The organism is Modestobacter sp. VKM Ac-2983, assembly GCF_026967885.1.
Classification (GTDB): domain Bacteria; phylum Actinomycetota; class Actinomycetes; order Mycobacteriales; family Geodermatophilaceae; genus Modestobacter.
In genome coordinates, this window is record NZ_JAPVBK010000002.1 from 1,032,906 (window position 1) to 1,089,600 (window position 56,695).

Below are 56,695 nucleotides of genomic sequence, written 5' to 3' on the forward strand. Positions count from 1 at the left end.
CTGGGGGCCCGCAGCCTGGGGGCCCGCAGCCTGGGGGTCCGCAGCCTGGGGGCCCGCAGCCTGGGGGCCCGCAGCCTGGGGGTCCGCAGCCTGGGGGTCCGCAGCCTGGGGGCCCGGGGTGTCCCCCTCCGGCGGCTCGGGGTCGGACCGACGACCCACGGTCGGGTCCTCGGTCATGCGCGGAACAGGTGCCGGCGGATCGCCGCGGCGTTGCCGAAGATGCGGATGCCGAGCACCACCACCACGGCGGTCGACAGCTGCGCGCCGACCCCGAGCTGGTCACCGAGGAAGACGATCAGCGCGGCGACGACGACGTTGGAGACGAAGGAGACCACGAAGACCTTGGCGTCGAAGATCCGGTCGAAACGCGCCCGGACCCCGCCGAAGACCGCGTCCAGCGCTGCGACCACCGCGATCGGCAGGTAGGGCTGCAGCCAGAGCGGGACGTTGGGATCCAGCAGCAGCCCCAGCACCACGCCGATCGCCAGTCCGATGATCGGGATCACGCGTCAGCCTCCATCGGTGGGTGGTTCGGGGGTGGCGGGTGGCAGCGCCTCGCCCTGCTCGTCGTTGGCGGCCAGCGGATCGGCGAACAGCAGCTCCGCGTTGCTGCCGGCCGGCAGGTCGAGCTCATCGGCCCGGGCGAAGTCGAAGACCACGCCGAAGTCCTTCGTCAGCTCGGCCAGGTCGTTGGCCTCGGGGGTGTTCAGGAAGGCCCGGGCCAGGTCGTCGGGGTCACCGACGGCGGAGATCTCGTAGGGGTTCATCACCGGTCGGAAGTCGACCAGGATGGCGTCACCGGCCTGGCGGATGGCGGTGGTCGGGCCCACCCGCTGGCCGTTGATGCTGACCGCCTCGGCGCCGGAGGCCCACAGCGCGTTGACGGCCAGCTGCAGGTCGCCGTCCTGGACCCGTCCGGCCAGCGCGATCTGGTCGGACCCGCCGACCGGGTCGCTGTCGGCGGCCGGCGGCGCGTTGCCGAGCGTCACCCGCAGCCCCGGCCCGGTCACCGCGACCGCTGCCGCGCCGTGCTGGGCCTGCGCGAGCTGGTTCAGCGCACGCTGCCCGACCACGCTGGTGTCCAGCGCCTGCTGCCGGGTCTGCGCGACCTCCGCGGTCAGCGCCTCCAGCTGGGCGGCCAGCTCGTCGCCGATCGCCGACTCCTGGACGATGTCCTCGCGCAGCGCCTCCCGGGCCGCCTCGCGCCCCTGCGCGCCGACCGCCGCCTCCTGGTAGGTCACCGCGGCCAGCAGCCCGCCCAGCAGCAGCGCGGCGGCCACGAGCAGGTCCCCCCGGTTGCGCCGCAACCAGGACGGCCGGGCGGCCGGCCCGGTGCCCGCGGTCGGCGCGGCCGCCTCCTCCGCGGCCCGGGCCGACCTGGCCGCGGCCACCTGGGCGTAGGCCGGGTCCAGGGTGTCGGCCAGCACCTGGTCCAGCAGTGAGGCACCCAGCGATCGTGGCCGGCCGGGTGCGGGCGCGCTCACGCCTCCACTCCGGCCCGGTGGCTCCCGGACAGCAGCTGGACGGCCTGGACCACGTAGAGGACCCCCGCGAGCAGGTAGAGCGCCGCCCCCCAGACGGTGAGCGCGTAGGCGACCGGCTGGACCACCGCGGCTGCCGGCCCCGTGCCGTCGGCCAGCAGCAGGAGGGGGAAGGCGTAGAGCAACAGGAAGGTGGCCGCCTTGCCCAGGTAGTGGACCTGCAGCGGTGGCCAGCCCGCGCGCCGGAGCACCAGCAGGGTCCCGGCCAGCACGACCTCGCGCAGCAGCAGGACGACGACCACCCACAGCGGCACGACGTCGCGGATGACGAAGGCGATCAGCGTCGCGACGATGTAGAGCCGGTCGGCGGCCGGGTCCAGCAGCGCGCCGAGCCGGCTGGACTGCCCCAGCGCCCGGGCCAGCTTGCCGTCGAGCCAGTCGGTGGCGCCGGAGACGGCGAGCACCACGATCGCCCAGCCGTCGGCGTGCGGGCCCAGCAGCAGCCACAGGAACAGCGGCACGCCCAGCAGCCGGACGACGGAGAGCAGGTTGGGCAGCGTGAACACGCGGTCGCCGAGCTCGTCCCGGTTCGGCAGCGCACGGCGACGCCTCGCCACACCCTCGGCCGGACCGTCGGCCGGGACGCCGGCCGACCGGTCGTCCGCCGTCGTCATCGCAGCTCCACCTCGCCGTCCACCGGGGGTCAGGCTAGTGCCCGACCTCCATGGTGCCCCGGGCGACCGGCCGGTCGCCCGGCCTGTGGCGACGGGTGCCGCCGGGGACCTTGACGACGGGGGTCCCGGTGCCGTCAGGTTCTCCGATGACCACCGGACCCCTCGCCGGGCTGCGCGTCGTGGAGCTCACCGGTCTCGGCCCGGCCCCGTTCGCGGCGATGCTGCTGGCCGACCTGGGCGCCGACGTGCTGCGGGTCGATCGCCCCGGTGCCCGGCCGCCCACACCGGGCGTGGAGCACGACCTGCTGGCCCGGGGCCGGCGGTCGGTGGCCGTCGACCTCAAGGACCCGGACGGCGCGGAGCTGGTCCGCCGCCTCGCCGAGCGTGCCGACGTCCTGCTCGAGGGCTTCCGGCCCGGGGTCACCGAGCGGCTGGGCATCGGGCCGCAGGAGTGCCTGGCCCGCAACCCCCGCCTGGTCTACGGCCGGATGACCGGGTGGGGCCAGGACGGCCCGCTGGCGGCGACGGCCGGGCACGACCTCGGCTACATCGCGGTCACCGGCGTCCTGCACGCCATCGGCCGGGCGGGCGGGCCGCCGCAGGTCCCGCTGAACCTGGTCGGTGACTTCGGCGGCGGGGCGATGTACCTGGTGGTCGGGGTGCTCGCCGCGCTGCTGGAGGCCCGCGCGAGCGGCCGGGGTCAGGTCGTGGACGCCGCGATCGTCGACGGCACCGCACACCTGGCGACGATGGTCCTCGGCATGCTGGCCGGCGGGGCCTGGCAGGACACCCGGGGCGTGAACCTGCTGGACTCCGGTGTCCCCTGGTACGACGTCCACGAGACCGCCGACGGCCGGCACCTGGCCGTCGCGGCGCTGGAGCCGCAGTTCTACGCCGAGCTGGTCGACCGGCTGGGCCTGGCCGATCGGGCGCCCGACCGGGCCGACGCGGACCCCGAGGTGCTGCGCGGCCTGTTCGCCGACGCGATCCGCCGGCGCACCCGCGACGAGTGGGTCGAGGTGTTCGCCGGCAGCGACGCCTGCGTGGCCCCGGTGCTGTCCTTCGCCGAGGCCCGCGACCACCCGCAGCTGGCGGCCCGGCAGACCTACGTCGAGCGGGACGGCGTCGTCCAGCCGGCGCCCGCGCCGCGGTTCTCCCGGACGCCGGCCACCCTCGATCGGCCGCCGTCCCGCGCCGGTGAGCACACCCGCGCGGCGCTGTCGGACTGGGGCCTCACCGGCGTCGACGCGCTGCTGGCTGCCGGCACGGTGGTCCAGGCCTCGACCCCCCGAGACTGACGGTCGGGGACGCCCGGCCGGCCCCAGGAGGCTCAGTGGGCGGTGGTCCCCCGCCGGCGCACCCGCCGGTCGAAGCGGTCGTGCCGGGCGCCCAGCGGCCGACCGAAGAACCTGCCCAGCACGACGCCGGCGGCGAGCGCCAGCCCGATCGCCGCGGCCCCGACGAGTCCGTTCACCCCACGGCCGACGTCTCCCTCGACGACGACCGCGAAGAGCCCCCGGTAGATGGTCAGCCCGGGCAGCAACGGGACGATGCTGCAGATCGCGAGCAGCAGGGGCGGGATCCGGAGCCGATCGGTCAGCGACTCCCCGCAGAACCCGGCGACCACGGCCGCCGCCGCACTCGCCACCGCGGGACCCGCACCCCAGGCGGCGGTCGCCGACGCCGTCGTCCAGGCCAGCGCGCCGGCCGCCGTGGCGACCCCGATGGCCGCCGGGCGGGCGTGCGAGGCCAGAGCCCACGCTCCCGCCATCCCGGCGGCCGCGGCCAGCGTCACGGCGAACGGGACGCCGGACGTGCCCGGGTCGAGCACGGCCAGCGGGACCTGCGCCCGCTGCGCCAGATCCAGGACCGCGGCGATGCCGACGACGATCCCGGTCGTCAGCGTCAGCACCTCGAAGCCCCGTGCCGCCGCGGTGACCGGGAAGCCGCTGATCGCGTCCTCCGCGGCGCCCACGAAGGAGAGGCCCGCCAGGAGGACCACGATCCCGGCGGCGACGACCAGCGAGGTGCGGACCTCGACCTCCCAGACGACGAGCAGGACGGCCGACGCCGTGGCCACCGCCGCACCGGCCACCTGCTGGAAGAACATCGGGAGCCCGCGCCGGTCGAGTGCGCGGATGGTCTGCTCGATCGCGGCCGTGGTCACCGCCGCGACCAGGGCCACCAGCCAGCCACCCCCGAGCAGGAAGGCGACGCAGCCCGCCACACCCGACCAGCCGAGGGCGTGGATCGACCGGCGGTAGGGGTGCGGTGCGGCCAGGACCTGGTCCAGCTGGCGGTGCGCGTCCTCCAGCGCCAGGCCCTCGGCCTTGATCGCCGCCGCCAGGTCGGTGATCCCCTGCAGCCGGGTGTAGTCCAGCCCCCGGGGTCGGACGATGCGCATCAGCATCAACGGCGGGACGTCGTCCGGGTCCCAGCTGATGGTCAGCGAGGTGAAGGTGATGTCGACCTGGCAGTCGGTCAACCCGTAGGCCGCCGCCACCCGGAGCACCGTGGCGGTCACGTCGGCCGCCGAGGCCCCGACCGCCATCATCGACTCCCCGATGCGGAGGGCCAGGCCGAGCGCCGAGCGGGCGGTGCCCGCGTCGACCGGGCTGGGCCGGGCACGCAGCGCGAAGGGCGCCGTCGGCGGCCCCGATCCCGAGATCGCCTTCCGCGCGCGGTCCGGCAGGCGGGTCAGGTGCTGCCGGCGGCCGGGGCTCGTGGAGGGCACTCCGCCAGGCTACGGATCACCGACGGCACGCACCGCCGACAGCCAGCGGCCGGCTCGTGGCCTTCCCCACAGGGACCAGAGGTCACCGGGGCCGGCCTCGTCCACGCCGAATCGCCACCGGGCGGCACTTCCGGCCCCCGGTCGGCGCGCCGTCGGCGACGCGCCGTCGGCGTGAGATGCGTCATGAGGACAGCACGGTCTCGTTTCCATAACGTGCCCGTCGCGCCGACTCAGTCGGCGTGACGCCGGCCCGCCCAACCCTGCCTGCCGACCGTCATCCGCAACTCGTCAAGGCAGGGGTGGGGGAACCACCGCACACGACGCGCCGACGATCCGTCGGCTCGTCTCGGGGTGAAGCCGGCAACGCCGGCCGGGCACCGATCGCCCGAACCCGACAGCTAACCCCGGAGGCGGTGATCGGAGATCACCATGTCCAAGCACTCTGCACCTCGTCTCGTCCGCCCCCGGGGGATCCTCCCCGTCGTGGCCGGCGTCTCCGCCGTCACTCTCGGGCTCCTGGCCTTCCCGGCGCAGGCCCACACCCCCACCCCGCCACCCGCAGCAGCAGCCGCGGACGCCACCGGCCCGGGAGACCAGTGGACCGTCGAGCGTCGCGATGCGTTCGCCGCGCTCGCGGCGGCGCACCGCGGGTCCTGGTGGGAGCGCTACGAGCGCAACCGCCACCTCCACGACGGGCGTGCCGACGCCCTCTCCCTCCGGCAGCTGCGGTTCGCCCTCGGCATGCGGGACGGCGCTCCGGCGCCGGGAGCGGCTGTGACACCCACCCCCGAAGCGGCAGCGGCTCCCGCCCCGGCCCCGGCAGCAGCACCGGCACCCGAGGTGGCTCCCGCCCCCGAACCGGCACCCGCCCCCGAACCGGCACCCGAGGTGGCCCTCGCCCCAGAACCGGCACCGGCCCCCGTCCCGGCTCCGGCACCGGCCCCGGCCCCGGCCCCGGCCCCGGCACCCGCACCCGCACCGGCCCCTGCTCCGGCTCCGGCCCCGGCACCCGAAGCGGCTCCGGCACCGGCACCCGAAGCGGCTCCGGCACCCGAAGCGGCTCCGGCCCCTGCACCGGCACCGGCACCGGCACCCGCACCGGCACCCGCACCCGCACCGGCTCCCGAGCCGGCAGTGGCCGCGGTCCCGGCGGTGGTGGTGACCGCACAGTCGCCGTCCACGGTCGCCGAGATCAGCAACAGCTCCGGCCCCGTGCAGCCGCGTGCTCAGGCTGCCGCGAACGCCGTCGTGACCGACGTGCCGGGTGCGGCCGGCATCACCATCGGTGGGACGCGGGCCAGCGCCGCTGACCCGAACGGCCACCCCTCCGGGCTCGCCCTGGACTACATGGTGCTGTCCGACGCCGCTCTCGGGGACGCGATCGTCGCCTACCACATCACCCACTGGGACGAGCTCGGCGTCGACTACGTCATCTGGCAGCAGCGGATCCTCACCTCGCCGACCGGCTCCTGGAAGCCCATGGAGGACCGCGGCAGCGTGACGGCGAACCACGTCGACCACCCGCACGTGAACTACCAGGCAGGCTGACCCGCCCGGGTCCGGCCACCAGGGTCCAGACCGTGCCCTCCTGCCCGCGCTGCGGGCAGGAGGGCACGTCCTCTCTCCCCACCGGCACGACCCCTCGGCCACGCCCGAGGCCCGCCGACCACCTCCGAGCCCGGGCGTGGGAGGGTCGGGTGAAACCAGCTGTTGTGGGAAGGCGCGCCCTGCCGCGGGCACCGTCGAGATCGACCGCCTGCCACCCGTGAGCCGATCGAGGGTCCCCGACCCGTGGCGCGGGAGGTGCGTGCAGTCGGCACTCGGCGCCGGCCGGGCGGCGCTCGCCGGTGGGCCGAATGCGCTCGTCGCCGCACCGGTGCCCCGACGACGACGAGGATCCATGTCCACGATCGACTTCTCACCCCGCAGGCCCGGGCGTCGCCGCCTGCGCCGGACCGCTGCGCTCACCGACCGTCCGGCGATGCGCAGGTCGAGCCGGGGACCGCGGCGCCAGCGCAATGCCCGGGCCCTCGCCCAGGCCTGGCTGGGACGCCTGGTGGAGCGGCGGATCCGCCGGAAGGGCGTCGACCTCACCGAGCTGACCTTCTTCCCGGAGATCGCCCGGCTGCCCCTGCTGCGGAACGGCGTGGACCCCGTGCCGGAGCTCGCCGAGCAGCGCGCCCGGTGCCCGGTGGCGCGGTTGGACCTGCCGATGGGGCTCGCCGTGCACCTGGTGACCGGCTACGAGCAGGCCCGCGCCGTCCTCACCGACCGGGACTCCTACAGCAACGACATCCGGCACCTGTTCCGCGACGTCGGGCCGGGCTCGACGGCCGACGTCGGCGGTCTCGGCTTCACCGACCCGCCGGTGCACACCCGGCTGCGCAAGCTGGTCGCGCCGGAGTTCACCCGGCGCCGGCTGGACCGGCTGGAGCCCACGGTGCAGGCGATCGTCGACCGCCGGCTGGACGAGCTCGCGGCCGCGGGGTCACCGGCGGACCTGGCCGAGCACGTCTCCTGGCGGGTCCCCATGGACGTGATCTGCGGGCTGCTGGGGCTGGACGACGCCGACCACGAGGCCTTCGTCCGACTGGGCACCCAGCGGTTCGACGCCACCGGCGGCGCCGCGGCGGCGCTCGGCGCGGTGTCCGAGCAGAAGCGGATCCTCCTCGACGTGGTGGCCCGGCAGCGGCTGGCGCCGGGGGACGGCCTGATCGGGCGCATCCTCCAGGCCGAGGGCGACGGGATCTCCGACGACGACCTCGCGGGCCTGGTCGACGGGATCGTCACCGGGGGGTACGAGACGACCGCCAGCTCCATCTCCCTGGGCACCATGGTGCTGCTGCGGGACCCCGCGCACGCCGCCCTCGTCCGGGACGGTTCACCGGCCGACGTCGACGGCCTGGTGGAGGAGCTGCTGCGCCACCTCTCTGTGGTCCAGGTGGCCTTTCCGCGGTTCGCCAAGCAGGACCTGGAGCTGTCCGGCTGCCCGATCCGGCAGGGGGACCTGGTCGCCGTCTCGCTGAGCGGGGCCGACCGGGACCCGGACTGGGCGGGCCCGGAGCCCGACCGGTTCCGGCCGGGGCGGTCGACCGACGGAGGGCACCTGGCGTTCGGCCACGGGATGCACCGCTGCGTCGGTGCCGAGCTCGCCCGGATGGAGCTCCGAATCGTGCTCCCCGCGCTGTTCCGCCGGTTCCCCGACCTGGCCGTCGCCGTCCCGGAGGAACAGCTCCCCTGGCGCGAGCTGTCCTTCGTGTACGGCGTCGAGCAGCTGCCGGTCACCTTCTGACCGCCCCGGACGGCGCTGGGAATCTGCGCCGTGCCCGCGTCGGAGCCGGTCGACCGGGGTAGCGCCGCCCCGTGTTCGATCCGGCGGTCAGCGACCAGTGGTGGAGGAACGCCGTCGTCTACTGCGTGGACGTCGAGCGGTTCATGGACTCCGACGGGGACGGGGTCGGGGACTTCCGCGGCCTGACCCGGCGACTGCCCTACCTCAGCGGCCTGGGGGTGACCTGCCTCTGGCTGCTGCCGTTCTACCCCTCCCCCGGGCGGGACGACGGGTACGACGTGGCCGACTACTACTCCGTCGAGCCCCGGCTGGGCAGCCTCGGGGAGTTCGTCGAGTTCGTCCGGACCGCCCGCGATCTCGGCATCCGGGTGGTCACCGACCTGGTGGTCAACCACACCTCCAGCGACCACCCGTGGTTCCGGGAGGCACGTCGCAGCCGCGACTCCAAGTACCGGGACTGGTACGTCTGGTCCGACGAGGAGCCCGCGGAGCAGGAGAAGGTCATCTTCCCCGACGAGGAGGACAGCAACTGGGCGTGGGACGAGGAGGCGGGGCAGTACTACCTGCACCGCTTCTACTCCTCCGAGCCCGACCTCAACATCGCCAACCCCGACGTCCGGGACGAGATCAACCGGATCATGGGGTTCTGGGTGGAGCTCGGCGTCTCCGGCTTCCGGATCGACGCGGCGCCCTACCTCATCGGCGGCACCGGCATCGAGAACGAGATGCCCCAGGACCCGCACGTCATCCTGCAGGGCATGCGGGGCTTCCTCTCCCGCCGCCAGGGGGACGCTGTCCTCCTCGGCGAGGTGAACCTCGACCCCGGCGAGCGCGAGACGTTCTTCGGCGCGGACGGCGACGAGCTCACGTGCCTGTTCGACTTCATCACGTCCGGCGCGGTCTTCGCGGCCCTGGCCCGGGGCGAGGCCGGCCCGCTGGCGGAACAGCTGCGCCGGAACCCCACCCCACCGCGGACGTCGCAGTGGCTGAACTTCCTGCGCAACCACGACGAGCTCAACCTCTCCCGCGTCCCCGAGGACCAGAAGGCCGACGTCATGGCGGCCTTCGCGCCGGAGGAGGACATGCGAATTTTCGGCCGGGGCATCCGCCGCCGGCTGCCGCCGATGGTCGACGGCGACCGCCGCCGGATCGAACTCGCGATGAGCCTGCTCATGACGCTGCCCGGCACCCCGGTGCTGCTCTACGGCGAGGAGATCGGGATGGGTGACGACCTGTCCGCGCCGGGCCGCCGCAGCGTCCGGACGATCATGCAGTGGAACGACGGCCCCAACGGCGGCTTCTCCACCTGCACCGACGACCTCACCGCACCGCTGGTGACCGGCGGGCCCTTCGGGTACCGCGAGGTGAACGTCGCCGCGCAGCGTCGGCGTGAGGACTCCCTCCTCAACCGCGTGGAGCGGGCGATCCGGGTGCGCAAGGAGTCCCCCGAGTTCGGCTGGGGCTCCCCCGCCGTCCTGGAGGCCGGCGACCCCCGGGTGCTCGCCCACCGGTGCCACTGGCTCGAGGGCGCGGTGCTGGCCGTGCACAACCTGTCCGGCGACGACGTCGAGGTCCGGCTGGAGCCTGTGGAGCTCCAGCAGTTCGAGGAGTTCGCCGACGTGTTCGGCAACGACCGCTTCGACCCGCTCGACCCGGCGGACCCGGTGTTCCGGCTCTCCCCCTACGGCTACCGGTGGCTGCGCGGCCGGGTGGCCGGCAGCGAGGTGGCGCTGTGACCGGCCCGCGTCCCGGCGAGCCGGTACCGGCCGCACCCGGGACACCGCCGTGGTGGCGCACCGCCGTCGTCTACCAGCTCTACCCGCGGTCCTTCGCCGACGCCTCCGGGGACGGCATCGGGGACCTGGAGGGGATCCGGGCGCACCTGGACCACCTCAGCTGGCTCGGCGTCGACGCGCTGTGGCTGTCGCCGATCTACCCCTCCCCCATGGCCGACGCCGGCTACGACGTGAGCGACCACCGCGACGTCGACCCGGTGTTCGGCGACCTGGAGACCTTCGACCGACTGGTCGCCGAGGTCCACGCCCGGGGGATGCGGCTGATGCTGGACTGGGTGCCGAACCACACCAGCGATCAGCACCCGTGGTTCCTGGACTCCCGCAGCTCCCGGGACTCCCCCCGCCGGAGCTGGTACCTGTGGCGCGACGGCACGCCGGACGCGCCGCCGAACAACTGGCTGGCCCAGTTCACCGGCGGCCCCGCGTGGACCTGGGACGAGCGGACCGGGCAGTGGTACCTGCACCTGTTCCTGCCCGAGCAGCCGGACCTGGACTGGAGCGAGCCGGCCGTCCGGGAGGCGATGCACGAGGTGCTGCGCTTCTGGTTGCGCCGAGGGGTCGACGGCTTCCGCGCCGACGTCGTCCACCTCATCGGCAAGGACCCCGCCCTGCCCGACCACCCGCCGGAGCTGGTCGGGACGAACATCGTGCACAGCCACGACCTGCCGGTCACCCACGAACTGCTCCGCGGGATCCGCGCGGTGCTCGATGAGTTCCCCGGGGACCGCGCGATGGTCGGCGAGGTCAACCTGCGCTCCCCGGCGCTGGTCGCCCCGTACCACGGGGCCGGCGACGAGCTGCACCTCGCGTTCAACTTCCTGCCCATGCTCGGGCCCTGGGACGCGGACTTCTGGCGGTCCGCGATCTCCGAGACCCTCGCGGCGCTGACCGCCGTCGGGGCCTGGCCGACCTGGGTGCTGTCCAACCACGACAACCCCCGGCACCGCACCCGGTACGGCGGGTCGGAGCAGCGGGCGCGCGCCGCCGCGGTGCTGCTGCTCACCCTGCCGGGGACCCCGTTCCTGTACGCGGGCGAGGAGCTGGGCCTGGAGGACGCCGCCGTCGCCCCGGAGCAGCAGGTGGACCCGGGCGGGCGCGACGGGTGTCGGGCACCGGTGCCGTGGACGCCGGACCCCGGCCACGGCTGGCCAACCGAGCCGTGGCTGCCGTTCCCCCCGGCCGCCGCGGCCCGCAGCGCCGCGGCCCAGCGCGCCGACCCGACGTCGGTGCTCGCCCTGTACCGGCGGCTGCTGGCCGCCCGCCGCCGCTCACCGGCGCTGCACCGGGGCTCGTGGACGGCGGTACCCGCCCCCGACGGCGTCCTGGCCTACGAGCGTCGCGCGGAGGGCGACCGCCGGGTCGTCGCGGTCAACTTCCGGGACGCGCCCGCCGACCTGCTGCTGACGGAGTCGACGACGGTCGAGGTCGCCTCGACGGGCCGGGGCGAGGGCACGGCGTGGTCCGGGACCCTGCAGGGGTCGGAGGGGGTCGTCCTGATCCCGACGCCGACCTGACCGCTCCCCCGACGTGGCCGACGCTCAGGGGAGGGCAGGGTCAGCGCCGTTGCTGCCGGCGGGCGACGTACACGAGACCGCCGAGCACCACCGCGATGGGCAACCAGGGCGGCAACCCGAACGGACCCAGCAGCAGCCCGGCCACGAACAGCAGCAGCTGGAAGGCCACGAAGAAGCCGACCAGCACGACAGCGAAGAACACCACGGGCCGCTCGATCTGCAGACGCCTCAGGTACTCCATCCCACTTCCCCTCATCGGTGTACGCCCCACGCGGGACACCAGGCACATCGGCAGGCGGGACCTGAAGTCCAGCCGACCCCGCCCATCCCCGGTTGGAGCGGGCGGCGGCGCTCGCTCTCCGGGACGGCCGGCACGCTCCCCGCATGATGCCCTCTCACGCTGGCATGACCTGACCGGCCGCCTCAGGCGACCTTGTACCCCTCCGGACCGACCGCCGAGTCCCGCAGCCAGTCCAGGACGTCGAGGGTCGTGAGGACCACCGCCGCGGCGACGGCGGCGGCCAGGAACGCCACTCCCGCATCGACCACGGCCGGGCGCCACCCGGATCTCCCGGAGCCGTCCAGGTTGCGGGCGAACCCGACGACCAGCAGGACGGTCCCGATCACGAGTCGATCTTGATCCGTTTGCTCGCGTTGCCTGCAGCGCATACGGGCAGCTCCGGGCCATGCTGGTGTTGAGCTGAGCGAACCGGTGCGGTTCAACCGCTGGCTGTACCTCCAGATCAACGATCCGAAGTCCTTTGAGCACGCCGCGAAGGTGGCGGAGTCGTACCGCATCTTCGCTCTCCCCTCCTCAGGTGAGCGGCGAAGAGCCGCTGATCCTGGCCTCAGGTTGATCGGAGACAGTGAGCGGCAACAGCATCGACTGGAAGGTGGCGGGCCGGCGTGCGGATCATGATCGCGGATGATGACGCGGCCATCCGTGAGTCGCTGGAGCGGGTGCTCCAGGTCGAGGGTTACGACATCAGCACCGTCGCCAACGGTCTCGCGGTGCTCGACGGGGTCGGTGGGGGCGGCGATGACACGCTGGATCTGCTGATCCTCGACGTGATGATGCCCCGCCTCGGCGGGTTGGAGACCTGCCGGCGGTTGCGGGCCGCGGGTCGGGAGCTGCCGGTGTTGATGCTGACCGCTCGTGACCAGGTCTCCGACCGGGTCGCGGGGCTGGACGCGGGCGCCGACGACTACCTGCCCAAGCCGTTCGCCATCGAGGAGTTGCTGGCCCGGGTGCGGGCCCTGCTGCGCCGGCGCACGCCGACCGACGAGGAGTCGCAGATCCTGTCGTTCGCCGACGTCCGGCTCGATCCCGACAGGTTCGAGGCGTGGCGGGGCGGGCGGCCGCTGCGCCTGACCCGGACCGAGTTCTCCCTGCTGCAGGTGCTGATGGGCAACGCGACCCGGGTCCTGACCCGCGACATGCTGTTCGAGGCGATCTGGGGCTTCGACATGAGCGCCACCGCCAACAACCTCCAGGTGTACGTGAGCTACCTGCGCCGCAAGATGGAGGCCGAGGGTGAGCCGAGGTTGATCTACACGCTGCGCGGCATGGGATACACGTTGCGGGAGACTCCTCCGTGAGCGGGCCGGTCGGCCGGGAACCGCGACGGCTGACCCGATGGTGGCGCAGGTGGTCCCTGCGGACCCGGCTGACGGTGATCGCGGCGGCGGCCATCGCGGTCAGCGTGTTCGTGGCGTTCCTGGCGGGCGTCGGGCTGCTGTACTGGCAGCTGCAGGACACCGCCGAGAATGAGCTACGCGCCGAGTCCCGCGTCCTGGCGACGAATGCGGAGCGCGCCGGCCTGGCGCAGGTCCAGCTACCGCCGTACACCGGATCCGGTCGGCTGGTGCGGGTCATCCTGCCCGGCGGCTCTACCCGGACCCCGGCCGGCCAACCCGCGCTGCCCCCGGTCAGCGAGGGCGCCGGCCGCGTGGCGGGTGGCGCATCGGGCGACCTGATGGAGGACGAAGACGGCGGCGACGACGACTACTACATCTACACGCTGCGGGCGGGCGACGGCGCGGTCCAGGTGGCCCGCGTCGCCGACGAGAGCCCGCTCACCCAGTTCGGGTTGGGCATGCTGCTGACCGGGCTGCTCTGCGTGGTCGGGGGCGCCCTTGTCGGGCGGACCGTGGCGCGGATCGGGCTGGCACCGATCGACCGGCTGACCGCCGCCGCGGTACATGTCGCGCACACCCGCGATCTCGACGCCGACATCCCGGATGAGGGCGGAGGGGAGATCCGGCGGCTGATCCAGTCGATCAACGACATGCTCGCCGCGCTCCGGGACTCCCGGCAGGCCCAGCGGCTCCTCGCCGAGGACGCCGCCCACGAGCTCAAGACCCCGCTCACCAGCCTGCGCCTCAACGTCGAGCTGCTGATCCGGCTCGATCGGCGCGGCACCCTGGACAGCGCACTGCCAGCGCAGGGCCGGACCCGGCTGCTCAACGATCTCGGCGCCCAGGTGGCCGAGTTGAGCACCCTTGCCGCCGAGCTGACCGACCTGGCGCGCGGTGACGTCAGCGACGAGAGCGCCGAGCTGCTCGACCTGGCCGACGTGGTGGCGGCCGCCGCGACCCGGGCGCGTTCCCGGATGCCCGACATCGAGGTCGCGCTCGACGTGACCTCCGTGTGGGTGAGCGGGCGTCCCGCCGCGCTCCAGCGGGCGGTGCTCAACCTCATCGACAACGCCGGCACGTGGTCCCCCGCGGACCAACCGGTCCAGGTCCGGCTCCGTGCCGAGGGCATGTCGGCGGTGCTCGAGGTCGACGACGCCGGGCCGGGCATCGACGCCGCCGACGTACCGCGGGTGTTCGACCGGTTCTACCGTGCCGACAGCGCCCGGGCGTTGCCGGGATCCGGACTGGGGCTGTCGATCGTGCAGCGGGTCGTCGACGCCCACGGCGGCCGGGCCACCGTCGCCCGCTCCGCACGCGGTGGCGCGCTGCTTCGGGTCGACCTTCCGGCCGCGGCCCCGCCCGCCCCGATCGCGCGGCTCACCGCCGGGGAGGACACCGCGGTGCGCTGACCCGCCCCGGCGGCGCGGCGCAGGACAAGCGACGGCGGCCCTCGAGCATCGCCCGCGCGGCTCACCGTCGGGGCAGGACACGGCGCGCCGACCCCAGCCCCCTCGAGCGGGCAGCTCGTCGGCGTTGAACCGGTAGCCGAACTCCGGGTCGTCGTGGTGAATGTCGATTGCGGCGTTGATCAGATGCGCGTCGTCCCAGTCCCGGTCGGTGACCGGCCGCAAACGCCAGGCGTAGTAGGCCGTCGTCCGGCGCAGGATCTCGTTCTCCTGCTCGACCTGCTCGAGCCGTCGACGCAGCTCACGGACCTCATCATCACCGCCGGGCGCTGGATCAGGCTCACGGCGGCTCGAGGCGCGCGCGTCCTCCCGGTCCGCGATCGCCAACACCAGCGAAGACCACGTCTCACAGGTGAGGAGTCAACCGAACCCTGGGCAGTGGCCTGTGCGCGCGCTGGGCACCTCATTCGGCCGACCGACCTGAGCGTCGCTCTAACGGGTCTCTAAGTCTCGCTCGGTAGGAAGTGGGCCTCAGGTGAGCGATGCAACCCGTATCAGGAGGCGAGTGATGGCAGTCAACGCAGCGCCGTCCGGTTCAAGGTGGAAGGTCGGGGTGACCATGGCGCTGGCGACGGTGTTCGCTGTCACCGCCTGCAGTTCGGGCGCGGACGACCCTGCCGCGCCCGCCGCGGCCGACTCGCACAGCGGGCACGGGGGCGGGTCGTCGGCTCCACCGCAGCCGCTGCGCGCCGGCGAGCGGTTCGTCGATCTGGAGATGGCCGAGGCCTACACGCCCGCGCCGCCGGAGGGCGCCGTGGACGAGTACCGGTGCCAGGTGCTCGATCCGGGCCTGACCGAGGAGGCGTTCCTGACCGGGACCCAGGTCATGCCGGACAACGTCGCCATCGCGCACCACGGCATCGTGTACGCGGTGCCGCCGGGCGATGCTGCCGCGGTGCGCGAGCAGGACGCGACGACTCCCGGCCCCGGCTGGCAGTGTTTCGGCGGGACCGGCGTGGAGGGCGCCGACGTCGAGGACGACGACGAGGGCGCCGACCCGGGCGCGGCGTGGGTGGACACCTGGGCTCCCGGCGCCACGGAGACGCTGCTCGACCAGGACGCCGGCTTCAAACTGGAGCCGGGCAGCCTGATCATCTTCCAGATGCACTACAACCTGCTCGCGACCGACGGCGAGCCGGGCGGGTCGGACCGCTCGGCGGTGCGGCTGCGGCTGAAGGACGGCACGCCGCAGACCCGGGAACTCGAGACGTGGTCGCTCGACGCGCCGATCGACCTCCCCTGTGCCGCCGACGAGTCGGGTCCGCTCTGTGACCGGGCGGCCTCGATCGCGGACGTGACGGAGCGGTTCGGGCCGGAGGTCGGCGAATTCGCGGACGAGCAGGTGGAGGAGTGCAACGAGGGCGGCGTGCCGAAGCCCGGTGACACCCAGTCCTGCGACCACGAGGTGGAGGAGCCGGTGACGGTGTTCGCCGGTTTCGGTCACATGCACATGCTCGGGAGGTCCATGAAGGTCGAACTCAACCCGGGCACGCCGGAGGCCAAGGTCCTGCTGGACGTGCCGCAGTTCGACTTCGACAACCAGCGGATGGTGAAGCTGCCGTCGCCGGTGGAGGTCGATCCAGGGGACACGCTGCGGGTGACGTGTACGCACGACGCGGGGCTGCGCAAGCAGCTGCCGCAGCTGAGCACGTTGCCGCCGCGCTACGTCGTGTGGGGCGACGGCACCGCCGACGAGATGTGCATCGGCATCATGACGGTCTCCCCCCGCGAGTCCTGACGAAGCGTCGGACGTGTGTGGCCCCACTGAGGTCAACGAGCCGAAGATCAGCTCTGAGCCCGCACACGTCCGCACTGCACTCCCACGATGCCCGCGTCGTGGCAACGAGGTGGAGGTCGCGGTGGACTTGCGCGACCTCCACCTCGTGACAACTGGTGACCGCTCGTCCCGACTCGCGCACGGAGGTGCAGATGTCCTCGCTGCTGGATGCCCCGAACACACCGGACCCGAACGACCACGAGCACGCATCGAACTGCGTCGGCTGTCTCGATCGCCGGCAGATGCTGAAGCGGGCCGGACTGGTCACCGCCGGCGTTGCCGCAGCCGGCGTGCTCGCCGCGTGCGGTAGTGGTGGTGGTGGTGGTTCGACGAACGACACCCCGAGCGAGAACACCGGCGGCGGGTCCGGAGCGCTCGCCAAGGTCTCTGACGTCCCCGAGGGCGGCGCGCTCTCCGTCGAGGACGCCGACGGGAACGAGCTCCTCCTGACGCAGGCGTCCGCAGGGACGATCGTCGCGCTCTCGGCGATCTGCACGCACCAGGGCTGCACGGTCAAGGGTGACGGCGGCGAGCTCCTCTGCCCGTGCCACGGCTCGGTCTTCGACCTGTCCGGCGCCAACGTCTCGGGTCCTGCTCGGAAACCACTGTCCGAGGTCGACGTGCACGTCGTCGATGGTGAAGTCCTCGCAGGGAAGACCTGAACCAGTGGGGCTACATCGCGGGCGGCAGGCGACGTCCGACATGCTGCGCGCCCTCTTGTGCGCGTGCCTCATGCTGTCCGCGGTCGTCCACCTCGACCTGTGGGCGACCGGCATGAGGTCGGTCGACATCGTCGGTCCGGCGTTCCTGCTCAACGGCATCGGCGGGATCATGCTCGGCGTGCTCGTGCTGGTGTGGCGGCACTGGCTGCCGCTGCTCGGGGCGATCGGGTTCGGCGTCGCGACGCTGGGTGCGTTCATCCTCGCGACGACCCCAAGCGGGCTCTTCGAGGTGCACTCGCGGTGGTCGGGCATCCCGGAGTGGCTGGCGGCGATCTCGGAGATCGGGGTGATCGCACTCGGCATCGTCACGATCGTCGTCGAACGTCGCCCGGCACGGGCCTAGAAGTCAGTCGTCGCCGAGCAGCGGACGCTCGTACGCCGCGGCAACCTGCGCCGGCGTCCAGTTCTCGGTGCCGACGGTCTGCGACCGACCGCCCTACGTAGGGCGACGAGCTTCTCCTCGACCTCGATGCGCTGTGCCTCGGTGGTCTGCCCGGCCCCTGGCAGTCCCACGGTCAGGAGCACATCGGTCGCGTTCTCACGACCTCCTCGTGCGAGCGATCGCTTCATCATCGCTGACTGCAGCTCGACGAGCCGAAGGCCGACCAGTCCCGCCGGACCGTCCCGCTTCCCCGCACCGCCGTCGAGGCGCTACGTGCTCACCGCGCCTACCAAACCGAGGAACGGTGAAGTGACCCCCGTCGGCTGAACACCTCCAGACTTGGCGCAAGCCAAGGAAGGAGGGCCCGGATGGGCCGACGGAGCAAGTACTCCGAGGAGTTCCGGCAGCGAGCCGCGCGGCTCGTCCTCGATAGCCGGCGCAGCGTCCGGGAGGTCGCCGGCGAGCTCGGGATCAACCACGAGACGCTGCGCAACTGGGTCACCGCCGAGAAACGTCAGCGAGCCGATGGGCCGGCCGCGCTCACCGCTGATGAGCGGATGGAGCTGGCCCGGCTGCGGCGCAAGGTCGCCGAGCTGGAGCTCGAGCGGGAGATCTTGAAAGTAGCCGCGGTCTTCCTCGCTGGGGAAACGGGCCGGTGAGCCGCGGATTGGTCTGCGAGTTCATCGCCGCGGAGAAGACCAGCTACGGCGTGCGCCGTCTCTGCCGGGTGTTCCGGATCAGCCCCGCCCGCCTGGGCCGCCTGCGCCGGCGGACCCACGGCCGCCGAACTCGACGACGCCTACGCCATCGAAGCTGCCCGCGAGGCCTGGGTCGCCCACCGCCGGACGTAGGGCGCCCGCCGGCTGGCCGCAGAGGTCCGCGACCGCGGGCACGACTGGAACCGGAAACGGGTCGCTCGGCTGATGCGGCTGGGCTCGATCGAGGGAGTGCACCGGCGCCGGCGCGGCAAGTACGGCCGCCGCTCGGTCTCCACCGCGACCGCCCCGGACCTGGTGGAGCGGAACTTCACCGCGGCCGCCCCCAACCAGCTGTGGGTCGCCGACATCTCCTACCTGCGCTCCTGGGAAGGCTTCGTCTACCCCGCCGTGGTCGTCGACGCCTTCAGCCGCAAGGTCATCGGCTGGGCGATGGCCGACCACCTACGGACCGAGTTGGTCCTCGACGCCGTCGGCATGGCCATCACGACCCGCAAGCCGCCGGCCGGAACGGTGCACCACACCGACCGCGGCAGCCAGTACACCTCCTATGAGTTCGGCAGGGCGCTACGCGCCCTCCGGGGTACTGGCCTCGATGGGGCGGGTCGGCTCGGCGTTCGACAACGCGATGGCCGAATGGTGTTCGCCACGCTCAAGACCGAACTGATCTACCACCGCTCCTGGCCCACCCGCCACGAACTGGAGATGGAGGTCTTCTCCTACCTCGAAGGCTTCTACGACACCCGCCGCCGGCACTCCCGGCTCGGCAACCTCAGCCCCACCGACTACGAGAACGTGGACCTGACACGAAACGAGGTGTCCGCCTGAGGGGGGTCACTTCAGTCCACGGTGATCTCGGCTCCCTGCGGGAGGTGGAGCGTCGGGCCGGGAATTGAGCCGTTGTAGGCCGACATCCGCAACTCAGTGACCGAGCCTGCATCGCCGATGTCCTTCCCTTCCAGGTCCTTGCGCACCGCGCCGATCGACAGGCCGAATCGGCTTCCGTCGGCCAGCCGCACGGCCTGCGGCCGGGAGACCTGAGCCAGCCCGACCGTGTCCGTCGAGAACACGTCGTGGTCGGTGGTCATGGTGCGTTCCTTCCGACGTCGAGCCGAGAACGAGCCAGGCCGGGCGCTCGAGGGAGACCGGTGCAGCTGAGACGGGGCCCACTGGTGGCCGTCGAGGGAGATCAGCTGTGCGGGTGGTGCGGACGCGGGGCACGCTCCGGAGGCTGCCCGGTCATGACGCGACCGGCCCGTCCGCGCAAGCGACGCGGGACTGCGCTCGCTTCCGGACGGAGCCGGTGGCGGGCGACGGGGCCGTCCTCGGCGATGCGTTCACCGAACTCGGCGGGCACGCGTGTGCTGGCCATCGCTTCTCTCCGGTCCGATGAGCTGGGGAGGGGGACGGCTGGCGCGGCCGCAGGAGTGACCGCGCCAGCCGGGTCGTGCGCAGGCCGTGCGGTGGTGTCAGGCGGCGATGGGCTCGCTCTCGGTGCTGTTGGCGGCCGGGCTGTCGCCGGGCTTCTTCAGCAGCACGGAGGTGAGGACCGCACCGGCGGCGGCGATGCCGGCGGCGCCGAGCAGAGCGGCCGAGAACCCGTCCGTGAGGCCGGAGGGGTTGCCGATCTGGTCGGCACCGAACGCAGCCGCGACCGCGGTCATCGCCGCCAGGCCCAGCGCGGAGCCGATCTGGTAGCTGGTGTTGACGATCCCGGCGGCCAGGCCGCCCTCCTCGGGCGCCGCAGACGACAGCGCGGTGCCGAGCGAGGGGATGAAGGCCATCGCCATGCCTGCGGCGGTCACCAGCGACGCGGGCAGGATGTCGACGAGGAAGCTGCCGTTGGCGTCGATGAACGACAGCCACACCAGGCCAGCGGCCAGTGTGGCGAGACCCGAGACGGTCATCGCGTTCGGGCCGAAGCGGGCGATGAGCTTCGGGGCGACCGCGACCATCCCGATCATGATCGTGATCGTCAGCGGCAGGAGCGCGGCGCCGGACGCGAACGCACCCAGGCCGAGGATCTGCTGCAGGTAGAGGTTCACGAAGAAGAACATCGGGATCCAGGCGGCGCCGAGCAGGAGTTGCGCGACGTTGGCTGCAGCGAGGTTCGGTGCGCGGAAGATGCCCAGGCGCATCAGCGGCTGACGGAGCTTGGCCTGCAGTGCGACGAACACACCGAGGAGCGCGAGGCCGCCGAGGCCGGCGAACAGGGTGCTGCCGGAGGTCCAGCCGGCTTCAGGGGCGCGGACGATCGCGAAGACAACGGCGCCGAGGCCGAGCGTGGCGGTGGTTGCGCCGGCGAGGTCGAGCGAGCCGCGGCCGGTCATCCCGGCCGGCATGACCGAGCGGGTGAGCAGCAGCACGACAGCGGCGACCGGCAGGTTGATGAAGAACACCCACGGCCAGGACGCGTACTCGGTCAGGACTCCGCCGAGGAAGACGCCGGCGGTGCCGCCGGCAGGTGCGGCCGCGCCGTACAGGGCGAGGGCCTTCGGAAGCTCGGCGGTGCCGCCGAACACCTGGAACAGCAGGGTGAGCGCGGCCGGGGCGATGAGGGCTGAGCCGGCGCCCTGGATCGCGCGGCCGGTCAGTTCGGCGGCGACCCCGTTGGCCAGGCCGGCGACGATCGAGCCGACGGCGAGGACCACCCAGCCAGTGGTGAAGACGCGGCGGGCGCCGAACAGGTCGGACAGCCGCCCACCGAGCAGCAGCAGCCCGCCGAAGGCGACGACGTAGGCGTTGAAGACCCAGCTGAGGTCCTGCGGGTCGAAGCCGAGGTCGGCCTGCATCTTCGGCAAGGCGACGCCGATGATCGAGGTGTCCATGATGACCATGAACTGAGCGGCGGCGATGAGCGCGAGCGCCAGCCGGCGCCGGCTGCTCGTCGAACTCGCCGCGGGTGCGGTGGTTGTCATGACGGTTCCTGTCGTCTGCTGAGGACAGCCGGCGGTGGCTGTCGAGAACGCAGGTTCGTGAAGCCCTCTGTCCTGCCGCTGTCCTCGCTCTGTCGTCCTCGCCACCGCACATCGGCGACAGCTGCGGTCGTCGAGGTCCGTACCGGTCCTGTCGGCATGCGTCCGTCGCCAGACCGCTCGCCGCTCCCCCCGATGGCGCGCCGTGGCGATGCGCAACGCCCGCATCGAGGTCGTCGGCGGCGCGTGGTCCGGTTCCACCGTGCCGCCCGGTGTCTGGTCTACGCCAAGTGGCACGTGAGTCCAGCGGTGGCCACATCGGCATTCCGCGGCGTGCCATCGGCTGCGAAGAGGGCCGGCGAGCGCTGCCCGCACTGGCGCCAGCGACGCTGCTGATCAGCCAGCAGGCGGACCAGCAGCAGAACAGCTGACCGGCGTGCCGCATGACGGCGTGCTGGTCATCGCCTGCGCTCAGCAGCCAGTACTTGCGGGCCTCCGGCCCGGCGACGTCGAAGTAGAAGCTGCGGATCCGGCCGATCGCGCGGGCGTAGTACGCGTCATGGACGGCCAGGTCGGCCAGGCGCGCTAGCTAGCTCATCACGCCGAGCATCAGCAGCGCTGGCAAGACGGAGAACGCGAACACCAGGAAGGTGTCGCCGAACCGGTCGAGCTGGACGACCAGCGCCAGGGCAACCAGTGCGCCGCTGACGGCGGACAGGAACAGCGAGCTGCGTCCGTTCGCCTCGATGACCGTCGACGAGCGTGGGGCCTGCAGCGTGTAGTGCTCGGTCGTCAGGGCAGACATCAGCGCGCTGCTCGGCACAGTCTCGCCGGACGGACGGAGACCTTGCCCACGCGGTACGGGAACGTTCATGGCGGACTCCGGGGCTGATGGTCCTGGGACGCGACAGGGCTTGCGAGTCAGGTGGTACGTGGCTCGTCGGGCAGGTCGATGACGATCGCGGCGGAGGGCACGTCGAAGGTCAGCTGGCAACCGCCGCACGTGGTGCGGATCGTCGTGGTGGTCATCTCGGCCTCCGGGCCTCGTGTCGCTATTGGCTTGCGATGCACACGGTCGGCCGGGGCGCTGTCCCTGACCTGTCCCACCTCTGTCACCGAAACGGACCATCTGGTCCCGGGCGCCGTCTCCGAGCCCGTCGGTGGACAGCGGACGGACAGCGCAGCCAGGCACCGTAGGTGGCGTCAGGGGAACGCCCGATGGACGAAGGTGAGCGCGATGCCCGAGGTCAGGCTCTCGGTCGGCTCCATGCAGTGCAGGCACTGTGTGCGCGAGGTGACCGGCTGGCTCCGTGACGTCGGCGGCGTCGAGACGATCATGGCCGACGCGAAGACCGGCACGGTGGTCGTCGGCGGCACGATGACCGTCGCCGACGTCCTGGCCGTGTTCGCCGGCTCCGACTACACACCGCAGCTCGTGGACGCAGCGCCGGCTACCGAGACGTGAACTGCCCGGACTTGGCTACGTCCATCGAAGCTCGAGGCGCACCCAGCCGGACGGCCGCCCCGGCTACTTCGTCGACCTGACCCCAGAGGTCGTCGAGCTCGGCCTGCTCATGCGGCGGTGCCGGGCGCGCCGACGCCTGCCGAACCTCGACGGCCTCCTTGAGCCGCGCCTGCGCCTCGTCCCGCTGACCCATCGAGGCCGCCACGCGCGCCAGGCCTTCCAGGCCGGTCGCGAGCAAGGTCGGTTCGCTGTACTGCTGCCCGGCAGTGTGTACCTGCGTGTACCGCTCGGCGGCGTCGTCCAGCAGCCCGTCGCGCCAGTCGCACCAGGCGACACCGGCGAGTGCGTGCCCGCCCCACAGAGGGGTGCCCAGATGGGTCAGGCCGCGCACCGCCTCCTCGAACAGCGGCCGGGCCGTCGCCACATCCCCATCGATCTGCGCGATCTGGGCCCGTCCCAGGCCGGCGAGGACCACACCTGCGGCGTCACCGACCTCCTCGGACGCAGACGCAGCTCGGTCGAACGCGGCCGAGGCCGCCTCGCGCTCGCCGAGAGCCAGCAGCGCGACGCCGAGGTCGGACAGCGCCCACTGGGCGGTGTTGAACACCCCTGCCGAGCTCGACACCTCGATCGCCTGCTCGAGGACGGGTATGGCCTCGGCGTACCGGCCGAACTCCTTCAGCCCCCAGCCCAGGTGGTAGAGCACAGCTGACAGGCCCCAGGCGTCGTCGAGCCGGCGGAACGCCTCCGACGCGGTCCGGCCCATCGCCCGCGATTGCGGCTCGTCGCCCCGGCGCATGAAGTCCTGCAGGCGGACGAACGCGACGACCGCGTGACCCCAGTGGTCCGCCTGGGCGGTGAACTGCTCCTCTGCCTCGGCGAGCAGCTGTGCGAAGCGGCCGGGGTCCGAGCCGTTGAGCAGCTCGACTGCGAGCAGCACCTTCGACAGGGCAGCGCGATGCGCATCACCCTCAGCCTCGAACAGCTGCAAGCTCTCGAGCGCCGTCTCCGCACAGCGCGGGCTCGGATGCACCAGGCAGGCCCGTGGACGCTCGACGATCGACACCGCCTGCAGCGCCCGGGCTCGTGCCTGCTGGCTCGCGCCGGGAGTGGCGATGAGCTTCGACAACACCTCGCGGCCTTCGACGTGCCGACCCAGGTGCCAGAACAGCGCGAGCGAACCGGCTAGTCGAAGCCCGTCTTCGACCCGGCTCGGGTCGGCCGACAGCCTCGCCAACGCTGCACGCAGGTTGGGGTGCTCGTTGCGCAGCCGCTGCAGCGCCGCCCGCTGTCCGTGACCGCGAAGGCTCTGCTCGGCCTGCTCAGCGACGTGCCGGAAGAACGTCGCGTGCAGGGCTGCCGTGTCGTCTCGCTCCCCGGAGGTGTCGAGTTCCTCGACTGCGTACTGCCGCAGCGTCTCGAGCATGCGGTACCGCGACGGCGAGCCGGGCTCGAGCACGACCATCGACCGGTTGACCAGGTGGTCGAGCACGTCGAACACCTCACCAGCGGGGATGTCCTTGCCCGCGACGACGGTCTCGGCGGCCTCGAGCGTCCAGCCGCCGTGGAAGACGGCCAGGCGCCGAAACACCTGCTGCTCGGGCTGGGACAGCAGCGCGTGGCTCCACTCGACGGTCGCGCGCAAGGTCCGCTGCCGGGCCTCTGCGGTGCGCCGTCCGCTGGTGAGCAGGCCGAAACGGTCCCCCAGTCGGCCTGCCAGGTCCGGCAGCGACAGCGACGACATGCGTGCCGCAGCGAGTTCGAGCGCGAGCGGCAACCCGTCGAGCTGCCGGCACACCTGCGCCAGCGCCAGCAGATTCGGCTCCGACAGAGGCAGGCTCGCGCGGACAGCCGACGCCCGCTCGACGAACAGAACAGCGGCTGGGAACTGCAGCACCTGCCCGGCGGGCGTCCCCTCGGGCGGCACCGCAAGCGGCGCGACGCTGACCTGCACCTCGCCGGGAACGGCGAGGGCTTCCCGGCTGGTCGCGAGCACGGTGACGTGTGCGGCCGCGCCGAGGATGGAGTCCACGAGCGTCGCGACCGCGTCGATGACGTGCTCGCAGTTGTCCAGCACGAGCATCAGCCGCCGGTTCGCCAGGTAGGCAAGGAGGCGGGCGCGCACCGCCGCATTCGGGTCGGCACCGTCGAGCGGCACGCCGAGCGCGTCCGCGACCGCCAGCGGTACGTCAGCCGGGCTGCTCACCGCCGCCAGCCGGGCCAGATGCACATGCTGCTCGAAGTGGTCGGCGAGCTGATGCGCAGACGCCATGGCCAGTGACGTCTTCCCGGCGCCGCCAGGGCCGACCAAGGTGACGAGGCGCTGACGGGTGAGCGAGTCGCTCAGCTGCGCGAGCTCGTCGTCGCGTCCGATCAACCGCAAAGCAGGGATCGGCAGGGTCCGCTTCGGTCCGGTGTCGGCTTCCTGGCCGACCGCCGGGGTCTGCGCTGCTGGCGCGGCCGGTGCGGCCTCGGCAGCAGCCGAACCAGCCGTACCGGGCTGTGCAGGCACGGCTGCCAGCGCATCGTCCTGCTCGAGAATGCGCTGGTGCAGCGTGCGAAGCGCAGCGGAGGGCTGCAGCCCGAGCTCGTCGTCGAGGTGACGGCGGGTGCGGGCGAACACATCGAGCGCGTCCGCCTGCCGTCCGGCGCGGTACAGGGCAGTCATCAGCAGGCCGGCGATCGCCTCCTGCCCGGGGTCCCTCGCGACGGTCGGCTCGAGGTCGGAGGCGACCTCGACGTGCCGGCCCGCCACCAGGGCCGCCTCGGCCCGCTCGGTCAGCGCAGCCTGATGCAGCTGATCCAACCGGGCGGCCTCGACGGTCGCCCAGCCCTCGCCGGCGAAGTCAGCGAGCGGATCATCACGCCACAGCGCCAGCGCCTCGTCGTACGAGGCCAGCGCGTCACCTGCAGCGGTTCTACGCGCGGCGGTGCGCGCGGCCTGTACCAAGCTCACGAATCGGTGCAGATCCACGCGGTCGCGGTCGACGTCGGCGCGGTATCCGGATGCCTCCCGAACGATGACGTCGACGCCGTGCGCGGCGAGTGCCCGACGCAGCTTCGACACCCGCAGCTGCAGGGCGTTCAGCGGGTCGGCCGGCAGGGCGGACTCCGACCACAGCCGGTCGATGAGCGAGCTGGCGGCGACGGTCCGGCCCGGTGAGAGCAGCAGCAGGGCGAGCAAGCCGCGCTCGGCCGCCCCGGGCAGCTTCACTGGCTCATCGTCGACGCGCAGTTGCATGGCGCCGAGCAGGCGGAACTCCATCTCGGTCACGGCGCACTCCCTACTGGGCATCCGCAGTCTGCACCCACGCGACCCACTCCTACAGGAAACGGGGCACCGCTGTCCGGACGCTGTCCACGACCGTGGCATCCGGCCGGCGCCGGACAGCGCGGCGACAGCCCCGGCCGCGACTGTGACGCCCGGCCGGTACGCCGCCGGCACCAGATGAAGGAGGACCTCATGAGCATCGAGACCTACACCGTCACCGGGATGACCTGTGATCACTGCAGCAGCTCGGTCAGCGCCGAGGTCAGGGCGGTCGCCGGCGTCACCGCAGTGGACGTCGACCTGGCAACCGGCACGGTCACCGTCACCAGCGAGCAGCCCGTCAGCACCGACAAGATCAGTGGGGCGGTCGCGGAGGCCGGCTACACCCCCGCGTCCTGAACGCCGCGCTCCGGCGGAGCCTCAGACCCCTGCTCCGCCGGGGCGCGGACATCGGCCGGCACCCACCCGCCCGCGGACGTCTTCGAAGGCGTGCTGCGGCGCGGGTTCACCACCGGGTCGAGCACGACCGCGCCGGCCGGCGTCGACCACCACACCCAGCCTGAGCGTGACCGCATCCCGGCCGGAGCCGCCGCATCCGATGACCCGCCAGCACCTGACCGAGTCCAGCCAGCGCAACACCAACCGGACAGCACCCGGACAGCGCCGCTGAGCAGCCTCACCACCGACCCACCCGCACCGGGAGCGCGCCCGACCAAGCCAGGAGCAGCCATGACCACCACCGCCGAGCCCACCCAAACCGCCGGGTACAGCGACGACGCGCCGACGGTCGTGCGCCAGCTGGAGATCACCGGCATGACGTGCGCCAGTTGCGTCGGCCGCATCGAGAAGAGCCTCACCAAGGTCGACGGCGTCGCAGTCGCCCAGGTCAACCTCGCCACCGACGTCGCCACCGTCACCTACGACCCGAACACGGTTGATCTCGGCGACCTCATCGGTGCTGTCACCGCCGCCGGGTACGGTGCCACCCCCAAGCAGGAGGCGAAGGAGGGCGGGCCAGCTGCGCCCACGACGGCGACGGGCGGGGACGACACCGCTGAGCGCGACCGCGAGCTGAACCGCATCAAGCGCACGTGGCAGATCGCGCTGGCCACCGGCCTCGGCCTCATGGGCTTGATGTACTGGCCTGTCCACATCGACACGATGGACTGGCTCATGCCGGCGATCTTCGTCGTCGCCACCGTCGTCCAGTACTGGGCCGGCAAGAGCATCTACGCCAGCGCCTGGCAGGCCACCAAGCACCGCAGCACCAACATGACCACGCTCGTCGCGCTCGGCACCGGTGTTGCGTGGACGTACAGCACCTTCGTCACCCTGTGGCCCGCGCAGGCCGAAGAGCTCGGGCTGCCACTGCACGTCTACTACGAGGCGTCCCTGATCATCGTCGCGCTCGTGCTCGCCGGGAAGTGGATGGAAGCCCGCGCGAAGAAGGCGACCGCTGCGGCCGTCACCGCCCTCGTCGGCCTCGCCCCGAAGACTGCCCGGGTCGTGCGGGACGGGCTGGACGTCGACATCCCCGTCGAGCAGGTCGCCGTCGGGGACATCGTCCGCATCCGACCTGGTGAGAAGATCCCCGTCGACGGCGTCGTCGCGACCGGCACCACCAGCGTCGACGAGAGCATGCTGACCGGTGAGCCTCCCGGTGGACAAGGCCGAAGGCGACCAGCTCATCGGCGCGACCATCAACACCACCGGCACCGTCCTCATGCGCACCACGGCCGTCGGCGACGACACCGCCCTCGCGCAGATCGTCCGGCTCGTCGAGGACGCGCAGGGCAGCAAGGTCCCGATGCAGCGCCTGGCGGACAAGGTGTCGTCCGTGTTCGTCCCGGCCGTCATCCTGACCGCGCTGCTCACCGCGCTGGCATGGGCGGTGTTCGGCCCGGACGGCGAGAGCATGACGATGGCGATCACCACCTCGATCGCCGTGCTGATCATCGCCTGCCCGTGCGCCCTCGGCCTGGCGACACCCACCGCCGTCATGGTCGGCACCGGCCGTGCGGCCGAGCTGGGCATCCTGATCAGCAACGGCGAAGCGCTCGAGCAGGCACGCCGCCTGACCGCCGTGGTCCTCGACAAGACCGGCACCATCACCCAGGGCAAGCCGGCGCTGACCGACGTCACCGTCGTCGACGGCTGGACCTCCGACGAGCTGCTGCGCCTGGTCGCAGCCGCCGAGACGGGCAGCGAGCACCCGGTCGCGCAGGCGATCGTCACCGCCGCCCGCGACCGCGGCCTCATGCTGCCGCCCGTCGACGGCTTCGACTCCATCCCCGGGCACGGCCTCGTCGCGTCCGTCGACGGCCACCGGCTCCGTGTCGGCAACGCCGCCCTGATGGAGCGCGCCGGCGTCGACGTCAGCCACTTGGGGGCGGCCGCGCTCGCGCGGGCCGAGCAGGGCGGCACCCCGATGTACGTCGCCGTCGACGAGCGCGCCGCCGGTCTGGTCACCGTCGCCGACACCGTCAGGTCCGAGAGCCCCGAGGCGATCGCGCAGCTCATGGCCCTCGGTCTGCAGGTCTGGATGATCACCGGTGACAACGCCGCTACGGCCCACGCCGTCGCCCGTCAGGTCGGCATCGACAACGTCCTCGCCGACGTGCTTCCTGCCGAGAAGGCCGCCAAGGTCGCCGACCTGCAGGCGCAGGGTCACGTGGTCGCCATGTCCGGCGACGGCGTCAACGACGCCGCCGCGCTCGCCCAGGCCGACCTCGGCATCGCCGTCGGCACCGGCGCCGACGTCGCCATCGCCGCCTCGGACATCACTCTCGTCGGCGGCGACCTGCGCAGCATCGTCTCGGCGATCGCCCTGTCCCGCCGGACCGTCAGCGTCATGCGGCAGGGGCTGGCGTTCGCCTTCGCCTACAACGTGCTGCTCATCCCGGTCGCCGCCGGAGCCCTGTACTGGTTCGACGAGCTGCTGCTCGACCCGGTGCTCGCGTCCGCGGCGATGGCGATGAGCTCGGTCAGCGTGCTCACCAACGCGCTCCGGCTACGGCGGTTCCTCCGGCCGAAGACGGTGCACGAGATCGAGCACCCGCCGGTGCGGCAGCGGATCGGGCAGTACGCCTACCTGACCGGCATCGCCGTCATCGCCGTCGCCATCGGCACTGCACTGACCGCCGTCTCCCGGATGGAGTTCGCTGAGCGCGGCATGAACGGCACGCTCGCCTGGATGCAGACCACCGGCATGCCGATGCGGCCGGCGATGAGCGTCATGATGACCGCCGAGGTCGACCCGGCGTCGGCCGACGACGCCGGCGTGAACGTGCAGCTCGACGTGCACGACAGCCCCCGCCTGGGTGTGCCGACCCGGGTCACGGCCACGGTCGTCGACGCCGAGACCGGCGAGCCGATCGAGGACATCACCCGCAGCCACGAGGCGTGGATGCACCTCATCGCCACCCGCGACGACCTCGGGACGTTCGCGCATGTCCACCCGCAACCCACGGGTCAGGCAGGTGAGCTCGCTGTCGACCTCACCTTCCCGACCGCTGGGCGGTACATCGTCAACACCGAGTTCCGGCAGCGGGGCCAGATGAGCGATGTCCACCAGCGCCAGTACGTCACCGTCACCGGCGACGCCCCGGCGCAGGCGGTCCTGACCGAGAGCCCGCGGGCGATCGTCGTCGACGGCGTCCGCGTCGAGCTCGGCGGTGATGCCGTCGTCGGTGAGCCCAGCGACCTGCACTTCGAGTTCACCGACGCGACCAGCGGCGAGCCGATCGACAACCTGCAGCCGTTCCTCGCGGCTGCCGGACACGTCGTCGTCATGCGGGCCGACGGAACGACCTTCGCCCACGAGCACGCCGAGACCGAGGACGGCAGCGGCCGGCCCGTGTTCGCGACGCCGGGCACCACGTTCGGGCCGGAGCTGAAGGTGCACGCGCAGTTCGACACCGTCGGCACCTACCAGCTGTGGGGCCAGTTCCGCACCGCCGACGGCGACGTGCTCACCGTGCCGTTCACCGTCGACGCCCGCTGACCCACCCACAGGCTCTCGGCGGCCGGCCGCATCTGCACCGGTCGGCCGCCGGGCCACCACCCACCCGTCACCACTGCCCACGGGGCATCGCCTGCCCGAGTACGACGTCATCATGATCGGCGCCGGCCAGTCCGGACTCACCGCCGGTCACGCCTCCACAGCACCGGCCTCACCGTCACGCCGCTCGAGGCCCGCGAGCAGCCTCGTCGGGTCGTGGCCGCGCTCCTACGACTCGTTCACCCTGTTCCCGCTGGACGAACTCGTCGCCGCGCCCGAGGTCGGCGATCCACGGGTGCGCCGTGGAGACGTCACTCGGGCGCCAGGTGGACGACGATGCCGCCGCCGCGGTCAGCACCCTGACGCAGCTCACGGCGGACCACCCGTTCCGCGAGGGCTTCTGGGCGCTCCTGATGACCGCGCTCTACCGACTGGGCAGGCAGGCGGACGCCCTGGCCGCGTTCCAGCGGGTCCGGAACCACCTCGTCGACGAGCTCGGCGTCGAGCCCGGCCTACGGCTGCGTGAGCTCGAGACCCGCATCCTCGACCAGAGCCCGTCCCTCGGCGATGCGCAGATGTCGCAGTCCGGACGGGACGACACCACGCGACCCGGGAACCTGCCGGCGCGGCTCGACCGCCTGATCGGCCGCGAGTCCCTCGTACGAACCCTCGCGGCAGCGTTGTCGACCTCGGCGGCCATCAGGTCCATGACCGGACTGACCAGCGCAGCCGCTCCCCCATCGGTCAGCCGGAAGAGCCCTCGTTCGTCGCGAGGAACAGAGAGCCGTCGGCGGGGTCCACCCCACTTCGTGCGCGTGGCTGATGTCCCCGGGTGGGGATGCGGCGCAGGCGCAGGTGTCGAGTGAGTCGCTCCCGGCCGCGGGGCCTCTGCCGTGCACCCCACCACAAGGACGGCGGCGGGCAGCAGGACGGCCGCCACGCTCCGGCGTCGACGTGAGCCCGGAACCGCGGGGACCTGGGGACGTGGTGCCACAGCTGTTCTCCTCCTGCGTGGTGTGTCTCCTCCTGCGTGGTGTGCGATGCCATCCAGGGCGGGAGATCGACTCGCCGGCAGCCGTCCCTGAGTCATCGGGTGGGAGACGTGGGGCGCGGTGCCCGCACGGGGCACCGCGCCCCAGCGGGCACGGATCAGTCAGCCAGCTCGGTGAGCAGCTGCCGCATCTCCTCGATCTCCTGTGTCTGGGTCTCGCTGATCGAGCGAGCCAGGTCGACGGCCTCGGCGTTGCGGCCGTCCTCGACCTCGGTCTGCGCCATCTCGACGGCGCCCTCGTGGTGCTCGATCATGGCGCCGAGCCACATGCGGTCGAAGTCCCGGCCGGCCGCAGGCATCTGCTCCATGCCCATGCCCATGCCGCCGTCCATGCCCCCCATGTCCCCAGACCCGTGATCCATGGCTCCCATGTGGCCGGACTCGTCGAGCGGCTGGTCCCACTCCTCGAGCCAGCCGGTCATGAGGTCGATCTCGGGGTCCTGACCTGCTTCGATGCGCTCGGCCAGGTCCACGACCCTGGGATCGGAGGCGCGGTCGATGGCGACCGCGGACATCATGAGCGCGCCCTCGTGGTGCGGGATCATCTCCTGTGCGAACGCGACATCGACGTCGTTGAACTCCGCGCTCTGATCAGCGGAGCTGTCGTCGGCCGCGCTGCCACCGGTGGCGGGGGTCTGCTCGGTGTCCGAGCAGCCGGCCAGGACGACGACGGCGGCCATCAGTCCACCGGTGAGGCGGACGAGGCGAATGCTGGTGCGGGTCATGCTGGGTCTCCTGTCTGGGGGATGTGGGCACGCGTGCAGGACCCCGGGACAGCGGGAGCTGTCGGGGTGCCGCGCTTCGGCCTAGATCCGTAGAAGACAGAGTGCGGAGAGAGTGGGTGGTCGGGGTTGCCTGGACCACCCGGTGGGCCAGCGGGAAGGTGTGGGTGAGCCGCGGACAGGTGGGACCGCCCCGCCTCGCCGGAGCACCACGGCCCCGAGGACCGTCAGCCCCGCGAGCAGAACGACGAGACACACCGCCAAGAGGTGCGCGTCGTGCCACGGGGCCAGCGGGCCGCTGGACCCGGTGACGTCGGCATCTGCTCCCCCGGGTGTGGCTGCGGCGTGCCCGTGGTCTGGCATCGCATCGGCGACGTGGCCCACATGGACGGACCCTGCCGGCACACCGACCGGGGCAGCCACACCGAGCGACGTGGACCCGTGCTCAAAGACCGGGCCCGCGGCCACACATTGCATCCCGTGCACGGCGAAGACGGCGGCCAACAGCAACAGCGCCGCCCAGAGCCGTGCCACCAAGACCACCTCCCCCACACGACGGTACGACGGCCCGGCTGGCGCGCCCGAGACGGCTGTCGGCCCCTTGGAGTGACACCCGGGCCCCTCCCCACGCTGATCATGACCGCACCACGGCGCGAAGTGCCCACTCCAGCGACTGCTCGGCGGCACTGACCGCCCAGCGGGGTCACCGAACGAGCTCTGAGGCCTGTCGGGGTCAGCCGCAGCTCCCGCCCAACGACATGCCCCGCGCGGCCAGCCACGGAACCGGGTTGCTGCGGTCCTGGTAGAGCCCACCCTGATGCACTTCGAAGTGCAGGTGCGGACCGGTGGACTGACCCGTGTTGCCCACCAGCGCGATCTGCTGCCCAGCGGACACCTGCTGTCCCGCGTCGACCGAGTAGCTGTCGATGTGCCCGTAGAGGGTGATCGAGCCGTCCGCATGCTGCAGGTAGACGGCCAGCCCGAAGCCGGATACGGGGCCGGCCTGAAGCACCACGCCGGCTTCGGGTGCATAGATGGGGGTGCCGATCGGGGCGGCGATGTCCACGCCGTAGTGCATGGTCCCCCAGCGGGCGCCATAACAGGAGGTCACCCGCCCCGACGTCGGAATGCCAGCGCCGGCAGCAGACCGCTCACCTCCCCGGGAAGCCGCATCGTCCAGCCGCTCCGCAAGGAGTGCATCGACATCTCCACTGCTCTGTTGCTCGGTCGGTACCGCAGCGACATCGCTGCCGGCCTGCTGCTCCACCGGCCCCGCAGCAGCATCGCCGCCAAGGGTGACCACCCGCTCCTGCGCCTCCTGCAACTGCTGCTCCACCGCGGCCCTGTCCCTCACAGCGGCGTCGTAGGTCTGCTGCGCCGCAGCGAGCTCCTCGTTGGCGACCCGTTCGGCCTCGGCGGCGGATGCGGCGGCCGTGTCGCGGGCACCCACGGCGGCCTTCGCTGCCTCCGTAGCCGCCTGCTGCTGGCGCTGGACGACCTCGAGCTCGTCCAGTTGCTCGCCCCGGTCATCACCCAGGATCTCCAGCGTGGCGGCTCGTTGGAGGACCTCCTCGGGGCTGCCTGCAGCGAAGAAGGCCGACGCACTGCCGTAGGCGTCAGCGCCCATGTAGCTCTGCCGGGCCAGCGCGACGACGTCGTCTTGCGTCTGCCCGACTGCCGCCTGCGCAGCCGTCAGCTCGGCCACCCGGGCATCGGCCTCCTGTCGTGCTCGGACCAGCTCGGCCTGGGCGACCAGGCTCCGATCGGCGACCGCCTCCGCTTCCACCGTGAGCCGTTGCAAGGTCTCCTCTGCCGTGACCACCGACTTCTCGATGCTGGCAAGCGCAGCCTCGGCCTCCGCGAGTCCGGGTCGGCCTGCCGGGGCCGGCGGGGGCCCATGTGCGGCGTGGGCTGCCGGACCGGTGAGGACCAGCAGCAGGGCAGCACCGGCGGCCAGCGTCGGCGCGGTGAACGCGGCGCGCCATCGGGCGCGGCGGCGTGAGTGGACATGGTGCTGCAAGACGGTGTCGTGCGGTGTCGCCAACGTGGCGAGCTCCGTTCTCCCTCACCGTCTACCGAGTTAGCTGACGGGTTCGGGCCGGAGACAGCCCTACTCGCGGCGGCCCACTGGCCAGGCGAGATTCACCCCAAGGGAACGATGGGTCCCCGGTCTGCCACCGCGTGAGCGGCAGCAGTTCGACGGGGTCCGCGCGAGGACCTCTGGGCGAGATCGGGGCTCGGGCGGACCGGCCGTGACGCTACAACGAACCCCGATGCTCGTCACAATCCCGTAACACCAGCCAACCATCGTGGCCAGCCGCACCCTCGCGGGCCAGTGCGTGTGCGAAGGCGTTACAGGCGGACGCCGGACCGGCCTTGATGCGCCTCGACAGATCAGCAGCCCGAAGGTGGTGGACGGCAAGGAGCGCGAGTCACCCCCCTAGCACCTCCAGGTCATCGCCGGGACCGGGCGGCGCCCCATCCGTACTGTCCCGCCCCGGGTTCAGTGGAGGCTCGGAACTGACGCGGCGACGGTAGTCGCCGCGAGGTTGTGCCGGTAGAAGTCGTCCTCGAGCTCGGCCGGTGGGATCAGGCCGATCTCGCCGTGCAGGCGTCGGTGGTTGAACCAGTCGATGTACTCCGCGGTGGCGATCTCAAGGTCGTCGATGCCCTTCCAGGGGCCGCGGTTGCGGACGAGCTCGGCCTCGAAGAGGGAGTTGAACGCCTCGGCGAGGGCGTTGTCGTAGCTGTCGCCGGTGGAGCCGACAGAGGCCACGGCGCCGGCCTCGGCCAGGCGTTGGGTGTAGCGCACCGCGACGTACTGCACGCCTTTGTCCGAGTGATGGACCAGCCCGCCGAGGTCCCGGCCGGCTCGGCGGCGGGTCCAGAGGCCCATCTCCAGGGCGTCGAGCGCGAGGTCGGTGCGCAGCGAGCGGGACAGCTGCCAGCCGACCACCCGGCGGGAGTAGACGTCGGTGACGAAGGCGGCGTAGACCCAGCCGGAGAAGGTCCGGCAGTAGGTGATGTCGGCGACCCACAGCTGGTCCGGGCCGGTCGCGGTGAACGCGCGTTCGACCAGGTCCGGGCGGGTGTCCGGTCCCGAGCCGGGGATCGTGGTCCGCGGTCCCTTCGCCCGCGTGATGCCGCGCAGCCCGGCCGCACGCATCAGCCGCTCCACCGTGCACCGAGCCACGGCGTGGCCCTGCCGGCGCAGCTGCGCGTGGACCTTGCGGGCACCGTAGACACCGAAGTTGTCGGCGTGCACGGCCGCGATCACCGCGGTGGTGGCCGCGTCGGTCACCGACCGCACCGAGGGCGCCCGGGTCTTCGCGGCGTAGTAGGTGCTCGGGGCGATCTGCAGCTGCTGACAGATCGGCTCGACCCCGTGCTCATCCCGGTGGGCGTCGATGAACTCGACGATCACCGCTGTGGGCGGTCGAGCTCCGCCGCGAAGAAAGCCGACGCGCTCTTCAGGATCGCGTTCGCCCGGCGCAGCTCCGTCGATCTCGGCCTGGGTGACCCAGTTGCGCAGCGTCTCGGGGTTGATCCCCAGCTGATCGCCGATCCGCTTCAACGCCCCGCTCCGCGTGGCCGGGTCACGCCGCGCATCGACCGCCAACCGGATCGCCCGCTCCCGCAGCTCGTCGGGGTACTTCCTCGGTGCCGCCATGCCTCTCATCCTCACGTGGATTGAGAGCCTCCATCAGACCCGGGGCGGGACAGGGTACTTCCTCGGTGCCGCCATGACTCTCATCCTCACGTGGATTGAGAGCCTCCATCAGACCCGGGGCGGGACAAGATGGCCGAGCACGCCCAGTTCACCGTCGCCACCGGGGTCACCGTCTACTTTTGCGACCCCAAGAGCCCCTGGCAGCGAGGCAGCAACGAGAACACCAACGGACTCCTGCGCCAATACCTGCCCAAGGGCAGTGACCTGCGCACCTTCACCCACGACGACCTCGACGCCATCGCCGCACGCCTCAACGGCCGACCCCGACAAACCCTGGGCTGGAAGACTCCCGCCGAAGCATTCAACGAGGCTGTTGCACAGACCCATTGAGACCGCCCCCGTTAACGGACGGCCCGATACTCGACCGTTTGCGGGCCGATGAGGACCGACGGTGCAGGGTCACCGGGCTCCGCGACGCAGCGGCGTGAGCGCGTCGGCCCATCTGACCACCTGGTCGAGAGTTGCCTTGAGTGCGGCTTCGTGATGCCCAGCGGGCGCCACGCAGCCATCGGGGAAGTCGGTGAACAGCGAGAGGGCGACCTGCGATCGGACGTCGGCGACGTGGAGCTCTCCCATGACCAGGCGGAGTTGTTCGACGGCTCGGGTGCCGCCGTGGGTGCCGTAGCCGACGAAGCCGGCCGCCTTGTCCTGCCACTCGGTGTAGAGGTAGTCCAACGCGTTCTTGAGGACGCCGGGCATGGAGTGGTTGTACTCAGGGGTCACGATGACGAAGCCGTCGTAGGTGGCGATCGTCTCGGCCCACCGGCGGGTGTGGGGCTGGGCGTAGGTGCTGGTCATGGCGGCGACGACGGGTTCGTCCAGGTGTGGCAGTGGGTGGTCGGCCAGGTCAACGATCTCGAATTCGGCGTCCTCGCGCGTGCGGGCGGCGGCGTGCACCCATTGGGCGACAGCGGCGGACTTTCGGCCTGGTCGGGTACTGCCGACGATGATGGCGATACGTGTCATGCCGTGGACTCCTCAGGTCGGGCGGTTCTCGGGACGGTTGCGCCGGCTTGTCGCTGTTCGTAGGTCAGCCATGCCGCGCCGACGAGTGCAACTGTGGTGACTGCTGTCAGCCACCAGAAGGTGGTGCGGAAGGCGCCGGAGGCGGCCGCTCCTGTGGCGTTTTCAGTCAGACCGCTGGTGAGGATGGCGATGAAGATGGCGCTGCCGATGGCTGCTCCGACGCGGGAGAGCACGTTGATCTGCGCACTGGCATCAGGCATCTGGTGGGCTCGGACGGTGGCGAGGGCGGAGGAGACCGCCGGCATGCCGCTCAGGGCCAGACCGATACCGCGCAGCACCTGGAGCAGTTGAACGGTCACGATGTCCATGCCGACCGGCATCAGCGCGAAGGGCAGTGTGGTCGCTGCGGTGATCAGCAGCCCGACAACCGTGATGCGACCTCCACCGAACCGGTCGGTGAGCCACCCGGCGACCGGGAACATCGCGGCGGCGCCGACGCTGAAAGCGATCAGGAGCAGGCCCGTGTCGACGATGTCGCGGCCCAGCAACACCAGGAAGTACAGGGGCATGACGATCAGCCCGCCGAACAGGGCTGCACCGTTGAAGAACACCTCGAACGCGGCAGCGCGGTAGACCCGGTTGGCGAACAGGCCCAGGTCCGACAGCGGCGATGGGGTGGCGCGGGACCGGGCGAGGAACCCGATCAGCGCGAGCAAGCCCAGGGCCGCGGCGGTCACGGGGGCAGTCGAGATCTGCTGCTGCTCGGTGAGTTCCGTGATGCCGTAGGTGAGCAGCGGCAGGCCCAGGACCACCAGGACCAACCCGGGTACGTCCAGACGGTCCCCCGGTGCTCGGTCCCCGCGCGGCACCACGCGTAGACCCAGCAGGAGCCCCAGCGCACCGACGGGCAGGTTGACCAGGAACAGCCATTGCCACGACAGGTGCGAGAGCAGGAGTGCCCCGACGACCGGGCCGACCGCGGGAGCCAAGATCGCGGGAACGCTTGTGGTGGCCATGACCCGACCCATGCGAGCCGGACCGGCCACCTGACCGAGGACCGTCATGCCGGCAGGGACCAGGAGTCCTCCGGCCAGTCCCTGCAGAACTCGGAGGGCCACGAGAACCTCGACCGTCGGTGCCAGCGCGCACAACCCAGACGCCACCGTGAAACCCGCGAGGGACCACAGCCACAGCCTCCCGGGACCCACCCGCCGGCTCACCCACCCACAGACCGGCAGCGCCGCCGCCAGCGCGAGCAGGTAGCCGCTCTGGACCCACTGCGCAGCCGACAGGGAGACACCCAGGTCGGCACCGATCGCAGCCAGCCCAACGTTGACGATCGAGGCATCGAGTCCAGCGAGCACTCCGCCGAAGGCCAGGACCACAGCCAACCGCCAAACCCGCCCAGGGATCTGCGCGTCGGTTCCCCGTACCTCAGCCTGTTGCGCGGCCATACTCACCTCATCCGTTGGACGTCCTATGTTGGACATCCAACAACATCCGTCGTGGGATGTCCAACGGTCCGATAGGATGGTGACGTGGAACTGGACGGCGAGCACTCATCTCCGCACCCGCCGTCTCAGCGGCTGTGGGCCACTCCGTCATGGCTGCTCAATCAGGTGGCCAGCAGGGCCAACCGACTGGTTGCGGAGGCAGCGGACCGACCTGGCATGCGGTTGCGTTACGCAATCCTCGCCGGGTTGGAGGAGTTCGGTCCCATCAGCCAGGCCGAGCTCAGCCGCCGGCTCGGTGTTGACCGCGGGGACCTGGTCAAGGCCCTCAACGAGCTCGAGACCGAGGGCCTCGCCGCTCGGTCAGCCGACCCCAGCGACCGCCGCCGCAACTCACTCCAGCTCACACCCGACGGGGAGACCACCCTCGCTGGGCTCGATGCTCTGGTCGGATCCGCGCAGACGAGACTCCTCACTCCGCTGTCCGCCAACGAGCGAGAGCAACTCAGCTTCCTGTTGAGGCGACTCCTCGAGCACCACGACGGCTACAACCGTCCGTGACTCTGAGTTCCACCGCAGAACGAGTGTCAACTGAAGTCGCGGCAGTCCCGGGTGTGCGCCAGCCGACGTTGTGGTGGAGCGCCTGGGCGCAGCTGCTCGTGGTGCTGGTCAACGCCGTCGTCGGCGGCATCACGGTGTGGACCGGCCTCAACCCCTACGTCGTGGCCGCGCACTTCCTGGCCGCGATGCTCCTACTGACCTCCACGGCCATCAGCTACGACCGCGGTGCACCGCATCCCCCTGAACTGGACCCTGCTGGCCGTCGCCCACGGCACCCTGCCCGTCCTCGTCTTGGCGCTGGTTGTCGCGTGCGCGGTCATGGCCACCCGCCCGGGCGACGACCTCGCACGGCACCGAGTCATCGCCCTGACAGGCGTCTTCCTGGCACAGAGCGCACTGGGCATCTACCAGAGCATCCACGGCCTCCCACCCCTCGCCGTCGTCCGCACCTGCTCGGCGCGGCACTGACCTGGGTCGCCGTCATCCGGCTATACCTGGCCGCCCAGCCCGCCACGTCACCGCAGCCCCCAGCGGGAACCTCGCTTAATCCGAGCTTGACCGGCCCGCTACAGCGGGAAGCGGGGCTGTAGGTCAGTTCACAGCTGGGCAGGCTCCTCGGCCGCGTGAGCCTTGTGCAGGACCCGAACGAGGGCATCCGAGTTCCTGACCGAATGCTCGCCGATCCGGGTGACAGCGACGCCCGGAGTCCAGGAGTTCATCACCACCGCGGACAGTTCCTCGACGTCCACCGGCGCCACCGGTCGTTCCTGCTGCGGCACGCCGGCCGCAGCCAGCTGACGCTGCAGCACACCCATCATGGTCCCGGCCAGCTTGGGTGCCTGCGGCCAGATGACCTGCTCACCGTCGAAGAAGGCCAGGTTCCAGATCGAGGCCTCGCTCAGCCGCCCGGCCCTGTCGAGGAAGGCCACGTCGTCGAAACCCTGCGCCGCTGCCTGCCGCAGGAAGTACGTCTTGGCTCCTTCTCCGACGTGCTTGACCTCGGGGAGGAAGCGCTCGTGCTGCACCACCGCCAGGGCCAGCGGCCCAGTGGGCCCGCTCGCTGGCGCGTCGGTGCGCACCACGACCTCCAAAGCCCGGTTATCGCCGGCCGCGGTGAACTCCCCCGCCGCGGGGCGGACGGTCACGACCACCGAGGCATCCCCTGAGCCGGCCTGGACAGCGGTCCGCAACCACGCCCGGATCCGCTCGCTGGCCAGGTCTTGACCGAAGAGGGTCATCGAGGCCTCGGCGAGCCGCTGCAGGTGCAAGTCCAGGCCTCGGACACAGCCGTCACGGACCTGCATCGCGGTGAAGTGGGCGAAGCCTGCGAAGGCCAGGTCGGCGGCGTCTCCTGCGGTCGCGAGGACGCCGTTGCGCCACATCCGTGTCGGTGCAACGGCAGATGCCTCCGTCGTGGTCGCGCTCGTCTGAGGACCTGCGGACGTCGTCTCGATGGTCATGTCGTCGAACGTAGGGTGTGACACTGATGTCAGATTCAAGTCTTGGTGACAGTGATCTTCCGACTGCTCCCGCGTTGCGGATCGGACAGCTCTCCCAGGCGACCGGAGCCAGCCCACGTTCCCTGCGCTACTACGAGCAGAAGGGGCTGCTGCACTCCAGCCGTGACCCTCACGGCCGTGGCCACCGCCGCTACGACGACGACGCCGTCACCACCGTCACTCACATCCGCGCGCTGCTGGCCGCAGGTGTCCCGACCACGCTGATCTATGAGCTGCTGCCGTGCGTACAGGGACCCGGTCCCCAGCTGCAGCAGTGCGCTGAGCCGATCCTCGAAGAGCAGATGCGCCGCGTCCGGGAGCAGATCGTTGCGCTGCGCCATGCTGAGGGGCGCCTGCAGGCGGTCATCTGCGCCAGCAGAAGCTGAACCGGTCCGGCCTGGGCCACCTGGTTGTCGCGCTCAGTTCGGCGGTCGGGTCGTGGCCCGAGCAGCGACATACGCCAAGAGGAGGCTCACGCGTCAGGGGTACTGCTGCGGGTGATTACGTTCCAGGCGGGGGGTGGTCCGGGTGGGTCGCCGACGACGAGCCGGGCGCACTGGCTGCCCTGGTCGCGCAACGACTGGACGACGGTGGTCAGCCCTGGCGCGGTGGGCGAATAGTCCCAGCCGGTGACAGCGAATCGGGTTGTGTCCAGAAGCGGGGCGTCCAGGGCGCCGAGGGCGAGTTCATCGCTCATGGCCAACACCGTGTCGGTGGTCGCGGGGAGCTGGTCGAGGGCGCGGGTGGCCTCGGCGCGGTCGTTGCGGGCGAGGACGAGGACCGGGGTGCTGGCCCAGTCGAGACCAGCGCTCCGGACGGCGTCGCGGTAGCCGGCCAGCCGGGCGCGGGTCACGGGGTAGGTCGCCGTCTGGGGGTCTGGCCCGAGGAGCAACTGGGGTCGACGGTCGCGGTTCAGGGGGAAGGAGATCACCGCCGGGGCGGTGGCGTGGCGCAGGCCGATGGCCGCCACGGCGGCCGCGGCGGCGCGGTCGTCGATGGCGACCAGGTGCAGTCCTTCGACCGCGGGCCCGCCGTGGACGACCGCGGGCAGCCCTGAGGTCCGGACGGCGGCGAGAACCGGGTCGTCGTCTGTGGTGGTCCAGACGATGAAGGCGTCGACGGCGACCTGCTGCACCCGGCCGACGTCGCTCTCGTCCCCGGTGACCGGGATGAGGGTCAGCCCCAGCCCGTGCTCGGCGCACACCTCGGCGACCCCGGCCAGGAAGACGGTGGCCTGGGGGTCCGCGAAGGCATAGGACAGCCGTTCACCCAGGACGACGCCGATGTTGCCGGTCCGCCCGCGTCGGAGGTTGCGGGCGGCAGCGTTGGGGCCGGCATAGCCCAGCTCGTCGGCCGCCTCGAGGACCCTGCGCTGGGTGTCGGGGGCGACGCGGTCGGGCTTGTTGTAGACGTAGCTGACCGTCATCGCCGAGACCCCAGCCGCTCGCGCGACGTCGGGCATCGTCGGCTTGCGGGGCACAGCTGAAGCCTACACGTAGTGTGTGTAACGTTAAGATGGTGACATCTACTCGCCCGGCGTATCTGGCTTTCGCGAGCTTCGGGGCGCTGTGGGGGACGTGGGGGGCGGCGCTGCCAGCACTGCGTGACGCCTCTGGTGTCAGCCAGGGCCAGCTGGGGATCGCACTGCTGTTTATCGGTGTGGGGGCGCTGCCGGCGATGGCGCTGACCGGACGGGCATTCGACCGATTCGGGGGGCGGGTAGTCGCCGTTGCGATGGTGCTGCTCGCCTGCACCGGCGTCGCGGTCTCCACGCTGGCCACCGGACCGTCGTCCCTGGCCGCCTGGCTGCTGGTGCTCGGGGCCACGTCTGGCGCCGCCGACGTGGGGGCCAACGCAGTGGCCGGCGCAGCCGAGCAGGGCACCGGCCGGCCTGTGCTCACTCGCGCGCACGGGGTCTTCTCCGCCGCCGTCGTGGTGTCCAGTCTGGTGACCGGCGGGGTGCAGGTCGCCGGGCTGCCGGTGGCGGTGGGCTTCGGGGCCGTGGTCGTGGTCGCCGCAGTGGCCGCCGCACCGCTGTGGGCAGTCCCCCCGGAAGCCACCGCACCCGAGCAGGAGCCAACCGGGCAGCCCACCGGACAGGCCCGGCCGACCCGGATGGTGCCGCTGGTCGCCGTCGGAGCAATCGGTGCGCTGGCGTTCGCGGTCGAGAACGCCCACCAGTCCTGGGGGGCGGTGTTCCTCGCCGACCAGCTGCAAGTGACCGCGGGCGTGACGTCTGCGGCGCCAGCCGTCTTCGCCGGGGTGACAGCCCTCACCCGGTTCGCCATGGGAGCCCTGCGCCCCCTTCCAGGAGGCCTGATCCTCACTGTCGGGGCGATGACCGCAGCCGCCGGCTCGGTGCTGCTGGCCACCTCGAGCACCACACCCGTCGCGCTGGCGGGCCTGGCACTGGCCGCGGCCGGCACCGCGCCGCTCTTCCCGACCCTCCTGCGCGAGGTGCTCCGCGGTGTTCCGGACGGCGCCCGGGGCCGCGCGACGTCCACGGTGGCCTCCACCGCCTACATCGGTTTTATCCTCGGACCGGTCTTGGTCGGCGGCGTCGCCGCTGCCGCCGATCTACGAGTAGCCCTCATCGCCGTTACCGGCCTGGCAGGCCTGGCGGCGCTCGCCGCCTCCCCCACCACACGATGGGCCCAATCCAAGACCAGTGTGCCCGCCCATAGATGAGGGACGCGCTGTCTACCGACGAAGCCATGTGAAGTGTCAGCGTCCGAGCTCATCACCCCGGCGGGGCGCGGGATCTGTTCCGATCCGGCCGATTGACCGTGCCGCAGACTCGACTACCGAGGCCGTAAGGCGCGCCGACATCGTCCATGGCCGCACTGCAGCCGGTCGTGTGTCGCCTCGTCAGCCAGCTGGTGCGCGGCGATGACCGCCGCCGACTCAGCCGGTTCTGTGTCGCCATGGGGGCGACCGTTCCCCTCGGACGTCTGCTGCTGCACGGCTCAGCGCTCGCGGATCGAGCACTGACGCGAAGCGAGGGAGGCCTGGTCGTCCGCCCAGCCTCGCGGGTGTCCGGTGTCTACCCGCAGGTTGACTTAGAGCGCGCTCTAAGTCCTAACGTCGCGGCATGACCACAGAAGCCATCGACGACACGGACGGCATGGGATTGCCGATCGCGGCAGTCGCACAGCAGACAGGGTTGTCGGCGCACGCCCTGCGCTACTACGAGAAGGCCGGACTGGTGGAGTCGGTGGGGCGCAACTCAGGCGGGCAGCGCCGCTACGCAGCCACGGATTTGGACTGGCTGTCGTTTCTGCTCCGACTGCGGGCCACCGGCATGTCCATCGCAGACATGCAGCGATTCGCGCAGCTGCGCCGCTCTGGTCCGAGCACGGTCGCACAGCGGCTGGAACTGCTGCGCGAGCACGCCGAGGCAGTACAGGCCCACATCGATGAGCTGCAAGCCAACCTGGGCCACCTGGACACGAAGATAGACCACTACCAGGGACTGCTCGACAACGCCGTCCACGGCGACCCGTCGTGATCCCCACCCGCCACCTCGGGCGCAGCGGACCGACGGTGGGAGCCATCGGGCTGGGGTGCATGGGCATGAGCGAGTTCTACGGACCGATTGAGGACAGCACGTCCGAGCAGGTGCTCGGCCGAGCTCTCGACCTGGGCGTGACGCTGCTGGACACCGCCGACATGTACGGCGACGGCCACAACGAGCGGCTGATCGGGCGGGCCGTGCGAGGCCGCCGCGCCGAGGTCGTCCTGGCCACCAAGTGCGGGATCCGCCGCGAAGGTGACCGGCGCTGGCACGACAACCGTCCCGAGTACATCCGCTGGGCCTGCGAGCAGTCCCTACGCCGCCTCGGTGTGGACGTGATCGACTTGTTCTACCTGCACCGCCGGGACCCCGACGTGCCGGTCGAGGACAGCGTGGGCGCCATGGCCGAGCTCGTCGAGGCCGGAAAGGTCCGGGCACTTGGACTCAGCGAGGTCTCCGCGACCACCCTGCAAGCCGCGCACCTAGTGCACCCGATCGCTGCCGTGCAGACGGAGTACTCGCTGTGGACCCGCGACGTCGAGGACGACGTGCTCCCCGCCGCCCGGGCCCATGGGATCACCCTGGTTGCCTACAGCCCGCTGGGGCGAGGTTTCCTCACCGGCACGGTCACCGACCCCGAGGCGCTGGACGCCGAGGATTTCCGGCGCGGCAACCCCCGCTTCCAGGGCGAGAACCTGCGGACCAACCTCGCCCTCGTCGCGGCGGTGCGCGCGATGGCGGTCGACCTCGGGGTCAGCCCCGGCCAACTCGCACTGGCCTGGCTGCTCCACCAAGGCCCCAACATCGTGCCGATTCCCGGCACCAAACGGCTGCCGTATCTGCAGGAGAACGCCGCCGCCGCTCAGCTCACTCTCAACCAGCGACAACTCGCCCAGCTGGAAGCCGCGCTGCCTCGTCATGCCGTCTCCGGCGCCCGCTACCCCGCCACTGCGCTCAGCGCGCTGAACACCTGAACGGAGTAGCCCGTGACCAACGACACCGCCACCGACCCGGGCCCCTCCACACCCACAGACGCCGAGGACCGCTTCACCCGAGGCGCCCGCATCCAAGCCCAGCTCGACCCCGGTCTCACCGACTCACTGCGCCGGGCACTGGCCGACATCGCCCCCGACTTCGCCCGCTACACCGTGGAGTTCCCCTTCGGCGACATCTACGCAAGACCCGGCCTGGACCTGCGCGCCCGACAGATCGCCACCATCGCCGCCCTCACCACCCTCGGAGAACAACGCCGACTCGAGGCACACCTGCGGTTCGCCCTCAACATCGGCGTCCCCCGGGAGGAAATCGTCGAAGTACTCATCCAGATGGCCGTCTACGCCGGCTGGCCACGGGCCATCAACGCCCTCTACACCGCCCGAGACCTCTTCCTCACCCTGGACCGGTCGGCTGCAGAATCAGCGCAGGCTGCCGGGGCCGACCGGACAGCCGACTCCTGACAGCGCTCGTCAGCGCGCGTTCGCTGAGGTGGCCTGGCTGGCAAACCGACTCAGAAGCGGTGTCCGCGATCCGTCGGACTAGATAACCGGTCGGCTGGCGACGGCATCCGGGACTGCCCTTCGCCCTGAAGCCGGCCTATGGGACGCACGTGGGCCACCGAGCTAGACTCCGCTCAATACTCCGTTGAGAGTGACATGGCCGCCCGCCATCAGACGGGCGCCGCCGTGCCGGGCCGGATGTGAGCCAGCCGAGCACCCGCATCGAGAGATCACTGCGATGTCCGGTTGCCAGAAGAAGTGCTACTCGTCCCGTCCTGCCGCACTACGCGCCCTCAAAGCGATCCAGAGGCGAAGCCGCGAGCGCTGCCGGAAAGCGCCGACAGGCGCCTACCCCTGCTCTCTGTGTCGGGGACAGTGGCACCTGACGTCCAAGTCACCGACCCGGACTCCGTCCTGGTGGAGGAGGCGGCCTCAGTCGGCTGTCCCTTAGTGGGCCGCTTTGGGACGCGTCCGCCGCGGTCGCAACCCCCTCGGGACCGACAGTGTCGCCGCGGTCAGGGCCAACCAGCCGGTCACGGCCTCCCGGTAGCCGCTCCCCGTGGCGGCGTGCTAGAGACATCTGCCACCCCGGCTTTGATGGTCCACTTGGCGCGGACACCCCACCGATGCGCCGCTTCTCCCCAAACTTGACCGCCTTCGCCCGGGACCACGGGAGTCCCTGAACGGTGGCGATGTTGCGCACCCGCGCGCTGGGCACGTCTGCGTCGACACGGGGCGGGCCCAGGACGAACCGCACCGCCTCATGACGTTGGCGGAACCGCCTCGACTCCCATGACTGTCGGGCGGCCTGACCAGCCGCAGTGAACGTCTTGTACTCGACCGCGGCGAGTGGTCCGAGAAGACGTCGCCAGCCTCGGCGGTGGCCGGGCCCTCGATGGAGGCGATCATCGCCAACCGCGGCTGACGGAAGCTGATCGATCCATGGCTGCTGGTCCAGGACGTTCCTGCGAAAAGCGCAGGGCGTCGCCGATCTCGCGCTCGGCGGCTGTCATGGATGGGGCTGCCATGCCGCCTCTCCTGCCAGGAGGACGTGCCAGGGGGGCGGGTCCGCGGACGCTGATGAGGGGCGCGACATGGCCGAGCCGCAGCTGCTCAGGGACGTGCTGGCGGAAGATCCGCTGCTGCTGACCGCTGCACAAGCCGCGAAAGCACTCAGCATCAGCCGCACGACCCTCTACACGCTGATCAACATCGGCGCTCTGCGTCCTGTGCACATCGGACGAAGTTGTCGGTTGTCCCGAGCCGAGCTCCAGCGCTACGTCAATCGGTTGGAGGCTTCGGACCGAACCGAGCTGCGCTGACTCCCCGGGCTCGATCGCCGATGGCGCGGTGAAGCGGCCGGCTGCAGACAGCGAGCGCGGCATCGGCAAGGAGCCCTGACGGAAGACAGCAGAGGACGACGTGGCGAAGCGAGCGAACGGCGAGGGCTCGGTCTTCAGACGGAGCGACGGCAGGTGGTCAGACGAGGTCAGCTACCGCGACGAGTACGGGACCATGAAGCGCAGGACGGTCTACGGGCGGACGCAGACCGAGGTCCGATCGAAGATGAAGGTCCTGCGCGAACGGCTTGATGCAGGTGCACCGGTGAAGGACACCACCATGTCGCTGAGCGCGTGGCTGGAGGACTGGAGCACCAAGGCACTGCCCGCCAGCGACCGCAGGCAGGCGACCATCGACCTGTACGCCACGATCGCTCGCAAGCACCTGGTCCCCGCCCTCGGGACCCGGCCACTGGACCGAATTCGGCCGTCGGACGTTGAGGCGCTCATCGTGTCCAAACGGACGGCGGGCCTGGCGCCCTCCACCGTGCGCACCATCTACACCGTGCTGCGGGCTGCCCTCGACATCACCGTGCGCGATGGCCTCCTCGGCCGGAACCCTGCCGCGGCAGTCAGGCGCCCGGCAGTCGAGCGCCAGGACGCTGCCTTCCTCACGGTGGACGACGCCCATCGCCTTCTCGACTCCATGCGAGGCGAGCGGCTGGAGCCACTGTTCCGATTGATGCTGGCCACCGGACTCCGCCGCGGGGAGGCACTTGGGCTGCACTGGTCGGACGTCGACCTCGACGGCGGCACGCTCAGGGTCCGCTGGACGCTGACCCGAACCTCGAAGGGTCTCCAGCTCGGCGAGCCGAAGACCGAGAAGTCGCGCCGGTCGGTTCCACTCCCCCGCTCGACGGTCGCAGCGCTGCGGGCACACCGTCAGCAGCAGGCCACGGAGCAGCTCGCGGCCGGTGAAGCCTGGCGGGACAGCGACCTCCTCTTCACGACGGAGGTCGGCACACCGCTGGAGCCGCGCAACGTGCTCCGAAGGTTCGAGACCCTCGCCGAGCGAGCCGGTCTCCGCGACGTCCACCTGCACACGTTGCGGCACTCGGCCGCGAGCTTCCTGCTCGCCGCCGGCACGCACACGAAGGTCGTGCAGGAGCACCTCGGCCACTCGTCCTACGCGATCACCGCCGACATCTACAGCCACGTGGCACCGGAGCAACGGCGGGAAGCCGCTGACCGGCTCGATGAGGCGTTGGACTGGTGATCCTGCTGTCTGGAGTCGCGTTGCTGTACCGGTTGCTGTATTCACGGAAGAGGCGGGCCGCCCGTTTCGGACGACCCGCCTCTCACCTGCAACTTCTCTGTCGGGCTGACAGGATTTGAACCTGCGACCCCTTGACCCCCAGTCAAGTGCGCTACCAAGCTGCGCTACAGCCCGAGCTCCGGGTACCTCACGGCCCCGGTCGCTGCCGGAGAAGGTTACCGCACCCGGTTCCCCACCCCGCGGGCCGGGTCAGCCCTTGCGGTCGCGCGCCTTGGACTCACGCACCTTGATCGACACGTCGATCGGCGTGCCGTGGAAGCCGAACTGCTCGCGCAGCTTGCGCTCCAGGAACCGGCGGTACCCGGCCTCCAGGAAGCCGGTGGAGAAGACCACGAACCGGGGCGGCCGGACGTCGGCCTGGGTGACGTACTTGATCTTCGGGGCGCGGCCACCGCGGGCCGGCGGCGGGGTCTCCTGCACCAGCGCCCGGATGAACGTGTTGAGCTCCGCGGTGGGCACCCGGGTCTCCCAGCCGGCCAGCGCCGTCTTCAGGTGACCGGCCAGCTTGTTCACCCCTCGACCGGTGGTCGCCGAGATGTTGACCCGGGTGGCCCACTTGATCCGGGCCAGGTCGCGGTCGATCTCCTTCTCCAGCTGGGCGTGCCGGTCCTCGTCGACGTTGTCCCACTTGTTGAAGGCGATGACCAGCGCCCGCCCGGCGTCGATCACCTGGGTGATCACCCGCTGGTCCTGCTCGCTGATCACCTCGTCGGCGGCCAGCAGCACGACGGCGACCTCGGCGGCCTCGATGGCGGCCTCGGTGCGCAGGCTGGCGTAGTACTCGGTGCCGCTGGCGGTGTTGACCTTGCGGCGCAGCCCGGCGGTGTCGACGAACCGCCACTGCTCACCACCCAGGGTGACCAGGGAGTCGACCGGGTCGACCGTGGTGCCGGCCACCGAGTCGACGACCGAGCGCTCCTCCTTGGACAGCCGGTTGATCAGGCTCGACTTGCCGACGTTCGGCCGGCCGACCAGCGCCACCCGGCGGGGACCGCCCAGGTCCTCCTGCTCACGAGGCGCCTCCGGCATCGCGTCCAGCACCAGGTCCAGCAGGTCACCGCTCCCCCGGCCGTGCAGCGCGCTGACAGTGAACGGCTCGCCCAGGCCCAAGGACCACAGCTCCGCGGCCCCGGCCTCGCCGCGCTCGTCGTCGACCTTGTTGGCCACCAGGATCACCGGCTGCTTGCTGCGGCGCAGCACCCGGGCTGCGGCGAGGTCGGTCTCGGTCGCCCCGACGGAGGCGTCGACGACCAGCACGATCACGTCCGCGGTCTTCATCGCGTACTCGGCCTGCCGGGCGATGGACGCCGCCATGCCGGTCGCCTTGGGCTCCCAGCCGCCGGTGTCCACGACGGTGAAGCTGCGGCCGTTCCACAGCGCCTGGTACGGGATCCGGTCGCGGGTGACGCCCGGGACGTCCTGCACCACCGCGGCGCGGCGGCCGAGGAAGCGGTTGACCAGCGTCGACTTGCCGACGTTGGGGCGGCCCACGACGGCCACCACCGGCAGCGGGCCGGTGTGCTCCCCGCCGGGGAGATCGGTGTCGGTGCTCATGCGGGCTCTCCTACTGCTGTGCGAGCCAGGTCGAGCACACGCTCGACCACGGCATCACGGTCCAGCCCGGTGCTGTCGACGACCACGGCGTCGACAGCTGGGCGCAGCGGGCTGTCTGCCCGGCTGCTGTCGTACTCGTCCCGCCGCCGCAGGTCGGCGGCGATCTCGGCGATCTTGGTGGGGTCGGTGACCCCGAGCTGACCGGCCCGCCGCTGGGCGCGGGCTTCGGGTGCGGCGGTCAGGTAGACCTTCACGGTGGCGTCCGGCAGGACGACGGTGCCGATGTCCCGGCCCTCGACGACGACCGCATCGGCCTCGGCGACCAGCGCGCGCTGCCGGTCCACCAGCATCCGGCGCACCGCGGGGACGGCGGAGACCGGCGACACCGTGCGGGTCACCTCGGCACCCCGGATCCGCGCGGCGACGTCGACGCCGTCGACCAGCACCAGTTCTGCACCGGCCGTCGTCCCCACCTGGATGTCGGCGGAGGCGACCGCGCGGGTCACGGCATCGGGATCGGTCAGGTCGACCCCGGCGTCGAGCACCGCGACGGTCGCCGCCCGGTACATCGCGCCGGTGTCCAGGTAGGCCGCGCCCAGCCGGGCGGCGACGTCCCGGGCGACGCTGGACTTCCCCGTGCCCGACGGCCCGTCCAGGGTCACCTGGCCACGGAACCCGCTCACTGTGCGATGTCCCGACGCAGGGCGACCGCGCCCCGCAGGTAGACGTGCTGCACCTCGGCGCGGCTCCGCCCCGTGTCCACGTGCGCCATCAGCCGCAGCACCCGCGGGAGCGCGTGCGGCACGGCGATCTCGGTGGCGCACATCAGCGGGACGTCGCCCAGCCCCAGCTCCCGCGCGGCCAGCGCAGGGAACTCCGACACCAGGTCGGGCGTGGCGGTGAACAGGATGCTGATCAGGTCAGCGGGGTCCAGCTCGTTGCGCGCCAGGACGGTGCTCACCAGCTCCCGGGTGGCGTCCAGCACCTCGTCCCGGTCGTCGGCGGCCACCTGGGTCGCACCGCGGATGGCTCGGACGGCCACAACACTCTCCTCGATCGATGCGGTGCGCGGGTCGCCGTGCACCTCGATCGAGTCTACGGAGCCCGCGCCACCTCTCCCGCCGGACGGCGGGAGAGGTGGTCGAACGGGCTCAGCCCAGGGGCGCGAGGCCCCAGGTCGCCGTGGTGGACTCCCCCGGCTCCAGGCGGATCACCGACTCACCGGTGGCGAAGGCGTTCGGCGGGCAGGTCATCGGCTCGACGGCCAGCCCCTGCCGGCGGCGCGGTTCGGGCACCACGTCGCCGGTGAACAGCTGCAGGTGGCTGTAGGCCGAGTCCAGCCAGAGCGCGGCGCCACGCCCGTCCGGGCCGGTGAACCGCACCCAGGCCAGCCCGTCGGCGTCCCGCTCGAGGTCGGTGAAGGCGTGGTCGATGACCAGGTCCCCGACGGCCCGGCCGCCGCGCAGGTCAAAGGGGGTGCCGGCCACCGGGACCGAGCCGGTGGGGATGCCCCGCCCGTCGGTCTCCAGCCGGGTCCGCCCCGGGGACTCCAGCACGCAGTCGTCCACCCGCAGCCCCGGTCCGGCGGCCAGGTAAGGGTGGTGCCCCTCGCCGTAGGGCAGCGCGACCGCACCCTCGTTGACGGCGGTGGTGGTCACCCGCAGCCCTTCGGTCGACAGCTCGTAGGCCACCTGGAGGCGCAGGGCGAACGGGTAGCCGGGCTGCGGGTGCAGCAGGTGCTCCAGCGTGATGCCGTCGCTGCTCCGGTCGACCACGTGCCAGGCCGAGAAGCGCACCAGGCCGTGGATCGCGTTGGCCTGCTCCGGCTCGCTCAGCGGCGTCCGGTGCTCCTCGCCGTCCCAGGTGTAGCAGCCGTCGGCCAGCCGGTTGGGCCAGGGCACGAGCACGTGCCCCCGGACGTTCCCGGCCATCTCGTGCTCGCCGTAGCCGTCCACGAGGGCCCGGCCGGCGGCGTGGTAGGACCGCAGCCCGCCCCCCACCTCGACCACGGTCGCCTCGGACCCGGCGCAGCGGAGGGTGAACTGCTCTCCAGTGGGCAGGACCGTCATCCCAGACGCGCCCCGGACTCGAGGGAGAACAGGTGCACGTGGTCCGGGCGGGCCGTCACGTGGACGATCTCCCCCGCGCGCGGGGGACGTCGGCCGTCGACCCGGGCGATGATCGGCTGCTCCACGTCCTCGAACAGGGCCCGGCCGTACAGGTACGCGTCTGCGCCGAGCTCCTCGACGACGTCGATCTCCACCGGCAGACCCTCGGCGGAGAGGTCGAGGTCCTCGGGCCGCACGCCGAGCGTGAGCCTGGGCTCGGCACCCAGCACGTCGCGCGCCACCGGGTGCAGGACCCCGCCGAAGCGGACCCCGCCGTCGCCGACCGGCACCTCCAACAGGTTCATCGCCGGGGAGCCGATGAAGCCGGCCACGAAGGCGTTCGCCGGGCGGTCGTACAGCTCACGGGGGGCACCGACCTGCATGAGCAGGCCGTCCTTGAGCACCGCGACCCGGTCGCCCATGGTCATCGCCTCGACCTGGTCGTGGGTGACGTAGACGGTGGTGATGCCCAGCCGGCGCTGCAGCGAGGCGATCTGGGTGCGGGTCTGCACCCGCAGCTTCGCGTCCAGGTTGGACAGCGGCTCGTCCATCAGGAACACCTGCGGCTTGCGCACGATCGCCCGGCCCATCGCCACCCGCTGGCGCTGGCCACCGGAGAGCGCCTTCGGCTTGCGGTCCAGGTAGGGCTCCAGGTCCAGCAGCCGGGCCGCGTCCTCCACCCGGGCGCGGCGCTCCTCCTTGCCCATCCCGGCGATCTTCAGCGCGAAGCCCATGTTGTCCGCGACCGTCATGTGCGGGTAGAGCGCGTAGTTCTGGAACACCATCGCGATGTCCCGGTCCTTGGGGGCGACGTCGGTGACGTCCTGGTCCCCGATGAGGATGCGACCGCCGTCGACCTCCTCCAGCCCGGCGAGCATCCGCAGGGAGGTCGACTTCCCGCAGCCCGACGGACCGACCAGCACGAGGAACTCCCCGTCCTGGACCTCCAGGTCCAGCGAGTCGACCGCAGGTCGCTGACCCGCTTGGTAGATCCGGGTCGCGGAGTCGAAGGTAACGGTGGCCATGGTGTCCTCCTACCGGCAGGAACGTGCCGGACGATCCGAGTGGGTGGTGCCGTGGACGTCGAGATGCGGTGCATGTTCTACCGCCTGGCGGCGGCGTCGGGTGCTCACACCCGGTCGGCGGTCATCTCCCGGGCCTCCGCATACCGCTCGCGCACGAACGGGACCGGGTCCGCCTGGTAGGTCTGCGTGCTGGTCGCGGGCCAGACCGGCGGGGCGTCCCCACCGGCCAGCACCCACGCCGCCTGGCGGGCCGCGCCGTCGGCGACGTACTCCCCCGGCGGCGGCACCAGCACCGGCACCCCCAGCACCGCAGGTGCCAGCCGGCGCACTGCCTCGGAGCGCGCTCCGCCCCCGACCAGGAGCACCCGGCGCACCGGGTTGCCCTGGGCGGCGATCGCCTCGAGCCCGTCGGCCAGGCCGCACAGCAGCCCCTCCACCGCGGCGCGCGCCAGGTGCGCCGGGTCGGCGGTCGACAGGGTCAGCCCGTGCAGTGCACCGGTGGCGTACGGCTTGTCCGGTGTCCGCTCCCCCTCCAGATAGGGGACCAGGACCAGGCCGCCGGAGCCGGCGGGCGCGGTCAGCGCCAGCCGGGACAGCTCGTCGTGGTCCACCCCGAGGAGGCGGGCCGTGGCGTCCAGCACCCGGGCGGCGTTGAGCGTGACGACCAGGGGCAGGAAGTTGCCGGTGGCGTCGGCGAACCCGGCGACGGTGCCGCTCGGGTCGGCCGACGGCGTGGTGGAGACGGTGGAGACGACACCCGAGGTGCCGATGGAGAGGACGACGTCGCCGGGCTCGGCGTTGATGCCGAGCGCCGCGGCGGCGTTGTCGCCGGTCCCCGGGCCGAGGACGGCGCCGCCGTCGGCGGCGACCGCGCCCGCCGCCACCGAGCCGGCCCGCTCGGCCGGGCCGAGCACCCGGGGCAGCACCGGGGTGCGGCCGCCGAACGCCCGCTCCAGCAGGTCGGTGCGGTACTCCCCGGTGAACGGCGACCAGTAGCCCGTGCCGCTGGCATCGCCCCGGTCGGTGACCAGTCCGTCCAGGCCGGGCGAGCCGGCCAGTCGCCAGGTGAGCCAGTCGTGCGGGAGGCAGACCGCCGCCGTCCGGTCCGCGTTCTCCCGCTCGTGCTCGGCGAGCCAGCGGAGCTTGGTGACGGTGAACGACGCGACCGGCACGAGCCCGACGGCGTCGGCCCAGGCCTGCCCGCCGCCGAGCTCGGCGGTGAGGTCGGTGGCCGCCTGGGCGGACCGGGTGTCGTTCCACAGCAGCGCCGGGCGGACGACCTCGCCGTCGGCGTCCAGGCACACCATCCCGTGCTGCTGCCCGCCGACGGCGACCGCGGCGACGTCGGCGAGGCCGCCGGCCTCGTCGATCGCCGTCCGCAGCGCCGCCTCCCAGGCGGCGGGGTCGACCTCGGTGCCCTCCGGGTGGCTCGCCCGGCCCTCCCGGACCAGATGACCCGTCTCGGCGTCCCGGACGACGACCTTGCACGACTGGGTCGACGAGTCGACCCCCGCCACCAGTGTCATGACCTGCTCCTGCTGCTCTCTGCGGTCGGGGTCAGGTCAGCGGGCGCCGAGCAGGTGCTCGATCATCAGCTGGTCGACCCGGACGACGCCGGCACCGCGCTTGGCCACGGCATCGGCGTCGAAGTCCTCGAACGCGGAGCGGTCGGCCAGCAGGTCCTCGAAGGTCTCGCCGGCGGCGAGGGTGGGCTGGCGCAGCTCAGGCACCCGCGCAGCGGCCAGCGCCTCCTGCACCTCCGGGTCGGCCCGGAACGCCGCGGCGCGCTCCTTGAGCAGCAGGTAGGTGCGGATGTTGGCCGCGGCCGAGCGCCACACGCCGTCCATGTCCTCGGTGCGCAGCGGCTTGTAGTCGAAGTGCCGCGGGCCGTCGTAGGCCGGGGCGCCGTCGACGCCGCCGTTCTCCAGCAGGTCGACGGTGGAGAAGGCCTGCAGCAGGTCACCGTGACCGAAGACCAGGTCCTGGTCGAACTTCGGGCCGTGCTGACCGTTGAGGTCGATGTGGAACAGCTTGCCGGCCCACAGCGCCTCGGCGATGCCGTGGGTGAAGTTCAGGTTCGCCATCTGCTCGTGCCCGGTCTCCGGGTTGAGGCCGACCAGGTGCGAGTGCTCGAGCTTGGCGATGAAGCCCAGCGCGTGCCCGATCGTGGGCAGGAAGATGTCGCCGCGGGGCTCGTTCGGCTTGGGCTCCAGCGCGAACTTCAGGCCGTAGCCGCGGGCCTCCGAGTAGGCGGCCAGGGTGTCGATGGACTCGGCGTAGCGGTCCAGCGCGGCGATCAGGTCCTTGGCCATGTCGACCTCGGCGCCCTCGCGCCCGCCCCACAGCACGTAGGTCTGCGCGCCCAGCTCGGCGGCCAGGTCCATGTTCCGCATGACCTTGCGCATCGCGTAGCGGCGGACCTCGCGGTCGTTGGCGGTCAGGCCACCCTCCTTGAACACCGGGTGGGTGAACAGGTTGGTGGTCACCATGGGGACGACCAGGCCGGTCTCGTCGATCGCGGTGCGGAAGCGCTTGATGTGCGCGTCCCGCGCAGCGGTGTCGCTGCCGAAGGGGATCACGTCGTCGTCGTGGAAGGTGACGCCGTAGGCGCCCATCTCGGCGAGGCGGTGCACCGACTCGACGACGTCCACCGGCGCACGGGTGGCGGTGCCGAACGGGTCCGCGGCCGGCCAGCCGACGGTCCACAGGCCGAAGGTGAACTTGTCCTCGCGGGTGGGCTTCAGGTCGGACATCGGGCGGTTCCTCTCAAGGACTCTGGAGCAGGAGACGACGTCCCCGCCGGACGGCGTGGGACCGGAGCCGGCGGGTGCTGCGACGGGCGATCAGGTGCTCGCCGACGAGGACGACACCGACAGTGTCACCCCGCCGGTCGGCCGGGAGCCAGCGACCCCGATCGACCCACCGTTCCAGCAATGCGGCCCGAAAGTTGCGGGCGGTTCTCGACAACCTAAGACGCGGTCAGTCCGGTGTCAACGGCCACATCCGAACACGTCCAGCGCGCCGACGCCACCGGAACAGCGCCCCGCTCCGCCCGACGTCCGACCGCCTCGGTCGTGGTCGAAAGGCGCTCCGAGGTTCGTTGTGGGTGCGGGGTCTCCGAAACTCTTTCGATAGGAGTGGCCCGAAGTTACGATCACCCCGGCCGACACCCGGCGTCCAGCCGGGCCAGGCATCGCGCCATGACCCAGGAGGCCCCGTGACACAGCAGCCGAACCGACCCACCCTGGCGGTGATCGCCGCGGCGGCGGGGGTCTCGTTGCCGACGGTCTCCAAGGTGCTCAACGGCAAGCAGGACGTCGCAGCCGCCACCCGGGCGCACGTCCAGCAGGTCCTCCAACAGCACAACTACGTCCCCCTGACCCCCAGGCCGCCGGCCCGCCCGCTCGTCGACGTGGTCTTCACCGCGCTGGACAGCCCGTGGGCGATGGAGATCCTGCGGGGGGTGACCGAGGCCGACCTCGAGGTCGTGGTCACGTCCCGGTCCCGGTCCTCCGCCGGGGACTGGGTCCAGGAGCTGATCACCGGCGGTCGCCAGGGCGCCATCGTGGTCACCTCCCGCCTGACCGCAGCCGACCAGCGGCGGCTGGGCGGCTGCAAGCTGCCGGTCGTCGTCATCGACCCGGTCGACATGCCCGGTCAGGAGGTGCCCAGCGTCGGTGCCACCAACTGGTCCGGCGGCCTCGCCGCGACCGAGCACCTCATCGAGCTCGGGCACCGGCGGATCGCCGTGATCGGCGGGCAGCAGGACTACCTCTGCAGCCGGGCACGCATCGACGGCTACCGGGCGGCCCTCGATCGGGCCGGCATCCCCTTCGACCCGGCACTGGTGCGGCACGGCAACTTCCACCACGCCGGCGGGTACGAGCAGGCGCGGGCGGTGCTGGAACTGGCCGATCGCCCCACCGCCGTCTTCGCCGGCAGTGACGAGCAGGCCTTCGGCGTGCTGGAGGCCGCGCGCAAGGCCGGGCTGTCCGTACCGGGCGACCTCAGCGTGGTCGGCTTCGACGACCTGCCGATGGCCCGGTGGTCCTCGCCGCCGCTGACCACCGTCCGGCAACCGCTGGCCGACATGGGGCGCATGGCCGGCCGCATGCTCCACGACCTCATCACCGGCGCGCGGCTCGAGACCCAGCGGGTCGAGCTGGCCACGCACCTGGTGCTCCGGGCCTCCACCGCCCGCCCCTCCTGACCCCCTGACCGGCCGGGCCGCCGGGACCGGTGGTCCGCACGGTCCCGGCGGCGGCGCTCAGCCGAGGGACACCGCCGTCCACGAGACCGGCGGCAGGGTGACCCGCAGCGTGCCGTCCGCGACCGTGGCCCGCGGATTCGGCCGCAACCCGACCCGCGCCGGCCGCTCGCTGGTGTTCGCGGCGTGCGGGTCTGGGTCGGACAGCGTCAGCGCCTCCTCGACGGTGCCCACGCCGAGCGCCGACACGTCCACGGAGACCTCTGCCTCGTCGGTCTGCGACCGGTTCACCAGGAACACGGCCGCCACACCCGCGTCGGCGTCGGCGGTGGCGGCGGCGTCGACCAGCGGC

Annotated in this window: 50 protein-coding genes, 1 tRNA gene, 3 pseudogenes, 2 riboswitches and 1 other annotated feature (1 of these 57 running past the window's edge); of the genes and pseudogenes, 27 read left to right on the plus strand and 27 right to left on the minus strand. The window is 71.9% G+C overall.

Features of this window, described 5'->3' with window-relative positions:
- Positions 1-173: 173 nt before the first annotated feature.
- Genes O2W18_RS11365 through O2W18_RS11375 form a run of 3 tightly spaced genes read right to left on the minus strand, consistent with a single transcriptional unit; the run spans position 174 to position 2,155 of the window.
- On the minus strand, positions 174-506 hold the full coding sequence (locus O2W18_RS11365; protein WP_269158513.1) for a small basic family protein: 333 nt from the start codon (positions 504-506) through the stop codon (positions 174-176).
- 3 nt (positions 507-509) lie between these two features.
- Positions 510-1,484 carry a DUF881 domain-containing protein gene (locus O2W18_RS11370; protein ID WP_269187627.1) on the minus strand — a complete coding sequence of 325 codons (975 nt, stop codon included), beginning with the start codon at positions 1,482-1,484 and terminating at the stop codon, positions 510-512.
- Positions 1,481-2,155, minus strand: coding sequence for a CDP-alcohol phosphatidyltransferase family protein (locus O2W18_RS11375; protein WP_269187628.1), 675 nt, complete (start codon positions 2,153-2,155; stop codon positions 1,481-1,483). Before O2W18_RS11375 ends, O2W18_RS11370 begins: the two co-directional genes overlap by 4 nt.
- A 146-nt stretch (positions 2,156-2,301) precedes the next feature.
- On the opposite strand from O2W18_RS11375, the gene O2W18_RS11380 reads away from it, so the two are divergent.
- Positions 2,302-3,453, plus strand: a complete 1,152-nt coding sequence (locus O2W18_RS11380; RefSeq protein ID WP_269187629.1) for a CaiB/BaiF CoA transferase family protein — start codon at positions 2,302-2,304, stop codon at positions 3,451-3,453.
- A gap of 32 nt (positions 3,454-3,485) precedes the next feature.
- On the opposite strand, the gene O2W18_RS11385 is transcribed toward O2W18_RS11380, so the two are convergent.
- Positions 3,486-4,889, minus strand: coding sequence for a threonine/serine ThrE exporter family protein (locus tag O2W18_RS11385; protein ID WP_269187630.1), 1,404 nt, complete (start codon positions 4,887-4,889; stop codon positions 3,486-3,488).
- 269 nt (positions 4,890-5,158) lie between these two features.
- Positions 5,159-5,317, plus strand: a riboswitch (cyclic di-AMP (ydaO/yuaA leader).
- A 706-nt stretch (positions 5,318-6,023) separates the two neighbouring features.
- Between O2W18_RS11385 and O2W18_RS11390 the strand changes: the two genes are divergently transcribed.
- The 4 genes from O2W18_RS11390 (at position 6,024) to O2W18_RS11405 (ending at position 11,491) form a co-directional block, all read left to right on the plus strand.
- Positions 6,024-6,437, plus strand: coding sequence for a hypothetical protein (locus tag O2W18_RS11390; RefSeq protein ID WP_269187631.1), 414 nt, complete (start codon positions 6,024-6,026; stop codon positions 6,435-6,437).
- Between the two features lie 352 nt (positions 6,438-6,789).
- Positions 6,790-8,181, plus strand: coding sequence for a cytochrome P450 (locus O2W18_RS11395; RefSeq protein WP_269187632.1), 1,392 nt, complete (start codon positions 6,790-6,792; stop codon positions 8,179-8,181).
- Positions 8,182-8,252: 71 nt separating this feature from the next.
- The gene (locus O2W18_RS11400) at positions 8,253-9,917 is read left to right on the plus strand and encodes an alpha-amylase family protein (RefSeq protein WP_269187633.1); all 1,665 of its coding nucleotides are present in this window, start codon (positions 8,253-8,255) and stop codon (positions 9,915-9,917) included.
- Positions 9,914-11,491, plus strand: coding sequence for an alpha-amylase family glycosyl hydrolase (locus O2W18_RS11405; RefSeq protein ID WP_269187634.1), 1,578 nt, complete (start codon positions 9,914-9,916; stop codon positions 11,489-11,491). Before O2W18_RS11400 ends, O2W18_RS11405 begins: the two co-directional genes overlap by 4 nt.
- A gap of 40 nt (positions 11,492-11,531) precedes the next feature.
- On the opposite strand, the gene O2W18_RS11410 is transcribed toward O2W18_RS11405, so the two are convergent.
- On the minus strand, positions 11,532-11,732 hold the full coding sequence (locus O2W18_RS11410; RefSeq protein ID WP_269187635.1) for a hypothetical protein: 201 nt from the start codon (positions 11,730-11,732) through the stop codon (positions 11,532-11,534).
- 182 nt (positions 11,733-11,914) lie between these two features.
- On the minus strand, positions 11,915-12,118 hold the full coding sequence (locus tag O2W18_RS11415) for a hypothetical protein (RefSeq protein WP_269187636.1): 204 nt from the start codon (positions 12,116-12,118) through the stop codon (positions 11,915-11,917).
- A 288-nt stretch (positions 12,119-12,406) separates the two neighbouring features.
- Here O2W18_RS11415 and O2W18_RS11420 point away from each other — a divergent pair, with 288 nt between their 5' ends.
- Both O2W18_RS11420 and O2W18_RS11425 read left to right on the plus strand, forming a co-directional pair.
- Positions 12,407-13,090 (plus strand): response regulator transcription factor, encoded by a 684-nt coding sequence (locus tag O2W18_RS11420; protein WP_269187720.1) that lies wholly within the window; start codon positions 12,407-12,409, stop codon positions 13,088-13,090.
- The gene (locus tag O2W18_RS11425) at positions 13,087-14,538 is read left to right on the plus strand and encodes a HAMP domain-containing sensor histidine kinase (RefSeq protein WP_269187637.1); all 1,452 of its coding nucleotides are present in this window, start codon (positions 13,087-13,089) and stop codon (positions 14,536-14,538) included. Before O2W18_RS11420 ends, O2W18_RS11425 begins: the two co-directional genes overlap by 4 nt.
- Positions 14,539-14,637: 99 nt before the next feature.
- Here the strand turns inward: O2W18_RS11425 and O2W18_RS11430 are convergent.
- A pseudogene (locus tag O2W18_RS11430) lies at positions 14,638-14,922 on the minus strand (IS3 family transposase); the annotation flags it as partial.
- A gap of 181 nt (positions 14,923-15,103) precedes the next feature.
- Between O2W18_RS11430 and O2W18_RS11435 the strand changes: the two are divergent.
- The 5 genes from O2W18_RS11435 to O2W18_RS11455 all read left to right on the plus strand — a co-directional run bounded on the left by O2W18_RS11435 (position 15,104) and on the right by O2W18_RS11455 (position 19,020).
- Complete coding sequence (locus O2W18_RS11435) at positions 15,104-16,333, plus strand: monooxygenase (protein WP_269187638.1); 1,230 nt, start codon at positions 15,104-15,106, stop codon at positions 16,331-16,333.
- 191 nt (positions 16,334-16,524) lie between these two features.
- Complete coding sequence (locus O2W18_RS11440) at positions 16,525-17,034, plus strand: QcrA and Rieske domain-containing protein (RefSeq protein WP_269187639.1); 510 nt, start codon at positions 16,525-16,527, stop codon at positions 17,032-17,034.
- 40 nt (positions 17,035-17,074) lie between these two features.
- Positions 17,075-17,437 (plus strand): hypothetical protein, encoded by a 363-nt coding sequence (locus O2W18_RS11445; RefSeq protein ID WP_269187640.1) that lies wholly within the window; start codon positions 17,075-17,077, stop codon positions 17,435-17,437.
- Between the two features lie 407 nt (positions 17,438-17,844).
- The gene (locus O2W18_RS11450; RefSeq protein WP_269187641.1) at positions 17,845-18,135 is read left to right on the plus strand and encodes a transposase; all 291 of its coding nucleotides are present in this window, start codon (positions 17,845-17,847) and stop codon (positions 18,133-18,135) included.
- A 204-nt stretch (positions 18,136-18,339) separates the two neighbouring features.
- Positions 18,340-19,020, plus strand: a complete 681-nt coding sequence (locus tag O2W18_RS11455; protein ID WP_269187721.1) for an IS3 family transposase — start codon at positions 18,340-18,342, stop codon at positions 19,018-19,020.
- Positions 19,021-19,031: 11 nt separating this feature from the next.
- On the opposite strand, the gene O2W18_RS11460 is transcribed toward O2W18_RS11455, so the two are convergent.
- The 3 genes from O2W18_RS11460 to O2W18_RS11470 all read right to left on the minus strand — a co-directional run bounded on the left by O2W18_RS11460 (position 19,032) and on the right by O2W18_RS11470 (position 21,912).
- On the minus strand, positions 19,032-19,280 hold the full coding sequence (locus O2W18_RS11460; RefSeq protein WP_269187642.1) for a hypothetical protein: 249 nt from the start codon (positions 19,278-19,280) through the stop codon (positions 19,032-19,034).
- Between the two features lie 381 nt (positions 19,281-19,661).
- The gene (locus tag O2W18_RS11465; RefSeq protein ID WP_269187643.1) at positions 19,662-21,110 is read right to left on the minus strand and encodes an MFS transporter; all 1,449 of its coding nucleotides are present in this window, start codon (positions 21,108-21,110) and stop codon (positions 19,662-19,664) included.
- A gap of 586 nt (positions 21,111-21,696) precedes the next feature.
- Positions 21,697-21,912 carry a hypothetical protein gene (locus O2W18_RS11470; protein ID WP_269187644.1) on the minus strand — a complete coding sequence of 72 codons (216 nt, stop codon included), beginning with the start codon at positions 21,910-21,912 and terminating at the stop codon, positions 21,697-21,699.
- A 432-nt stretch (positions 21,913-22,344) separates the two neighbouring features.
- On the opposite strand from O2W18_RS11470, the gene O2W18_RS11475 reads away from it, so the two are divergent.
- Positions 22,345-22,572, plus strand: a complete 228-nt coding sequence (locus tag O2W18_RS11475; RefSeq protein WP_269187645.1) for a heavy-metal-associated domain-containing protein — start codon at positions 22,345-22,347, stop codon at positions 22,570-22,572.
- Here the strand turns inward: O2W18_RS11475 and O2W18_RS11480 are convergent.
- Positions 22,559-25,837, minus strand: coding sequence for an AfsR/SARP family transcriptional regulator (locus O2W18_RS11480; protein ID WP_269187722.1), 3,279 nt, complete (start codon positions 25,835-25,837; stop codon positions 22,559-22,561). The genes O2W18_RS11475 and O2W18_RS11480 overlap by 14 nt on opposite strands.
- A 198-nt stretch (positions 25,838-26,035) precedes the next feature.
- Here O2W18_RS11480 and O2W18_RS11485 point away from each other — a divergent pair, with 198 nt between their 5' ends.
- The 3 genes and pseudogenes from O2W18_RS11485 to O2W18_RS11495 all read left to right on the plus strand — a co-directional run bounded on the left by O2W18_RS11485 (position 26,036) and on the right by O2W18_RS11495 (position 30,709).
- Positions 26,036-26,242: a heavy-metal-associated domain-containing protein gene (locus O2W18_RS11485; protein WP_269187646.1), complete on the plus strand. Its 207-nt coding sequence runs from the start codon at positions 26,036-26,038 to the stop codon at positions 26,240-26,242.
- 414 nt (positions 26,243-26,656) lie between these two features.
- Positions 26,657-29,846: pseudogene (locus tag O2W18_RS11490) on the plus strand (heavy metal translocating P-type ATPase).
- A 299-nt stretch (positions 29,847-30,145) separates the two neighbouring features.
- Complete coding sequence (locus tag O2W18_RS11495) at positions 30,146-30,709, plus strand: AfsR/SARP family transcriptional regulator (protein ID WP_269187647.1); 564 nt, start codon at positions 30,146-30,148, stop codon at positions 30,707-30,709.
- A gap of 283 nt (positions 30,710-30,992) precedes the next feature.
- On the opposite strand, the gene O2W18_RS11500 is transcribed toward O2W18_RS11495, so the two are convergent.
- The 3 genes from O2W18_RS11500 to O2W18_RS11510 form a co-directional block, all read right to left on the minus strand.
- Positions 30,993-31,619: a DUF305 domain-containing protein gene (locus O2W18_RS11500; protein WP_269187648.1), complete on the minus strand. Its 627-nt coding sequence runs from the start codon at positions 31,617-31,619 to the stop codon at positions 30,993-30,995.
- A gap of 730 nt (positions 31,620-32,349) precedes the next feature.
- The gene (locus O2W18_RS11505) at positions 32,350-33,660 is read right to left on the minus strand and encodes a peptidoglycan DD-metalloendopeptidase family protein (protein ID WP_269187649.1); all 1,311 of its coding nucleotides are present in this window, start codon (positions 33,658-33,660) and stop codon (positions 32,350-32,352) included.
- Positions 33,661-33,674: 14 nt separating this feature from the next.
- A riboswitch (cyclic di-AMP (ydaO/yuaA leader) is annotated at positions 33,675-33,818 on the minus strand.
- A gap of 301 nt (positions 33,819-34,119) precedes the next feature.
- Complete coding sequence (locus tag O2W18_RS11510; RefSeq protein WP_269187650.1) at positions 34,120-35,286, minus strand: IS3 family transposase; 1,167 nt, start codon at positions 35,284-35,286, stop codon at positions 34,120-34,122.
- Positions 34,963-35,076: a sequence feature (AL1L pseudoknot), on the minus strand. (Overlaps the previous gene by 114 nt.)
- Positions 35,287-35,412: 126 nt before the next feature.
- Here O2W18_RS11510 and O2W18_RS11515 point away from each other — a divergent pair.
- Positions 35,413-35,676, plus strand: a pseudogene (locus tag O2W18_RS11515) (IS30 family transposase); the annotation flags it as partial.
- Between the two features lie 69 nt (positions 35,677-35,745).
- On the opposite strand, the gene O2W18_RS11520 reads toward O2W18_RS11515, so the two are convergent.
- The gene (locus O2W18_RS11520) at positions 35,746-36,312 is read right to left on the minus strand and encodes an NADPH-dependent FMN reductase (protein WP_269187651.1); all 567 of its coding nucleotides are present in this window, start codon (positions 36,310-36,312) and stop codon (positions 35,746-35,748) included.
- Entirely contained in the window at positions 36,309-37,766 is a 1,458-nt protein-coding gene (locus tag O2W18_RS11525; protein ID WP_269187652.1) for a DHA2 family efflux MFS transporter permease subunit, read from the minus strand. The genes O2W18_RS11520 and O2W18_RS11525 overlap by 4 nt, the downstream gene beginning before the upstream one ends.
- An 84-nt stretch (positions 37,767-37,850) precedes the next feature.
- Between O2W18_RS11525 and O2W18_RS11530 the strand changes: the two genes are divergently transcribed.
- On the plus strand, positions 37,851-38,324 hold the full coding sequence (locus O2W18_RS11530) for a MarR family winged helix-turn-helix transcriptional regulator (RefSeq protein WP_269187653.1): 474 nt from the start codon (positions 37,851-37,853) through the stop codon (positions 38,322-38,324).
- Positions 38,325-38,549: 225 nt separating this feature from the next.
- A complete protein-coding gene (locus O2W18_RS11535; protein ID WP_269187654.1) occupies positions 38,550-38,792 on the plus strand; it encodes a hypothetical protein in 243 nt (80 codons plus the stop codon).
- A 128-nt stretch (positions 38,793-38,920) separates the two neighbouring features.
- On the opposite strand, the gene O2W18_RS11540 is transcribed toward O2W18_RS11535, so the two are convergent.
- Positions 38,921-39,784 (minus strand): aminotransferase class IV family protein, encoded by an 864-nt coding sequence (locus tag O2W18_RS11540; RefSeq protein WP_331254071.1) that lies wholly within the window; start codon positions 39,782-39,784, stop codon positions 38,921-38,923.
- Between the two features lie 26 nt (positions 39,785-39,810).
- Here O2W18_RS11540 and O2W18_RS11545 point away from each other — a divergent pair, with 26 nt between their 5' ends.
- Positions 39,811-40,209: a MerR family transcriptional regulator gene (locus O2W18_RS11545; RefSeq protein ID WP_269187655.1), complete on the plus strand. Its 399-nt coding sequence runs from the start codon at positions 39,811-39,813 to the stop codon at positions 40,207-40,209.
- A gap of 86 nt (positions 40,210-40,295) precedes the next feature.
- Here the strand turns inward: O2W18_RS11545 and O2W18_RS11550 are convergent, their stop codons facing one another.
- The gene (locus O2W18_RS11550) at positions 40,296-41,303 is read right to left on the minus strand and encodes a LacI family DNA-binding transcriptional regulator (protein WP_269187656.1); all 1,008 of its coding nucleotides are present in this window, start codon (positions 41,301-41,303) and stop codon (positions 40,296-40,298) included.
- Positions 41,304-41,338: 35 nt separating this feature from the next.
- Between O2W18_RS11550 and O2W18_RS11555 the strand changes: the two genes are divergently transcribed.
- The 6 genes from O2W18_RS11555 to O2W18_RS11580 all read left to right on the plus strand — a co-directional run bounded on the left by O2W18_RS11555 (position 41,339) and on the right by O2W18_RS11580 (position 47,389).
- Entirely contained in the window at positions 41,339-42,511 is a 1,173-nt protein-coding gene (locus O2W18_RS11555; RefSeq protein WP_269187657.1) for an MFS transporter, read from the plus strand.
- A 403-nt stretch (positions 42,512-42,914) separates the two neighbouring features.
- Positions 42,915-43,331, plus strand: coding sequence for a MerR family transcriptional regulator (locus O2W18_RS11560; RefSeq protein ID WP_269187658.1), 417 nt, complete (start codon positions 42,915-42,917; stop codon positions 43,329-43,331).
- 35 nt (positions 43,332-43,366) lie between these two features.
- Positions 43,367-44,311 (plus strand): aldo/keto reductase, encoded by a 945-nt coding sequence (locus O2W18_RS11565; protein WP_442929137.1) that lies wholly within the window; start codon positions 43,367-43,369, stop codon positions 44,309-44,311.
- Between the two features lie 12 nt (positions 44,312-44,323).
- A complete protein-coding gene (locus O2W18_RS11570) occupies positions 44,324-44,794 on the plus strand; it encodes a carboxymuconolactone decarboxylase family protein (protein WP_269187660.1) in 471 nt (156 codons plus the stop codon).
- A 1,133-nt stretch (positions 44,795-45,927) separates the two neighbouring features.
- The gene (locus O2W18_RS11575) at positions 45,928-46,155 is read left to right on the plus strand and encodes a helix-turn-helix domain-containing protein (RefSeq protein WP_269164262.1); all 228 of its coding nucleotides are present in this window, start codon (positions 45,928-45,930) and stop codon (positions 46,153-46,155) included.
- A 244-nt stretch (positions 46,156-46,399) separates the two neighbouring features.
- A complete protein-coding gene (locus tag O2W18_RS11580) occupies positions 46,400-47,389 on the plus strand; it encodes a tyrosine-type recombinase/integrase (protein WP_269187661.1) in 990 nt (329 codons plus the stop codon).
- Positions 47,390-47,489: 100 nt separating this feature from the next.
- Here O2W18_RS11580 and O2W18_RS11585 read toward each other — a convergent pair.
- From O2W18_RS11585 to xylA, 8 genes are all read right to left on the minus strand, one after another.
- Positions 47,490-47,563: transfer RNA gene (locus O2W18_RS11585), tRNA-Pro, on the minus strand.
- Between the two features lie 75 nt (positions 47,564-47,638).
- On the minus strand, positions 47,639-49,003 hold the full coding sequence (gene der, locus O2W18_RS11590) for a ribosome biogenesis GTPase Der (protein WP_269187662.1): 1,365 nt from the start codon (positions 49,001-49,003) through the stop codon (positions 47,639-47,641).
- Positions 49,000-49,686 carry a (d)CMP kinase gene (gene cmk / locus O2W18_RS11595; protein ID WP_269172683.1) on the minus strand — a complete coding sequence of 229 codons (687 nt, stop codon included), beginning with the start codon at positions 49,684-49,686 and terminating at the stop codon, positions 49,000-49,002. The genes der and cmk overlap by 4 nt, the downstream gene beginning before the upstream one ends.
- A complete protein-coding gene (gene aroH / locus O2W18_RS11600; protein ID WP_269187663.1) occupies positions 49,683-50,045 on the minus strand; it encodes a chorismate mutase in 363 nt (120 codons plus the stop codon). The genes cmk and aroH overlap by 4 nt, the downstream gene beginning before the upstream one ends.
- 109 nt (positions 50,046-50,154) lie before the next feature.
- On the minus strand, positions 50,155-51,072 hold the full coding sequence (locus O2W18_RS11605; RefSeq protein ID WP_269187664.1) for an aldose 1-epimerase family protein: 918 nt from the start codon (positions 51,070-51,072) through the stop codon (positions 50,155-50,157).
- Positions 51,069-52,136 carry an ABC transporter ATP-binding protein gene (locus O2W18_RS11610; RefSeq protein WP_269187665.1) on the minus strand — a complete coding sequence of 356 codons (1,068 nt, stop codon included), beginning with the start codon at positions 52,134-52,136 and terminating at the stop codon, positions 51,069-51,071. The genes O2W18_RS11605 and O2W18_RS11610 overlap by 4 nt, the downstream gene beginning before the upstream one ends.
- A 104-nt stretch (positions 52,137-52,240) precedes the next feature.
- Positions 52,241-53,662, minus strand: a complete 1,422-nt coding sequence (gene xylB / locus O2W18_RS11615; RefSeq protein WP_269187666.1) for a xylulokinase — start codon at positions 53,660-53,662, stop codon at positions 52,241-52,243.
- A gap of 36 nt (positions 53,663-53,698) precedes the next feature.
- Positions 53,699-54,889 (minus strand): xylose isomerase, encoded by a 1,191-nt coding sequence (xylA, locus tag O2W18_RS11620; RefSeq protein ID WP_269187667.1) that lies wholly within the window; start codon positions 54,887-54,889, stop codon positions 53,699-53,701.
- A gap of 464 nt (positions 54,890-55,353) precedes the next feature.
- Between xylA and O2W18_RS11625 the strand changes: the two genes are divergently transcribed.
- The gene (locus O2W18_RS11625) at positions 55,354-56,346 is read left to right on the plus strand and encodes a LacI family DNA-binding transcriptional regulator (protein ID WP_269187668.1); all 993 of its coding nucleotides are present in this window, start codon (positions 55,354-55,356) and stop codon (positions 56,344-56,346) included.
- 57 nt (positions 56,347-56,403) lie between these two features.
- On the opposite strand, the gene arfA is transcribed toward O2W18_RS11625, so the two are convergent.
- A protein-coding gene (gene arfA / locus O2W18_RS11630; RefSeq protein WP_269187669.1) for an arabinosylfuranosidase ArfA crosses the window boundary here: on the minus strand, positions 56,404-56,695 show its 3' end. It continues 1,217 nt past the right edge of the window; only the last 292 of its 1,509 coding nucleotides appear in the window; its start codon lies off the right edge, out of view — the gene reads right to left on this strand; the stop codon is at positions 56,404-56,406.

Bases quoted from the DNA above. Each gene is read 5' to 3' on its own strand.
- der (WP_269187662.1), bottom strand. From the start codon at position 49,003: ATGAGCACCGACACCGATCTCCCCGGCGGGGAGCACACCGGCCCGCTG.
- O2W18_RS11410 (WP_269187635.1), bottom strand. From the start codon at position 11,732: ATGGAGTACCTGAGGCGTCTGCAGATCGAGCGGCCCGTGGTGTTCTTC.
- O2W18_RS11440 (WP_269187639.1), top strand. From the start codon at position 16,525: ATGTCCTCGCTGCTGGATGCCCCGAACACACCGGACCCGAACGACCAC.
- xylA (WP_269187667.1), bottom strand. From the start codon at position 54,889: ATGTCCGACCTGAAGCCCACCCGCGAGGACAAGTTCACCTTCGGCCTG.
- O2W18_RS11560 (WP_269187658.1), top strand. From the start codon at position 42,915: ATGACCACAGAAGCCATCGACGACACGGACGGCATGGGATTGCCGATC.
- O2W18_RS11500 (WP_269187648.1), bottom strand. From the start codon at position 31,619: ATGACCCGCACCAGCATTCGCCTCGTCCGCCTCACCGGTGGACTGATG.
- O2W18_RS11475 (WP_269187645.1), top strand. From the start codon at position 22,345: ATGCCCGAGGTCAGGCTCTCGGTCGGCTCCATGCAGTGCAGGCACTGT.
- O2W18_RS11395 (WP_269187632.1), top strand. From the start codon at position 6,790: ATGTCCACGATCGACTTCTCACCCCGCAGGCCCGGGCGTCGCCGCCTG.
- O2W18_RS11485 (WP_269187646.1), top strand. From the start codon at position 26,036: ATGAGCATCGAGACCTACACCGTCACCGGGATGACCTGTGATCACTGC.
- O2W18_RS11445 (WP_269187640.1), top strand. From the start codon at position 17,075: ATGCTGCGCGCCCTCTTGTGCGCGTGCCTCATGCTGTCCGCGGTCGTC.
- O2W18_RS11545 (WP_269187655.1), top strand. From the start codon at position 39,811: ATGTCAGATTCAAGTCTTGGTGACAGTGATCTTCCGACTGCTCCCGCG.
- O2W18_RS11420 (WP_269187720.1), top strand. From the start codon at position 12,407: ATGATCGCGGATGATGACGCGGCCATCCGTGAGTCGCTGGAGCGGGTG.
- O2W18_RS11580 (WP_269187661.1), top strand. From the start codon at position 46,400: ATGAAGGTCCTGCGCGAACGGCTTGATGCAGGTGCACCGGTGAAGGAC.
- O2W18_RS11575 (WP_269164262.1), top strand. From the start codon at position 45,928: ATGGCCGAGCCGCAGCTGCTCAGGGACGTGCTGGCGGAAGATCCGCTG.
- O2W18_RS11605 (WP_269187664.1), bottom strand. From the start codon at position 51,072: ATGACGGTCCTGCCCACTGGAGAGCAGTTCACCCTCCGCTGCGCCGGG.
- O2W18_RS11465 (WP_269187643.1), bottom strand. From the start codon at position 21,110: ATGACAACCACCGCACCCGCGGCGAGTTCGACGAGCAGCCGGCGCCGG.
- O2W18_RS11450 (WP_269187641.1), top strand. From the start codon at position 17,845: ATGGGCCGACGGAGCAAGTACTCCGAGGAGTTCCGGCAGCGAGCCGCG.
- O2W18_RS11520 (WP_269187651.1), bottom strand. From the start codon at position 36,312: ATGACACGTATCGCCATCATCGTCGGCAGTACCCGACCAGGCCGAAAG.
- O2W18_RS11610 (WP_269187665.1), bottom strand. From the start codon at position 52,136: ATGGCCACCGTTACCTTCGACTCCGCGACCCGGATCTACCAAGCGGGT.
- O2W18_RS11375 (WP_269187628.1), bottom strand. From the start codon at position 2,155: ATGACGACGGCGGACGACCGGTCGGCCGGCGTCCCGGCCGACGGTCCG.
- O2W18_RS11480 (WP_269187722.1), bottom strand. From the start codon at position 25,837: ATGGAGTTCCGCCTGCTCGGCGCCATGCAACTGCGCGTCGACGATGAG.
- O2W18_RS11525 (WP_269187652.1), bottom strand. From the start codon at position 37,766: ATGGCCGCGCAACAGGCTGAGGTACGGGGAACCGACGCGCAGATCCCT.
- O2W18_RS11470 (WP_269187644.1), bottom strand. From the start codon at position 21,912: ATGTCTGCCCTGACGACCGAGCACTACACGCTGCAGGCCCCACGCTCG.
- O2W18_RS11555 (WP_269187657.1), top strand. From the start codon at position 41,339: ATGGTGACATCTACTCGCCCGGCGTATCTGGCTTTCGCGAGCTTCGGG.
- O2W18_RS11540 (WP_331254071.1), bottom strand. From the start codon at position 39,784: ATGACCATCGAGACGACGTCCGCAGGTCCTCAGACGAGCGCGACCACG.
- O2W18_RS11510 (WP_269187650.1), bottom strand. From the start codon at position 35,286: ATGGCGGCACCGAGGAAGTACCCCGACGAGCTGCGGGAGCGGGCGATC.
- O2W18_RS11460 (WP_269187642.1), bottom strand. From the start codon at position 19,280: ATGACCACCGACCACGACGTGTTCTCGACGGACACGGTCGGGCTGGCT.
- O2W18_RS11380 (WP_269187629.1), top strand. From the start codon at position 2,302: ATGACCACCGGACCCCTCGCCGGGCTGCGCGTCGTGGAGCTCACCGGT.
- O2W18_RS11435 (WP_269187638.1), top strand. From the start codon at position 15,104: ATGGCAGTCAACGCAGCGCCGTCCGGTTCAAGGTGGAAGGTCGGGGTG.
- xylB (WP_269187666.1), bottom strand. From the start codon at position 53,662: ATGACACTGGTGGCGGGGGTCGACTCGTCGACCCAGTCGTGCAAGGTC.